This is a genomic window from Pseudomonas sp. GZD-209 (genome assembly GCF_049310485.1).
GTDB lineage: Bacteria > Pseudomonadota > Gammaproteobacteria > Pseudomonadales > Pseudomonadaceae > Aquipseudomonas > Aquipseudomonas sichuanensis.
In genome coordinates this window covers 54,308-111,978 of the sequence record NZ_JBMOWQ010000052.1, presented here as the reverse complement: position 1 = coordinate 111,978, position 57,671 = coordinate 54,308, and the positions used below count along the sequence as shown (strand labels likewise).

General features: G+C 65.5%; 41 protein-coding genes and 1 tRNA gene (2 of these 42 running past the window's edge). 25 read left to right on the top strand and 17 right to left on the bottom strand.

The genetic code is table 11. The features are described 5' to 3' along the window. From ACO6VM_RS07725 to ACO6VM_RS07695, 7 genes are all read right to left on the bottom strand, one after another. A protein-coding gene (locus ACO6VM_RS07725; protein ID WP_401059353.1) for an alginate O-acetyltransferase crosses the window boundary here: on the bottom strand, nucleotides 1-862 show its 5' portion. It extends 233 nt beyond the left edge of the window; the window shows 862 of its 1,095 coding nt (coding positions 1-862); it begins with the start codon at nucleotides 860-862; the stop codon falls past the left edge of the window. Nucleotides 863-1,105: 243 nt separating this feature from the next. Further along, a complete protein-coding gene (locus ACO6VM_RS07720) occupies nucleotides 1,106-2,533 on the bottom strand; it encodes an MBOAT family O-acyltransferase (RefSeq protein ID WP_422403017.1) in 1,428 nt (475 codons plus the stop codon). A 15-nt stretch (nucleotides 2,534-2,548) separates the two neighbouring features. After that, nucleotides 2,549-3,997: an alginate export family protein gene (locus tag ACO6VM_RS07715; RefSeq protein WP_401059349.1), complete on the bottom strand. Its 1,449-nt coding sequence runs from the start codon at nucleotides 3,995-3,997 to the stop codon at nucleotides 2,549-2,551. Beyond that, on the bottom strand, nucleotides 3,994-5,442 hold the full coding sequence (locus tag ACO6VM_RS07710) for a sel1 repeat family protein (RefSeq protein WP_401059347.1): 1,449 nt from the start codon (nucleotides 5,440-5,442) through the stop codon (nucleotides 3,994-3,996). Before ACO6VM_RS07710 ends, ACO6VM_RS07715 begins: the two co-directional genes overlap by 4 nt. A 9-nt stretch (nucleotides 5,443-5,451) precedes the next feature. After that, nucleotides 5,452-6,603, bottom strand: coding sequence for a PilZ domain-containing protein (locus ACO6VM_RS07705; RefSeq protein WP_401059345.1), 1,152 nt, complete (start codon nucleotides 6,601-6,603; stop codon nucleotides 5,452-5,454). Nucleotides 6,604-6,619: 16 nt separating this feature from the next. Beyond that, nucleotides 6,620-8,110 carry a glycosyltransferase gene (locus tag ACO6VM_RS07700; protein WP_422403025.1) on the bottom strand — a complete coding sequence of 497 codons (1,491 nt, stop codon included), beginning with the start codon at nucleotides 8,108-8,110 and terminating at the stop codon, nucleotides 6,620-6,622. 112 nt (nucleotides 8,111-8,222) lie between these two features. Then, a complete protein-coding gene (locus ACO6VM_RS07695; RefSeq protein WP_422403016.1) occupies nucleotides 8,223-9,530 on the bottom strand; it encodes a nucleotide sugar dehydrogenase in 1,308 nt (435 codons plus the stop codon). A gap of 566 nt (nucleotides 9,531-10,096) precedes the next feature. On the opposite strand from ACO6VM_RS07695, the gene ACO6VM_RS07690 reads away from it, so the two are divergent. The 5 genes from ACO6VM_RS07690 (at nucleotide 10,097) to ACO6VM_RS07670 (ending at nucleotide 13,753) form a co-directional block, all read left to right on the top strand. Further along, nucleotides 10,097-10,486, top strand: a complete 390-nt coding sequence (locus ACO6VM_RS07690; RefSeq protein WP_390969043.1) for a helix-turn-helix domain-containing protein — start codon at nucleotides 10,097-10,099, stop codon at nucleotides 10,484-10,486. 63 nt (nucleotides 10,487-10,549) lie between these two features. After that, nucleotides 10,550-11,188 carry a response regulator transcription factor GacA gene (uvrY, locus tag ACO6VM_RS07685; protein WP_110993916.1) on the top strand — a complete coding sequence of 213 codons (639 nt, stop codon included), beginning with the start codon at nucleotides 10,550-10,552 and terminating at the stop codon, nucleotides 11,186-11,188. Between the two features lie 8 nt (nucleotides 11,189-11,196). Further along, nucleotides 11,197-13,020 (top strand): excinuclease ABC subunit UvrC, encoded by a 1,824-nt coding sequence (uvrC, locus tag ACO6VM_RS07680; RefSeq protein ID WP_125859370.1) that lies wholly within the window; start codon nucleotides 11,197-11,199, stop codon nucleotides 13,018-13,020. Nucleotides 13,021-13,053: 33 nt separating this feature from the next. Further along, nucleotides 13,054-13,614, top strand: a complete 561-nt coding sequence (gene pgsA, locus ACO6VM_RS07675; RefSeq protein ID WP_401059340.1) for a CDP-diacylglycerol--glycerol-3-phosphate 3-phosphatidyltransferase — start codon at nucleotides 13,054-13,056, stop codon at nucleotides 13,612-13,614. A gap of 63 nt (nucleotides 13,615-13,677) precedes the next feature. Further along, nucleotides 13,678-13,753: transfer RNA gene (locus ACO6VM_RS07670), tRNA-Gly, on the top strand. Nucleotides 13,754-13,895: 142 nt separating this feature from the next. Here the strand turns inward: ACO6VM_RS07670 and ACO6VM_RS07665 are convergent. Beyond that, nucleotides 13,896-14,903, bottom strand: coding sequence for a zinc-binding alcohol dehydrogenase family protein (locus tag ACO6VM_RS07665; RefSeq protein WP_401059338.1), 1,008 nt, complete (start codon nucleotides 14,901-14,903; stop codon nucleotides 13,896-13,898). A gap of 218 nt (nucleotides 14,904-15,121) precedes the next feature. Further along, nucleotides 15,122-15,919 carry an SDR family NAD(P)-dependent oxidoreductase gene (locus ACO6VM_RS07660; RefSeq protein WP_401059336.1) on the bottom strand — a complete coding sequence of 266 codons (798 nt, stop codon included), beginning with the start codon at nucleotides 15,917-15,919 and terminating at the stop codon, nucleotides 15,122-15,124. A 106-nt stretch (nucleotides 15,920-16,025) separates the two neighbouring features. On the opposite strand from ACO6VM_RS07660, the gene ACO6VM_RS07655 reads away from it, so the two are divergent. Continuing rightward, the gene (locus ACO6VM_RS07655) at nucleotides 16,026-16,976 is read left to right on the top strand and encodes a GlxA family transcriptional regulator (RefSeq protein WP_125859367.1); all 951 of its coding nucleotides are present in this window, start codon (nucleotides 16,026-16,028) and stop codon (nucleotides 16,974-16,976) included. A gap of 48 nt (nucleotides 16,977-17,024) precedes the next feature. Here ACO6VM_RS07655 and nhaA read toward each other — a convergent pair whose 3' ends face one another. Then, on the bottom strand, nucleotides 17,025-18,224 hold the full coding sequence (gene nhaA / locus ACO6VM_RS07650; RefSeq protein WP_422403015.1) for a Na+/H+ antiporter NhaA: 1,200 nt from the start codon (nucleotides 18,222-18,224) through the stop codon (nucleotides 17,025-17,027). Nucleotides 18,225-18,672: 448 nt separating this feature from the next. On the opposite strand from nhaA, the gene ACO6VM_RS07645 reads away from it, so the two are divergent. The 3 genes from ACO6VM_RS07645 (at nucleotide 18,673) to ACO6VM_RS07635 (ending at nucleotide 31,596) form a co-directional block, all read left to right on the top strand. Further along, nucleotides 18,673-22,770, top strand: coding sequence for an NEL-type E3 ubiquitin ligase domain-containing protein (locus ACO6VM_RS07645; RefSeq protein WP_422403014.1), 4,098 nt, complete (start codon nucleotides 18,673-18,675; stop codon nucleotides 22,768-22,770). Nucleotides 22,771-22,830: 60 nt separating this feature from the next. Next, the gene (locus tag ACO6VM_RS07640) at nucleotides 22,831-27,177 is read left to right on the top strand and encodes an NEL-type E3 ubiquitin ligase domain-containing protein (protein WP_422403013.1); all 4,347 of its coding nucleotides are present in this window, start codon (nucleotides 22,831-22,833) and stop codon (nucleotides 27,175-27,177) included. A 78-nt stretch (nucleotides 27,178-27,255) separates the two neighbouring features. Further along, the gene (locus ACO6VM_RS07635) at nucleotides 27,256-31,596 is read left to right on the top strand and encodes an NEL-type E3 ubiquitin ligase domain-containing protein (RefSeq protein WP_422403012.1); all 4,341 of its coding nucleotides are present in this window, start codon (nucleotides 27,256-27,258) and stop codon (nucleotides 31,594-31,596) included. 70 nt (nucleotides 31,597-31,666) lie between these two features. Here the strand turns inward: ACO6VM_RS07635 and ACO6VM_RS07630 are convergent, their stop codons facing one another. Next, nucleotides 31,667-32,131, bottom strand: a complete 465-nt coding sequence (locus ACO6VM_RS07630) for a DUF1348 family protein (RefSeq protein WP_422403011.1) — start codon at nucleotides 32,129-32,131, stop codon at nucleotides 31,667-31,669. 169 nt (nucleotides 32,132-32,300) lie between these two features. Then, entirely contained in the window at nucleotides 32,301-33,104 is an 804-nt protein-coding gene (dkgB, locus tag ACO6VM_RS07625) for a 2,5-didehydrogluconate reductase DkgB (RefSeq protein WP_422403010.1), read from the bottom strand. Nucleotides 33,105-33,460: 356 nt separating this feature from the next. Between dkgB and galU the strand changes: the two genes are divergently transcribed. The 8 genes from galU (at nucleotide 33,461) to ACO6VM_RS07585 (ending at nucleotide 42,496) form a co-directional block, all read left to right on the top strand. Beyond that, the gene (galU, locus tag ACO6VM_RS07620) at nucleotides 33,461-34,300 is read left to right on the top strand and encodes a UTP--glucose-1-phosphate uridylyltransferase GalU (RefSeq protein WP_110993910.1); all 840 of its coding nucleotides are present in this window, start codon (nucleotides 33,461-33,463) and stop codon (nucleotides 34,298-34,300) included. A gap of 97 nt (nucleotides 34,301-34,397) precedes the next feature. Continuing rightward, entirely contained in the window at nucleotides 34,398-35,753 is a 1,356-nt protein-coding gene (gene gorA / locus ACO6VM_RS07615) for a glutathione-disulfide reductase (protein WP_401059324.1), read from the top strand. 192 nt (nucleotides 35,754-35,945) lie between these two features. Continuing rightward, nucleotides 35,946-36,476: a fimbrial protein gene (locus ACO6VM_RS07610; RefSeq protein WP_422403009.1), complete on the top strand. Its 531-nt coding sequence runs from the start codon at nucleotides 35,946-35,948 to the stop codon at nucleotides 36,474-36,476. Nucleotides 36,477-36,536: 60 nt separating this feature from the next. Then, nucleotides 36,537-37,265: a molecular chaperone gene (locus ACO6VM_RS07605; RefSeq protein WP_422403008.1), complete on the top strand. Its 729-nt coding sequence runs from the start codon at nucleotides 36,537-36,539 to the stop codon at nucleotides 37,263-37,265. A gap of 17 nt (nucleotides 37,266-37,282) precedes the next feature. Continuing rightward, the gene (locus ACO6VM_RS07600; protein WP_422403007.1) at nucleotides 37,283-39,742 is read left to right on the top strand and encodes a fimbria/pilus outer membrane usher protein; all 2,460 of its coding nucleotides are present in this window, start codon (nucleotides 37,283-37,285) and stop codon (nucleotides 39,740-39,742) included. Nucleotides 39,743-39,859: 117 nt separating this feature from the next. Beyond that, entirely contained in the window at nucleotides 39,860-40,423 is a 564-nt protein-coding gene (gene ahpC, locus ACO6VM_RS07595) for an alkyl hydroperoxide reductase subunit C (RefSeq protein WP_110993908.1), read from the top strand. 124 nt (nucleotides 40,424-40,547) lie between these two features. Further along, nucleotides 40,548-42,110 carry an alkyl hydroperoxide reductase subunit F gene (ahpF, locus tag ACO6VM_RS07590; protein ID WP_401059316.1) on the top strand — a complete coding sequence of 521 codons (1,563 nt, stop codon included), beginning with the start codon at nucleotides 40,548-40,550 and terminating at the stop codon, nucleotides 42,108-42,110. A gap of 194 nt (nucleotides 42,111-42,304) precedes the next feature. Continuing rightward, nucleotides 42,305-42,496: a hypothetical protein gene (locus tag ACO6VM_RS07585; RefSeq protein WP_110993906.1), complete on the top strand. Its 192-nt coding sequence runs from the start codon at nucleotides 42,305-42,307 to the stop codon at nucleotides 42,494-42,496. A gap of 2 nt (nucleotides 42,497-42,498) precedes the next feature. On the opposite strand, the gene ACO6VM_RS07580 is transcribed toward ACO6VM_RS07585, so the two are convergent. The 3 genes from ACO6VM_RS07580 to nhaR form a co-directional block, all read right to left on the bottom strand. Then, complete coding sequence (locus ACO6VM_RS07580) at nucleotides 42,499-43,146, bottom strand: YceH family protein (RefSeq protein WP_125859358.1); 648 nt, start codon at nucleotides 43,144-43,146, stop codon at nucleotides 42,499-42,501. 189 nt (nucleotides 43,147-43,335) lie between these two features. Next, on the bottom strand, nucleotides 43,336-44,547 hold the full coding sequence (gene sstT, locus ACO6VM_RS07575) for a serine/threonine transporter SstT (protein WP_422403006.1): 1,212 nt from the start codon (nucleotides 44,545-44,547) through the stop codon (nucleotides 43,336-43,338). A gap of 154 nt (nucleotides 44,548-44,701) precedes the next feature. Beyond that, nucleotides 44,702-45,595, bottom strand: a complete 894-nt coding sequence (gene nhaR, locus ACO6VM_RS07570) for a transcriptional activator NhaR (protein ID WP_125464751.1) — start codon at nucleotides 45,593-45,595, stop codon at nucleotides 44,702-44,704. Between the two features lie 132 nt (nucleotides 45,596-45,727). On the opposite strand from nhaR, the gene ACO6VM_RS07565 reads away from it, so the two are divergent. Both ACO6VM_RS07565 and ACO6VM_RS07560 read left to right on the top strand, forming a co-directional pair. Continuing rightward, nucleotides 45,728-45,967 carry a hypothetical protein gene (locus ACO6VM_RS07565; RefSeq protein WP_401059313.1) on the top strand — a complete coding sequence of 80 codons (240 nt, stop codon included), beginning with the start codon at nucleotides 45,728-45,730 and terminating at the stop codon, nucleotides 45,965-45,967. Nucleotides 45,968-45,995: 28 nt separating this feature from the next. Then, nucleotides 45,996-46,748 (top strand): TerC family protein, encoded by a 753-nt coding sequence (locus ACO6VM_RS07560; protein WP_401059312.1) that lies wholly within the window; start codon nucleotides 45,996-45,998, stop codon nucleotides 46,746-46,748. 128 nt (nucleotides 46,749-46,876) lie between these two features. On the opposite strand, the gene ACO6VM_RS07555 is transcribed toward ACO6VM_RS07560, so the two are convergent. Beyond that, nucleotides 46,877-48,844, bottom strand: a complete 1,968-nt coding sequence (locus tag ACO6VM_RS07555) for a DNA topoisomerase III (RefSeq protein WP_422403005.1) — start codon at nucleotides 48,842-48,844, stop codon at nucleotides 46,877-46,879. Nucleotides 48,845-49,082: 238 nt separating this feature from the next. Between ACO6VM_RS07555 and ACO6VM_RS07550 the strand changes: the two genes are divergently transcribed. Then, a complete protein-coding gene (locus ACO6VM_RS07550) occupies nucleotides 49,083-50,933 on the top strand; it encodes a polyurethanase (protein ID WP_422403004.1) in 1,851 nt (616 codons plus the stop codon). A 48-nt stretch (nucleotides 50,934-50,981) separates the two neighbouring features. Here ACO6VM_RS07550 and ACO6VM_RS07545 read toward each other — a convergent pair whose 3' ends face one another. Next, a complete protein-coding gene (locus tag ACO6VM_RS07545; RefSeq protein ID WP_110993900.1) occupies nucleotides 50,982-52,073 on the bottom strand; it encodes an asparaginase in 1,092 nt (363 codons plus the stop codon). Nucleotides 52,074-52,410: 337 nt separating this feature from the next. Here ACO6VM_RS07545 and ACO6VM_RS07540 point away from each other — a divergent pair, with 337 nt between their 5' ends. The 5 genes from ACO6VM_RS07540 to rbsK all read left to right on the top strand — a co-directional run. Further along, the gene (locus ACO6VM_RS07540; RefSeq protein WP_401059307.1) at nucleotides 52,411-53,364 is read left to right on the top strand and encodes a sugar ABC transporter substrate-binding protein; all 954 of its coding nucleotides are present in this window, start codon (nucleotides 52,411-52,413) and stop codon (nucleotides 53,362-53,364) included. 169 nt (nucleotides 53,365-53,533) lie between these two features. Continuing rightward, on the top strand, nucleotides 53,534-55,087 hold the full coding sequence (locus ACO6VM_RS07535) for a sugar ABC transporter ATP-binding protein (protein WP_401059305.1): 1,554 nt from the start codon (nucleotides 53,534-53,536) through the stop codon (nucleotides 55,085-55,087). After that, a complete protein-coding gene (locus ACO6VM_RS07530) occupies nucleotides 55,084-56,079 on the top strand; it encodes an ABC transporter permease (RefSeq protein WP_422403003.1) in 996 nt (331 codons plus the stop codon). The genes ACO6VM_RS07535 and ACO6VM_RS07530 overlap by 4 nt, the downstream gene beginning before the upstream one ends. A 6-nt stretch (nucleotides 56,080-56,085) precedes the next feature. Next, nucleotides 56,086-57,108 carry a LacI family DNA-binding transcriptional regulator gene (locus tag ACO6VM_RS07525; RefSeq protein ID WP_125464743.1) on the top strand — a complete coding sequence of 341 codons (1,023 nt, stop codon included), beginning with the start codon at nucleotides 56,086-56,088 and terminating at the stop codon, nucleotides 57,106-57,108. A 9-nt stretch (nucleotides 57,109-57,117) separates the two neighbouring features. Then, nucleotides 57,118-57,671: the 5' portion of a ribokinase gene (gene rbsK / locus ACO6VM_RS07520; protein ID WP_422403002.1), read on the top strand. It continues 355 nt past the right edge of the window; the window shows 554 of its 909 coding nt (coding positions 1-554); it begins with the start codon at nucleotides 57,118-57,120; its stop codon lies off the right edge, out of view.

The following is a 57,671-nucleotide window of genomic DNA, read 5'->3' as shown; positions in this document are numbered from 1 at the left end:
TGTAGCTGGTGCCCACCAGCAGCAGGCCCTGGTCCTGCTCGGCGAACAGGTCGTCGCTGTCCTGGGTGGCCTTGAGGGTTTCGTACAGGGCGATGGTGCTGGCGCCGAACTGCGGGGCCAGGCGCGCATGGTCAAACTGCAGGTAGTTCATCAGGTCGCCCTTGATGCTTTTCTCGGCAGTCTTGCGCGAGACATACACCTGGTCGCCCAGCAACTGCGGGCGCTGGCGCGCCAGTTCGTAGGCCGACAGCCGTGCGCCGTCCGGGCTCCAGTGGGTGTCGGACTTGAGGAACAGGCCGGGCCCGGCGAGGTTGCGCAGGTAGGCCGCACGCAGGGGCACCACGTCCAGCTGGCGCGCCTGCAGGTCGCCGACGAAGCGGTCGTAGAGGCCAGCCACCCGCGGGTCGAAGGCGCGCTCGGCGTGCTCGGCATAGATGTCCAGCTTCATCGGCAGCGGCAGCAGCACCAGGTGCTTGCCGTGCTCGGCCAGCTGTTGCGCGACCTTGCTGATCTGCGCCAGCTGGCTTTGCAGGTTGGCGTCGAGGTCGTTGGGCACGCGGTATTCCTGGTTGCTGTACAGCCAGCCGTCGTTGCCCAGCACCACGCCCTTGGTGCCTTCGCCGAACAGCTGGAACTGGGCATCGGCCCACAGCTGCACCGACGGCTCGCGCAGGAAGAAGCGCTTGTCGTAGCTCTGCTCGAACTTGCGCAGCAGCTTGCCGTCGACGAACAGGTTCCAGCTGTCGGTCTGGGTGCGGGCAAAGCTCAGCACTGGGGGCAGCGAGTAGACGAACATCGCTGCCAGGGCCAGGGCGAAGACCACACCGTTGGCCTTGCTGGCCGAATTCATTACTGGGTACATGGCATTTCCACTGAACAGTAAGTTGATTCATTGATCGACACGGCCCCCTGTAGGAGAGGGGGGGGGGGGGGGGGGGGGGGGGGGGGGGGGGGGGGGGGAGGGGGGGGGGGGGGGGGGGGGGGGGGGGGGGGGGGGAGGAGGGGGAGCATTGCCCCGCGATCGAGGCGACGCGGTGCATGGCACCGGCTGCGCCAGTGTTCGCGGGGCAAGCCCGCTCCTACAGGGGGCATCTCAAGCCTTGCCCTAGAACTGGAAGTACAGGAACGGCGAGAACGAGTTGGCGGCCAGGCTGCTCAACGCCAGCAGAAAACCGGCCCACAGCAGCAGGCTGTGCAACACCCCGACATGGCGCATGAAGTAGCCGTCCTTGTTGCCGGCGTAGTAGCGCACGTTGTTGATGCCGGCCAGGATCAGCCAGGCGAACGCCACCAGGGCGAAGGCCATGGCCATCTGCGAGGCGCCGAGCACGTACAGCTCCAGCGAGCCGAAACCGTTGACGCCCAGCAGTGCCTGGTAGATGTCCAGGCTGTGGCGCAGGTCCATGGTGAAGAACAGCGGCATGCTCAGCACGATCAGCAGCCCGGTGCGCAGGTTGCGCCACAGGTGGTAGGGCGTGGTGACCTTGGTCGCCAGGTTGTACTTGCGCTCCAGCACCATGCCGATGCCGAAGAACAGCCCCCAGCAGATGAACGCGAAGCTCGCGCCGTGCCACAGCCCCGACAGCAGCATGGTCCAGACCAGCGCCGGCAGGGCGCCGGCCACGCGCTTGCGCACCAGCGGCAGGTACACGTAATCGCGCAGGAAATGCGCCAGGGTCATGTGCCAGCGCGACCAGAACTCGGTGATGCTCTGCGACACATAGGGCTGGTTGAAGTTTTCCGGGAAGCGAAAGCCCATCATCAACGCCAGGCCCAGGGCCATGTGGCTGTAGCCGGCGAAGTCGAAGTACAGCTGCAGGGTCGACACCACCAGGCCGAACCAGGCATCGGCGAACTGCAGGGTGCCTTCGCCGACGAACAGTACGTTGATCGGCGCCAGGCGGTCGGCGATCAGTACTTTCATGATGAAACCGAGCATGAAGCGGCACACGCCCAGCGAGAACAGTTCCAGCGAATGGGTGCGCTGGCGCAGCTGCGGCGCCAGCTGGCTGTAGCGCAGGATCGGCCCGGCCACCAGGTGCGGGAACAGCGCGACGAAGGCGGCGAAGTCGATGAAGCTGCGCGTGGGCGTGGCGTCCTTGCGGTAGATGTCGACGATGTAGCTCAGGGCATGGAACACGTAGAACGAGATGCCCAGCGGCAGGAAGATGTTCTCCAGGGTCCAGGTGTTGATGCCCAGCGGCGCCAGCAGCAAGGCCAGCACTTCGGCGCCGAAATTGGCGTACTTGAAGTAGCCCAGGGTGGCCAGGTTGCCAGCCACGCCCAGCCACAGCAGACGCAGGGCCAGGCGTTTGTCGCCGGCATCCAGGCGCGCCTTGATGCGCAGCCCGAACCAGTAGTTCCAGTAGGTGATGGCGATGAACAGCAGCAAGAAGTCCGGGCGCCACCAGGCGTAGAAGATGTAGCTGGCGGCGACGATCACCAGCGAGCGCCACTGCGGCCGGGCCAGGTAGTAGATGGCCAGGAACAGCGGCAGGTAGAGGAACAGGAATACGTTGGAAGCGAAGATCATGGCCTGGCCCTCGGGTTAGTAGCTGATCACCACGCCGACGCTCAGCTGGTAGTCGTCACCGGTGTTCAGTGCGCTGCCGGCGTTGAGGTAGCTGGCGCTGACCAGGGTGTTGACGTCCAGGTGCTTGCCGTCGAGGGCCACGGGGAACATCTTCCAGTAGTAGTTGAGGTCGATCATCTGCCCCACGTTGTCCCCCTTGCCGTACAGGTCGGCGCCTTGCAGTTGCCGGCGTTGGGCGCGGGCGTCGGCGGCCATGCGGATCGGCAGCTCGCCGTTCTGGTTGCGCAGGTTGAGCTGGGTGACGCGCAGGTCGAGGGCGCTGCGCGGGGTGGGGCGGGTTTCCAGGGCGATGCCGTAGTAGCTGAGGTTGCGCAGGTCCAGGGCGACGAACGAACTGGTCAGGCGGGTGCTGTAGGAACCCTGGCGGGTGATGCGGTCGGACTGGATCGGGTTCAGGCGGAAACCGTCGTTGTCATCGCTCGGCTTGTCGGTCAGGCCGCCGCGCAAGGCCACCCGCGGGGTCCACGGCAGGTTGTCGAAACGCTTGCCCACTTCACCCAGCGCGGCCCAGCCGCGGCTGGAGTGGCCGGTAGTGGTCTGACCGTTGCCATCGGTGTTGTCCATGCGGCCATCGAGCGCCGCCAGTTCCAGGTGGTAGTCGCTCGACCAGGGCAACTTGTCGCCCTTGAAGAACAGGCCGTAGCGCCAGCCCTTGAAGTCGTAGCGGTCGTCGCGGTCGTGGCCGCTGCGGTCGTTCTCCTGCATCAGCCGTATGCCGGCCTGGTTGTGGGTGCTCCAGCGGTAGGCGTACTGGCCCATCAGGTACAGCGTGCGTTCTTCGCTGGCGGCCAGCGAATTGACGTCGGTGTTGTAGTTGTGGAACTTCTGCCCCACCGCGATGAATGCGTCGCTGAAGGTGTCCTGGTAGTTGAAGCGCAGCGACTCCAGGCTGTCGTCCCACCAGAGGCCGTAGTCGTCGTAGAAGCGCTGGCGGCCGAACGACAGCGACAGGCGTGGGTCATCGCCGATCAGGTTGCGCTTGACGTACAGCTCGCGCAGTTCGGCGTACCAGCCTTCGGGCTGCTCGCGTTCGTTGTCGTTGCTCGATTCGTTGGTGATGTTGCTCGATTGACTGGAGTCGTAGTTCAGCCACACGCGGCCATAGACCATCCACTTGGCCCAGCGTTTTTCCGGCGAGTACCAGGCGAACGACGGCTCGTAGCGCAGGCTGTAGAACGTCTCGCGGTCACGGCCGACCTGCGAATCCTCCGGGCCGTAGCCGGTCTGCACGGTGAGCTTGTTGAACACTTCCGAGGTGATCACCGGCTCGCTGCCGTCGGCGCTGGCCACGCGCACCGACGCGTTGCTGTCGGCCTCGGGGCCGGTGATCTCTTCCAGCGCCAGGGCCGCCGGCAACGGTGCCAGGGCCAACAGGGCGCCGAGCAGGGGGTGATGGGCTTTCACAGGGTTGCCTCCTTCAACAGGTCGTTGCGCGCGGCCAGGGCGCGTTCGATTTCATCCTTGGGCAGGGTCTTGTCCAGCCGACGCAGCAGGCCGCGGGCACGGGTTTCGCCAAGGTCCAGGGCGATGCGCGCATAGGTGTAGGCCTTGACCGGGTCGTGGCAGATGGCCCGGCCACGCGAATAGACAGTGGCCATGCGGTACCAGGCGGCGGTCGAACCTTGCTCGGCCTGGGTTTGCCAGATGGCGAGGGCGCGTTCCTGGTCGGGTTGGTCGAGGCCGCCCTTGCTGTACAGGTCGCCCTGCAGCAGGCGGGCGTCGCGGTAGTTGGCGGCGATCAGTTCGTCGATCAGCACCTGGGCCTTTTGCGGGTCGAGGGTCAGCCAGTTGTTGACCATGTACAGCGCGGCATCCAGCGCCTTGGCCCGGGTCGGGTCCTTGGCGCGTACCTGGCCGATCAGCGCCTGGACCTCTTCGGCGTTGTGCTCGGTGGGGTTGGAGATCATGAAGTTGGCCTTGGAGATCAGCGCCGGCAGGTAGCCACGGGCGACGGCGTTGTCCATCCAGCGCTGCACTTCGGCGATGCCGGCGGCGCGCACCTCGTCATTGGCTTTATCGCGGGCCTGCTGTTCAGGCGTGGGGGCGACCTTGGGCCCCATGGCCGTGCCCTGGCGTTGCTCGCGCTCGGCATCCAGTTCGGCGCGCTGCACGCCGTGGATGTTGTCCAGCAGTGCACCGATGCGCTGCACCACCTCCACCGGCAGGCTGGCCATCTGTGGCTCCAGGCTGCGAGCGAAGGCGAGGAAGGCCGGGTCCTGGCGTTCGCCGAGGAAACGGTAGTAACGGTCGATGGCGCGCGGGTCGATGCGTGCGGCCTGCTGGTACCAGCGCTCGGCTGCAGCGAGGTCGCCCTGGCGCTCGGCCACCACGGCGTGGTACAGCTCGGGCCGGCAGTTGAGCAGGCAGCTCTGTTCGTACAGCCCCAGCAGTTGTGCGGCGCGTTCGCCGGGGAACAGCTGCGGGTACACCAGGAACACTTCCAGGCTGGTGCTGGTGCTGCGCGGGTCGAGGTCGTTGGGGTAGCGGGTCAGGGCCTGGCGCATCCAGCCCTGCTGGCTGCGCTGCAGGTTCGGCGTGCGCTCGAGCAGGCGCGCCAGCGAGGCCAGCGCCGGCACCTGGCCCTGGCCATCGGCGAAGGCTTCCTGGTACAGGCGGATGATCTCCTGGCGGCTGGCCCCGTCGTTGCCGGCCAGCACGTCACCGAGCAGTTGCTTGGAGGCCAGGTCGCCGCGTGCGGCGAGCTCGCGCAGGTCGGCGCTGACGTCGGCGCTCGGGTCCTTGTACAGCGCGTAGCGCACCTGTTCCAGGCTCTGCCCGGCGCTGGCGGCACCCAGCCAGGCAAGGCCGAGGCCTGCCAGCAACAGGCGCGGGGCGTTCTTGGGGTTCATGGCCGGCCCTCAGTTGGCGCTGCCGAACGGCAGGCCGAGGTACAGGTCCACCGCCACCGCCTTCTGGTAGGCCGCTGCCGGCAGCGGGCTGTCGGGCAGGATGGTCAGCGCCAGGTTGCGGTTCACTTCATCGGCGCGGGCGTCCACCACCTTGCCGCTGAAGTGCTGGTCTAGGCCGAACACCTGCATGTCCACCGAGCGCACGCGGCTGACATCGGCGAGCTTGTCGAACGGCACGTTGGCGCGCACGAACAGGCCTTGGTCCTTGGGCAGCAGGTGCATCATCGGCGCGGCCTTGTAGCCATAGCCGTCGAGCGGTTGCGTCGGGTACCAGACCAGGCAGTCGCACGGGCTGTTGATCACTGTCTCGATGGTGGCGCGGCCGAGCAGTGCCTGCAGGTCGCCCGGGGCGAGATCCGCCAGGGCTTTCATGTCGGCCGGGCTGGTGAAGCTGGTGGCCAGCTGGGTGGAGATGCTCGCCAGCGGCTGGCCGGCCTGCACCTCGCTGGTGCCGGTGGGCAGCAGGTATTTGACGTAGCCGTTGTCCGGCATGCTGATCAGTTGGGCGTTGCTGGCCACCGTGGCCTGCACCGCCGGTACGCGGAAGAACAGCAGGTAGCCCTTGTACGCGACGAAGCCCAGCGCGGCGATGCCGGCGGCGCTGAACAGCGCGGTGCCGGCCAGCGCCTTGAAGCGGTCGCCCGCCGTGCGCGCGCTGGCCTGCTTGTGCTTGCGCTCCTTGATGTAGTTCTCGCGCTGCAGCACGTTGAACAGGCCGTTGATGTCGGCGATCTCACCCGACAGGTAGGCGCTGATCAGGTAGCGCAGGATGTCGCGCTTCTGTGCGTCGAGGTCGACGAACTGGGCGCCCACCTCCTTGCCGCGCTGGGAAACGATGCGCAGCTTGGCGTCGATCGACAGGTCGACCTGGTTCAGGCGCAACTGGATCGACGCGTCGTACAGCGCGCCGATGCTCAGCGGCGCCTCGTGCAACAGGCCGATGCCGCCCAGCGAGATGTCTGCAAGCTGGGCCTCGAACGGCTCTCGGCCGTTGCCGGCCAGGCGCACCCGGGCGTTCATGCGGGTGCGCACGTACTGACGTTCGTCGATCGCTTCGTGGACGATGTTGGCCGGGGCCGTGGGGGTATTCGAGCTACTCATGTGCAGGCGCCTTTCCTTAACGTTGCGTGAGTTCAAGCAGTACGGTGATAACCCCGAAGAAAATGGCGATGGAGGAGCACAGCATCGCCTTCGAGGACCAGCGGTTGAGGCGGGCGTCGAAGCCGACGCTGCCGGTGGCCAGGGTGGTCTTCTGCCGCGTCCAGCTTTGCTGGTCCATGTGGAACATCGCGTAGACCTTCATCAGCGAACCGACGATCTGGTTGTAATAGAGAACGAAGGGGTACATCGGGCTGACCGGGTGCCCGGCGAAGACGAACAGCAGCGTCACCAGGCTGCGCGAGATCAGCACCCAGAACAGGTACACCAGCAGGTACTGGATGCCGAACACCAGGCCGGCCACCAGCGAGGCGGTCAGGCCCATCAGGCAGGTCCACATCGACACGCGCTGGTCGAGCAGCACGTACAGGGTGAACAACCCCAGGCGTGCGCGGCCGAGCAGGGCGGTGGCGCGAAAGTTCTGCCGCAGCGAGTTGCCGTACCAGCGGAACATCAACTGGCGGGTGGCGACCCAGAAGCTGTCGCTGGGCGGGTGCTCGACGGTCAGGGTGTGGCTGTCGGGCACGTAGAAGGTGTCCCAGCCGGCGCGCATCAGGCTCAGCCAGCTTGACTTGTCATCGCCGGTGAGGAACTGGAAGCGGCCCAGGCGCCAGTGTTCGAGAAAGTCCGCTTCGACATCGCGGATGAACGCGGGGTCGGTCATCACGCTGGCGCGGAAGAACGACAGCCGCCCGGTGAGGGTCAGCACCCGGTGCGACAGGGCCATCGAGCACATGTTGATGTGGCGCTGGACGAAGCGCATCGAGTGCCACTGGCGCATCCAGCGGCTGCCTTCGACCTCGCAGAATTCGTTGGTGGTCAGGCCGCCGACGTTGGGCAGCAGGGCGAACAGCTTGACTGCCCGCTCGACGCAGCCGGGCAGCATCATGGTGTCGCCATCGACCACGCCGACCACCGCGTCCTCCAGCGGCATCTGCCGTGACAGGGCGCGGAAGGCATGGGCCAGGCCATCGCGTTTGCCGGTGCCGCGGGCGCGCACGATCACCAGGTCGATGTCGTCGCGGCCCTGCACTTCGTTGCGCATGATGTCCTTGATGAACTGCTCGTCGCCTTTCTCGACGATCGAGGCGATCACCGTGCACGGCACGTTCAGCCGCTGCACCTCCTGGAACACCGACTGGTACACCTTGAAGGTGGTGTGGGTGGGGATGCGAAAGCTGGTGACCACCATGAACATGTGCGCGGGCAGCGCTGCATCGCCCATGCGCTCGACCTGGCGGCGCAGGCGCGGGAACACCCAGTGCAGGAACCACATGCCGCGCAGGTAGTGGAGGATGGCGTTGCCGTAGCGCCACATGCCCAGGGTGCCGATGATGAAAATGAACAGGTGGTGGTTGGGGTCCAGGTACTGCGGCGCGACCATCTGCGAGGCCAGCGCGATCAGCCCGGCAAGCAGCGCCCAGGCGCAGAAGCTGGCGGCCGCGCGCATGTACCCCGGGGCCGCGAAGGGCCGCTGTTGCTGTCGTTCCATGTCGCTGTTGCTCCTGTGTGCGGGTGCACGCCGCAAACGACAGGCAAGAGCGGCGGCGGGGGGGCATGGGTTACCAGCAGATGACGTGGTGCCGGGCGTTGCTGGTGCCGGCCATGAACCCGACCAGGTCGACCACCTGCTTGCCGTGGCCCGCTTCCAGGGCCCGGGCGAAGCGCTCGTCGTTGTTGCCCAGCACGATCACCTCGGCCTCGTCGATCACCTGGTCGAGGTCGCTGCGCAGCAGGCTGCTGACGTGCGGGATCTGTTGCTCGATGTACTGGCGGTTGGCGCCGAAGCTGCGGGCATAGTCGACGTTGGCGTCGAAGATGCTCAGCTGGTAGCCCTTGCCGATCAGTTGTTCGGCAAGGGTCAGCAGCGGGCTTTCGCGCAGGTCGTCGCTGCCGGCCTTGAAGGCCAGCCCGAGCAGGGCGATCCGGCGTTTGCCGTGGCGTGTCACCAGGTTGAAGGCGTGTTCCACCTGCTGGCGGTTGCTGGCCATGAGCGAGGCCAGCAGCGGGTGTGCGACATCCAGCTGGCCGGCGCGGTAGGTGAGGGCGCGCACATCCTTGGGCAGGCACGAGCCGCCGAAGGCGAAGCCTGGGCGCAGGTAGTAACGCGACAGGTTGAGTTTGTAGTCCTGGCAGACCACGTCCATCACCTCGCGGCCATCGACGCCCGAGGCCTTGGCGATGTTGCCGATCTCGTTGGCGAAGCTGACCTTGGTCGCATGCCAGACGTTGCAGGTGTACTTGATCAGCTCGGCGACCTCGATCGACTTGCGGATCACCGGGGCGTCGAGGCCCTGGTACAGCGACTCGAGCAGGTCGCCCGACTGGCGATCGAGCTCGCCGATCACGGTCATGGCCGGGAAGTCGTAGTCCTGGATGGCGGTGCTCTCGCGCAGGAACTCAGGGTTCACTGCCACGCCGAAGTCGACCCCGGCCTGCTTGCCCGAGGCTTTTTCCAGGGTCGGGATCACCAGGTGCTTGAGCGTGCCGGGCAGTACCGTGCTGCGCACTACCACGGTATGGCGGCTGCCCTTGTCGCGCAGGGCGGTGCCGATTTCCTGGCAGACCGCTGCCATGTACTTGAGGTCCAGGTCGCCGTTGGCTTTGCTCGGGGTGCCCACGCACAGCAGCGACAGATCGCTGGCGAGGATCGCCGCCTGCACGTCGGTGGTGCCCCGCAGGCGGCCTTGGCGCACGCCGTCGAGCAGCAGTTGTTCCAGGCCCGGCTCGACGATCGGCGAGCGGCCCTGGTTGATCATGTCGATCTTTGCCTGGGCGATGTCGACGCCCAGCACATGATGCCCGCGGGCCGACAGGCACCCGGCGCATACCGCCCCCACATAACCCAGTCCGAAGATGCTGATGTTCATAGATCCCTCTCCCCAGGCACGGCGCAAGGCCGGCCGAGATACACCGTTCATTAAGTTGTCGTACGTGGCAGACGCGCAGAAATATGCTGCGCTCAAAGGAGGCGAAGCAGGTTGTTTCTTGGTGGTCTATTTACATCCTAAGGATATTTTTATTGGCACGGCAAGCGTTGATGTTCTGTTGTTTTTAAATAATTTAAAACTTCATTGTTAAAGTTTAAAAACCGTTATAAATCAATGATTTAAAGTTTGATGTAAGTTAGGCGTCAAAAAAATGATTGCCTTGTTCGTGTCGATAAAATGGCGTCAAGGTTGCCGTTTTTCCTGTGTTTTCTGCTGTTTTCATGGCTGGCCTTTGCTGTTTTCGCTGTGTTTTCTCATGTTTTTTTCGAACTTTTTATTGTGCGCGGAGCGCTGTCGGCAGGCACTTTCAATGGGGCTGCGCAAAATACCCGGCACTGACGGCTTGCCATGATTGGATCCAATTGGCATAGTGCCGGGCGAATGCATACGCATTCACTCGGGTGCTGGATGCACCTGTTCTGGAATGATGCAGAGGAGGCAAGTAGATGAACGGATTCGGCCCGCGGCTCAGAGAAGAGCGCGAGCGCCTGGGGCTTACCCAGCGTGTTTTTGGTGACATTGGCGGCGTCGAGCCCAATGCCCAGGGCAAATATGAAAGTGGCGAGCGCACCCCGCGCATGGACTACCTTGCTGCCGTGGCGGCCAAAGGTGTCGATGCCTTGTATGTGCTGACCGGCGTGCACACCCCCGCACCGCTGGACTGCCTGACCGCTGACGAAGACCGTCTGCTGGGCGCTTTCCGGCGTATGCCCGTGGCCGACCAGGCCGCCGTCTGGCACCTGTTGCACCGCCTGGCGGGCGAGGTGGGCGGCGTTGAACGGGTGCCGATGCGTCGTCCGGAATACCAGGCGTTTTTTCAGGACGGTTTGCGCTAGGTTGCTTGTGAAAAATTTTGTTAAGGTGGCGGGATCCAATCGCCCCACTAATGAGGTGTCTGCTTGATTAGGGTCCTGGTGGTCGACGATCACGATCTGGTGCGTACCGGCATTACGCGCATGCTGGCCGACATCGATGGCCTGCAAGTGGTGGGGGAGGCGGACTCGGGTGAGTCCGCCCTCAAGCTTGCCCGCGAGCTCAAGCCGGACGTGGTTCTGATGGACGTGAAAATGCCAGGGATCGGCGGCCTTGAAGCAACCCGCAAATTGTTGCGCAGCCAGCCGGACACCAAAGTGGTGGCGGTAACCGTGTGCGAGGAAGACCCGTTCCCCACTCGTCTGATGCAGGCGGGTGCCGCCGGCTACCTGACCAAGGGCGCCGGGCTCGACGAAATGGTCCAGGCCATCCGCCTGGCGTTTGCCGGCCAGCGCTACATCAGCCCGCAGATTGCCCAGCAACTGGCGCTCAAGTCGTTCCAGCCCCAGGGCTCGCCGTTCGATACGCTGTCAGAGCGGGAAATCCAGATCGCCCTGATGATCGTCGGTTGCCAGAAAGTGCAGATCATCTCTGACAAGTTGTGTCTGTCCCCCAAGACCGTCAATACTTACCGTTATCGAATCTTCGAAAAACTCTCGGTTACCAGCGACGTCGAACTGACCTTGCTGGCCGTTCGCCACGGTATGGTCGACGCAAGTCTTTAAACACACCCATGTCACAACCTTTTGATGCCAGCGCGTTCCTGGCGACCTGCAGTGGTCGCCCGGGCGTGTACCAGATGTTCGACAGCGAGGCGCGGCTGCTCTACGTGGGCAAGGCCAAGAACCTCAAGAAGCGTTTGGCCAGCTATTTCCGCAAGACCGGCCTGGCGCCCAAGACTGCCGCACTGGTGGGGCGCATCGCCCAGGTCGAGACCACCATCACCGCCAATGAGACCGAAGCGCTGCTGCTTGAGCAGACGCTGATCAAGGAGTGGCGGCCGCCTTACAACATCCTGCTGCGCGACGATAAGTCCTACCCCTATGTATTCCTCTCCGACGGTGAATTCCCGCGCCTGGGCATCCACCGTGGCGCCAAGAAAGCCAAGGGCCGCTACTTCGGCCCTTACCCCAGCGCCGGCGCCATTCGCGAAAGCCTGAGCCTGTTGCAGAAGGCCTTCTCGGTGCGCCAGTGCGAGGACAGCTATTACGCCAACCGCACCCGGCCCTGCCTGCAGTACCAGATCAAACGCTGCAAGGCGCCTTGCGTGGGCCTGGTCGAGCCGGCCGAGTATGCCGAAGACGTGCGGCACTCGGTGATGTTCCTCGAAGGGCGCAGCCAGCAACTGGGCAACGAGCTCAATGCCGAGATGGAAAAGGCCGCCATGGTCCTGAACTTCGAAAAGGCCGCCGAGCTGCGTGACCAGATCGCGCTGCTGCGCCGGGTCCAGGACCAGCAGTACATGGAAGGCGGCTCCGGCGACGTGGATGTGGTGGCGGCCTTCGTCAACCCCGGCGGCGCCTGCGTGCACCTGATCAGCGTGCGCGGCGGGCGGGTGCTGGGCAGCAAGAACTTCTTCCCCCAGGTGGGCATCGAGGAGGAGGTGGCCGAGGTCATGGCCGCGTTCCTTTCCCAGTACTACCTGGGCAATGCCGAACGCGAACTGCCGGGCGAGCTGATCGTCAATGTGGTGCACGAGGATTTCGCGGCAATCAGTGAGGCCGTACAGACCCTGCGCGGCCGCGAGCTGAGCATCAGCCACCGGGTGCGCGGCACCCGCGCGCGCTGGCAGCAGTTGGCGGTGACCAACGCCGAACAAGCGCTCAATGCCCGCCTGGCCAACCGCCAGCACATGGCCGCGCGCTTCGAGGCTTTGGCCCAGGTGCTGGACCTGGATGAAGTCCCGCAGCGCCTGGAGTGCTACGACATCAGCCATTCCAGCGGCGAGGCCACCGTGGCCTCGTGCGTGGTGTTCGGCCCCGAAGGCCCGCTCAAGTCCGACTACCGCCGCTTCAACATCGAAGGCGTCACCGCCGGCGACGACTACGCCGCCATGCACCAGGCCCTGTTGCGCCGCTACGGGCGCATCAAGGACGGTGAGGGCAAGCTGCCCGACGTGCTGCTGGTGGACGGCGGCAAGGGCCAGTTGAACATGGCCCGCGACGTGATGCAGGAACTGGGCTTCGCCGACCTCACCCTGCTCGGCGTGGCCAAGGGCGTGACCCGCAAGGCCGGTTTCGAAACCCTGTACCTGAACGACGTGGCCCACGAGTTCACCCTCAAGGGCGACAACCCGGCGCTGCACCTGATCCAGCAGATCCGCGACGAAGCCCACCGTTTCGCCATCACCGGCCACCGCGCCAGGCGCGGCAAGGCCCGACGCACCTCCAGCCTGGAAGACGTGGCCGGGGTCGGGCCCAAGCGCCGGCGCGAGCTGCTGAAACATTTCGGCGGCCTGCAGGAGCTCAACCGCGCCAGTATCGACGAGATCGCCAAGGCCCCCGGCATCAGTAAAAAGCTTGCCGAGTCGATTTATGCCAGCCTGCATAGCGAGTAGAATGCCGGGCTCAACTCGCAGCCAGTCGTACCGATGAATATTCCAAACCTGCTCACCGTTCTACGCGTCCTGCTCATTCCGATCTTCATCCTGCTGTTCTATGTGCCCTATCACTGGAGCTACATGGCCGCCAGCACGGTGTTCGCCATCGCCGCCGCCACCGACTGGCTGGACGGCTACCTGGCCCGTCGGCTGCAGCAGAGCACACCGTTCGGCGCCTTCCTCGACCCGGTGGCGGACAAGCTGATGGTTGCCGTGGCGCTGGTGCTGCTGGTGCAGGTGCACGCCAACTTCTGGCTCACGCTGCCGGCGGCGGTGATCATCGGCCGCGAGATCGTGGTTTCGGCGCTGCGCGAGTGGATGGCCGAGCTGGGGGCGAGGGCGCATGTGGCGGTGTCCAGCCTGGGCAAATGGAAAACCGCCGCGCAGATGCTGGCGCTGGTGATCCTGCTGGGCAACCCGCCGGCCATGACCTTCTGGGTGGCGCTGGGCTACGGCCTGCTGCTGGTGGCCGCCGGCCTGACCCTGTGGTCGATGGTGCACTACCTGGTCGCCGCCTGGCCGCACCTGCGCGAAGGTTCTGAGCAGAAATAAAACTTTTTTGAATCAAGGGGTTGACGCCGTTCTACAAATCGCTAGAATGGCCCCCATCACGACGCGGGAATAGCTCAGTTGGTAGAGCACGACCTTGCCAAGGTCGGGGTCGCGAGTTCGAGTCTCGTTTCCCGCTCCAAATATAGATCTACAGGGTTCCACGGAAGTCTGTAAGTCGTCGAAGAAAGGGCCGAAAGGCCCTTTTTTCGTTCCTGCGCAAAAGTACCGCAAACCTGCAGAATCCGGACCTTTCACGTCCGCGATCGAGCACTGTCCGCAGATCAGAACCCTTCCAGCACGATCTTCCCGCGTGCCTTGCCACTTTCGATCATGGCGTGAGCGCGCTTGAGGTGCTCGGCGCTGATCGTGCCGTAGTGCTCGCCCAGGGTCGTCTTGAGCACGCCATCATCGACCAGCTGCGCAACGCGATCGAGCAACTGGTGCTGCTTGATCATGTCCTCGGTCTTGTACAGCGAACGGGTGAACATGAGCTCCCAGTGCAGCGAAAGCGACTTGCGCTTGAGCGCCATCACATCGAGCTGCAGCGGGTCGTCGATCAATGCCAGCTTGCCTTGTGGGCGAAGCACTTCCACCAGTTGCGGCAGGTAGGTGTCGGTGTGGGTCAGGCTGATGACGTAGTCGATCTGGTTCAGCTTGAGCGCCTCCAGCTGAAGCGCGAGCGATGCGCTGTGATCGATGACATGGTGGGCGCCCAGGTCCTTGACCCACGCCTGGGTCTCAGGCCTTGACGCTGTGCCGATCACCGTCAACTGCGTGAGTTTGCTGGCGAGCTGGACCAGGATCGAGCCCACCCCGCCGGCAGCCCCGACCACCAGCAGGCACTGGCCCTTGCCACCGTTTTCCTCGACGCCCAGGCGGTCGAACAGCAGCTCCCACGCGGTAATCGAGGTCAAGGGCAGGGCGGCTGCGCTGGCGTTGTCGAGGCTGCGGGGCTTGTGCCCGACGATGCGCTCATCGACAACGTGGAACTCGCTGTAGCTGCCAGGGCGGTCGATGGCCCCGGCGTAGAACACTTCATCACCCGGCTGGAACAATGTCACTTGTTCGCCGACCTCACGGACGACACCAACGGCATCCCAGCCCAGCACTTGCGGGTGTTCACCCCCGCGGCTGGCGCGGATCTTGGTATCGACCGGGTTGACGGCGATGGCCTGGACTTCGACCAGCAGGTCCCGTGCACCGGGTTTTGGCTTGGGCAGTTCCGCGTCGTACAGCGATTGCGGATCCTGGATCGGCAAAGCGGGTTGGGTGTAAACGACGGCCTTCATTGGCGCTTCCTCTAGGGCGTTGGAAAGTGTGGGGCAGGCGCTGGGCGCCGATTCAGACGATAAACAGCCTGAAAGGCGCAAGACGTGGTTGCCCGCAGTGAAATTGATTTGAAGCGTTGCGGTCGGGCGCTTCACATGGCCACGCCTTGCCGGGCAGTGCGAGCAGCGGCAGGGGCCTGGCCATGAGGTGAGTCATGTAGCGCTCTCCTTCGAAGGGATCACTTGGCACTGTAGCGCGGGGCGAGCCGGTTGCTGGACAGCTTGTCGAACAGGGCCTGGCGGCTGGCCTGGTACTGGTTGAAGGCTTGCAGGTCGTGCAGCGACGGCAGGGAGATCAGCACGCCGTTGTCGAAGTCCTGCAGCGCGCCGTCCACCAGGTCCTCGGCCGACATGACGATGTCGGGGTCGAGGTTCTCCACCGGCAAGCCGCCGATCTGCCAGAAGTCGGTCGCGGTGGCCCCAGGCAATACCGCCTGGACCTGCACGCCCTTGCCCGCCAGTTCCTGGTTCAGCGCCTGGGTAAACGCCGTGACATAGGCCTTGCTGCCGCCGTACACGCCGTTGAGCAACTCTGGCGCCAGGCTGACGATGGACGAGATGTTGATGACGGCGCCTTGCTCGCGGGCGGCGAAACCAGGCACCGCCGCGTAGGTGAGGCGGGTGAGGGCGGTGACGTTGAGGCTGATCATCTCGGCCATGCGCTCGACGTCGCTCTCCAGCAGGCTGGTGTGGGTGCCGATGCCCGCGTTGTTCACCAGCACGTTGATGCTGGCATCTTCGCGCAGCTTGCGCTCGACCCTGGCCAGGTCGTCGGGGTTGGCAAGGTCCGCCGGAAACACTTCGACGTTCTGCCGGGTTTCGCTGGTGAGCCGGGCGGCGAGGGCGTTCAGCCGCTCGCGGTTGCGCGCCACCAGCACCAGGTCGTAGCCGCGGCGGGCCAGGCGCTCTGCGTAGATCGAACCGATGCCGGAGGAAGCGCCTGTGATGAGCGCGGTGCCTTTGAATTGCTGCGTCATGGTGATGCTCCGTTGCTGGGGTGTGGTGCCATGATGCAGAATGCGGTCTGTGTCTTAAATGACGCATAGGGTAAGGTTTAAGGACATAAACCAGAGGAGCTTCACGATGCACCGGGTCGGCTACCTGATTACCGAAGGCTTCCAGGTCATGTCCCTGGCGACGCAAGCCGTGTTCGAGTTCGCCAACATCGTGGCGGGCGAAACGGTGTACCGGATCCAGAACTTCTCCATCGATGGCGGTACGGTGCGCTCCTCCCTGGGGATGTACATCGACACGCTGCCCCTCGGCGCGCCGGGCCTGGCCGACACCTGGATGGTCACCGGTACGCTGACGCCACTGACACCCCCCGAAGATGCGGTGCTGGCCAGCGTGCGTGGCTTCGTCGACGGTGCGCGCCGCACCGCCGGCCTGTGCACCGGCTGCTTCGTGCTGGCTCAGGCCGGCGTGCTGGACGGCCGGCGCGCAACCACCCACTGGGCTTACGCGCCCAAGCTGCGCGAGCTGTACCCGCAGGTGGACGTGGAGGAAGACCGGATTTTCATCGTTGATGGCCCGATCTGGACCTCCGCCGGCATGACCGCTGCCCTGGACATGGCGTTGGGCATGGTCGAGAAGGACCTGGGGGCCGAGCTGGCCCGCTCGGTGGCGCACAAGCTGGTCATGCACCAGCGCCGTTCCGGCGGGCAATCCCAGCATTCCGAGCTGCTGTCGCTGTCGCCCAAATCGGACCGCATCCAGAGCGCGCTGGACTACGCCCGCAAGCACCTCAGCCGGCCGCTGAGCGTGGAAGAGCTTGCCGAGGTCGCGCACTTGAGCGCCCGGCAATTCACCCGTGTGTTTACCGCCGAAACTGGCCAATCACCGGCCAAGGCCGTGGAAAGCCTGCGCCTGGAAGCCGCGCGGGTGATGATCGAGCAGAGCCGGCACAGCCTGGATGTGGTGGCCAGGGAAACCGGCTTCCGGGACCGCCGGCACATGCGCGAGGTGTTCATGCGCGGATTCGGCGTGCCGCCGCAGGCGGTACGCCGGGACGCACGGCGCGTAGTGACCGGCTGACGCGTAGCCGGCAGGTGCGCGCGGCGCTGTACCCCGGCGCACGGCCCCTCACGCAGGCTTCGGCGCAAAGCGCAGGATCAGGCAGCCGATCACCGCCGACAGCAACGACCCCAACAGGATGCCGATCTTCGCCGCGTCGACTGTCTCCGGCTGGCCCGGGAACGCCAGTTCACCGATGAACAGGCTCATGGTGAAACCGATGCCGCAGAGCATGGCCACGCCGTAGATCTGCAACCAGCTGGCGCCCTGGGGCTTGCTGGCAAGGCCGGTCCTGACCGCCAGCAGCACGCCGCCGAACACGCCGAGCTGTTTGCCCAGCAGCAGGCCCAGGGCAATCGCCAGGGGCAGCGGAGCGAAGAGCTCGGCCAGCCCCAGGTTGCCGAAGGACACACCGGCATTGGCAAAGCCGAACGCCGGCACGATCAGGAACGCCACCCACGGCGCCAGCGCATGCTCGAGCCGCAGCAACGGGCTGGCCCCGAGCGGTTGGCCTGCGCCAGCGTTGTAGGGGATCAGCAACGCACCGACCACACCGGCGATGGTGGCATGCACCCCTGACAGCAGGGTGAAGTACCACAGCGCGACGATGGCCAGCAGGTACGGCCACAACGCGACCACGCGCAGGCGGTTCAAGGTCAGCAGCAAGGCCACCACAGCGCCGGCGCCGGCCAGCGCCAGCAGGTCGATGGACGAGGTGTAAAACACCGCGATGATCGCCACTGCGCCCATGTCATCGATGATCGCCACCGACACCAGCATCACTTTCAGCGAAAGCGGCGCATGGCGGCCGAGCAGTGCCAGGGCGCCGACGGCGAAGGCGATGTCGGTGGCGGCGGGGATCGCCCAGCCGCTGGCCAGCCCTGGCTGGCCGTTCGACACCGCCAGGTAGATAAGTGCCGGCGCCGCCATACCCATCAGCGCCGGCAAGGCCGGCAGGCGGCGTTGCTCCCAGCTGGCCAGGCGACCGTCGACCAGTTCGCGCTTGATTTCCAGGCCCACCAGCAGGAAGAACACAGCCATCAGGCCGTCATTGACCCAGTGGTGGACGGTCATCGGGCCGAGCTTGTCGGTCAGGGTGGGGCCTACCTGCCAGTGCAGCAGGTGCTGGTAGGCATCGACGCCGGGGCTGTTGGCCAGAATGATCGCGAGGGCGGCGGTGATCATCAGCAGGACGCCGCCGGCCGCTTCGCTGGTCAGTAGGCGGCGCAGCACGGAGCGCTGCTGGAGGGCGGTGAGAGGTGCATTCATGCGCGGTTCCTCGTTCATGGCGTCGCCCTCGCCAGGGCAGGGGCGCGGCGAACGACGGGCACGGCGAGGTGCTGGCTCCGAAGACTACGGGCCACTGCGGCGATGGACGAGAAGAAGGATGGGTAAAACGGCGCGAAACCCCATGCCGTGCAGGCACGGAACGGGACAGGCCATAGGGAATGCTGGCATGCGTGCAACATGGACGAATCTCACGGAAAACAAATGAATGTTCTCCGTATTCGGGAAGGCTCCCGGGCGCACGCAGCACACGCCAGGCGCGCATTTTAGCGATGCCGGTGACGCTCTGCGTCAGGCAATTGCATCGGAATGTTGCAAACAGCGGATGGCTGGCCAGGCTCATGCACGGCGTGGCGCCATGCAGCATTACCGCCACCGTACGCCGCCTGGCTGATTGGCTGGCACCTGTTCTTCCCACCACAGGTGCCCCATGACCGATTTCCCAGACGACTCCATCGATACGCTGATCGCCCGGCAACTACCCGCCTGGTTGACCGGCGCCACGGCTGAGCAGCAGGCACGCCTGCGGGCCGCCTTGCTGGCCCAGGAACAGGCCCAGGCCCGCTTGCGTCGGCGCTTGCAGGCTATCGAGCCGCTTGAGGCTTTTGCCGAGCGGTTGCTGACCGACCGCCTGCATCAGCTGGTCGGCAAGCGCCTGGATGTGCGCCGCAGCCAGTTGCGGCGTGTGGCGCTGTTGCCTGAGCCGCATCCGATACCGGGCCGTAAGCCCTTGCGCTATCACCGCCTGGAGTCGCGCCAGCCCCTCTTGAGTGCGGCGCTGCACAACTTTGCAGCGGACGAGCAGTTCTCCTCGCACAGTGATGTGCTCGATGCCACAGGCTCGCCATTGGCACTGAGCCCCGCCGAATTCGCACGGGTTTGCCGCGAGCTCGATCCTGGCGCGCAGTATCAGGCCCATCTGCGTGCCGGCTTGGCAGATGATCAGGCCGGTATATCGGCCCAAGCGCTGTTCGCCGAGGTGCTCAAGGCCAATCTGCAGGCCGCTGTGTGCCTTGAGCACCTGCGTGGACGGCTGGGCGACACCGCCCTGGCGCACTGGGCGTCAGTGCACGAGCCAGGCGAATCTCAGCTTGAACTGCACGAGCTTCACCTGCTGGGCAAGCGTGTCATTGGCTTGGCCATCGTTGAGGTGCGCCGGGCAGGCGTGTTCGAGGGTGTCCTCAGCTGGATCGCCGATGATCCGCTGAGCCCGTGCACCTGGCACCCCTCGTGGACCGCGCTGTATACCGCCTTGGCGGGACGCCTGGCCAATCCCGCTTACCGCTCGTTCTTCAATCGTTTCATCGCCGAACGTGACCGGGTTGCCTTCGACCGTGCGTTGCTCGCGGCCCTGGCCACCGCCGGCCCGCTCACGCCTGCCGAGCTGGACGGGCGCCACACCGCGAGCGAAGGGGATCTGTTCGAGTATCTGGCGGCAGGCCAGCTTGGCAAGTTGCTCGATGATGCTCGGCTACTGGCGGTTCCTACAGGCGATGTAGACCGCGCCGCGCGTGATCGCCGGATACGCGAGTACGCCGAAGCGGGCCTGGACCTGCTGGGGGTGGCCAGCCTGTTCGTGCCAGCGCTGGGTGTCGTGATGCTGGGGGTGACCGCCGTGCAGCTCACCCAGGATATCTACCAAGGCTATGAAAACTGGCAAGTGGGCGACCGTGCTGGCGCACTGGAGCATCTGTTCGATGTCGCAGGGCTGATCGCGGGCGGCCTCGCCGTGGGGGCCGTCGGTCACGTGCTCGGCAAGCTCCTGCCGCGTCGCCCGTTCGTCGATGGCCTGTCGCCGGTACTGACGCCCTCGCAGGGGTTGAGGTTGTCGAGCTTGCAGCATGAACTCGAAGCCGCACGCCATGGGCCGGCGCCGGGGCCACTGCTGCGTAGCCTGGGCGCCGAGCTGGGTTCGCTGGCTGATGCGCAAGCGGATGCCGTGTTGCAGGACACGGGGCTGCGCACCGATCAACTGCGTCGGCTGGCCCTGGAAGGCTCTGCAGCGCCGTCGCTGCTGCTCGATGCCTTGGCCCGCCTGCGTTTGCAGCAGCGTTTCCCGGCGCTGCAAGGCGAGGCGTTCGAGCTGCAACTGCGGGCGCATGAAGCCGAGCCGGACGCCATCGAACAGCTACTGCTGCGCGACTTCCCCGGCCTGACACAGCGGGCGGCGGCGGAGGTTGTGCGCAATGCTTCTGGCGCGCAGCTGGCGAGCCTGCTCGAAACACGGCGGGTTCCTCTGGCGCTTGCCGAGCAGGCGCGCTGGCTGCTGCGCGACGGGCGACTGAACCGAGCCTGCGCGGCGTTGCGGGCCGGGGTGCCAGGTGCGGATGCTGAGCGGCTGGCCTTGACGATGCTCGAGGACCTGGCACCTGTGGACCCGTCAGTGCGCATCGAAATACGCGATGCGAGCGTCAGTGGAAACCTGCTGGCCCATGCGGGAGCCCCCGAGGCTGGGCAACTCCAGTTGATCGTGCGGGGTGAGCGCGGCTATCGCTGCTTTGATCAGGACGCCGCGCCGCTGCCGGCGTCGCAAGAAACCGACGATCTTGGCCAGGCCCTCTGGCACTGGCTCGACAGCGACCAGCGGGGGCAACTGTGCAGCCCCGGGGAGGTGCTCGATGCGCTGGCGCGGCACGCCGCCAAGCATCGCGGGCTGGCGGCCCGGGGTATCGGCCTGGCGTCGGTCGGGGCCGGCCTGCGCCCGCCCATGAGGCTTGGCGACGGGCGCCTTGGCTACCTGCTGAGCGGTCGCGGCGAAAGCGCCCGGCAAGCCTGGATGCGCGGTGTGCGACAGGTATTCCCGACACTGGACGATGCCGAGCTGCAAGCGTATCGGGCCAGTCTGCGCCAGCGGGGTGTCGACCTGTGGCAGCAGGTGGCCGAACTGCGGCGGCAACTCGATGCCCTCAGGGCCGCGCTCGACGGCTGGAGCCGCGAGCCTGTGGGCGCTGCGCGCATGCTGCGCCGGCGCCGCGTCGGCGAGATCATCCGCCGCTGCTGGCGGCGCAAGTCGTCGACAGCCGCGCAAGCCGGGCATCGCTTGTCGCTGGACGGCGAGGTGATTGGCGGCCTGCCGGTGTTGCCAGAGGGCGTGACCTTCGAGCACATCACCGAGCTGACCCTGCGACACATGGCGCTGGACGCCTTGCCGGCAGGCTTTCTCGGGCATTTTCCCAACCTGCGCCTGCTGAACCTGCGGCACAACTCGCTGACGACATTCCCCGAGGGGCTTGGCGAGCTGCAGCAGTTGGAGGATCTGCGCCTGGGTGACAACCGCATCGTCCTGGATCAGGCGGGCAATCGGCGCCTCGAGGGGCTGGCCAGCCTGCGTCGTCTGGACTTGAGCCTCAATCCCCTGGGGCTCCAGCCCGCGTTGGGTGGCTTGCACAGGCTGCGGGAGTACTCGCTGCGCGGTTGCGCGTTGCCGGCGATGCCCGGCCCGGCAGGTCGTCCTGCGTTGCTGGAAGGCGCCGATTACCGTGGCAACCGCATCCAGAGCCTGAATGACGAGTTGCTTAGCTTGCCGCGTCAACGTCTGCAGCGTCTTGCCCTGCATGACAATCCGTTGCAGCCGGGTAGCGCCCGGCGCCTGTCCGAGGCCTTGCAGGCACCTGAGTCAGAGCAACGGCTGCATGCCGAAGCCGACTCTGCGGTGCGCGACCGCTGGCTGGGCGAGCTTTCCGGGGCCGAGCGGGCGGCGAGCCTGGGCCGCTGGGAGCGTTTGCGTGTGGCGCCTGGCTCGGATGACTTCTTTCGTCTGCTGGCGGACCTTGCTCATTCGCTGGAGTTTCGCCGCAGGCCCACGTCATTGAGGGCGCGGGTCTGGCAGATCGTCAGGCGTTGCGAGCAGAACGGGCAGATCCGCCAGGCGGTCTTTCATCAGGCCGCTGGCCCACGCAGCTGTGCCGATCAGGTGTTGCTGATCCTCGCGGCCCTGGAAGTGCGCGTACGCATCACGGTGCGCACGGCCGGTCGTGACCGGGCAACTGCCGAGCGGGAGCTGTTGCAGGAGGGCAGGGCCTTGTTCCGTCTCGATCAGGTGCAACGTATCGCCAGCACGCATTATCAGGACGCCGAGCGTGCCTGGCGCAGCCTGCCGGGCGCTGCCAGGCACGAGGCACCGGATGACGTCGAGGTGTTCCTGGCCTATCGGACCCGTCTTGCACAACGGCTCGGCTTGCCCGATCAGCCGCAGGCCATGCTTTACGAGCAGAGCAGCGGAGTCAGCGCTGCACAGATCGACCAGGCGTTGCACGCGGTGCTGGCTGCGCAAACGCCGCAGGCACTGAGCGAGTCGTTGCTGGGCAGGGAATTCTGGACAGCACACTTGCGCGCGCAGTACGCCGAGCGTTTCGACGAGGTCAGCGCGCCGTTCCACGCGCGCCTGGAACAGCTTTGGCACGAGGCCGCAAACGGGCCGGAGCAGGCTTACCTGGAGGCGATCGAGCCGGTCGTGCGCGAGCATGAGGCCGCCCAGACGGTGTTGCTTCGCCAACTGACCGACGCGGCGGTTGCCAGCAGTATGTAGCGCACGGGATCGAGGGCGGGGTGATGTCCTGTTGCCTTTTGCAGTCATGCAGAGGACATCATGTCGCATTCAATCCTGTCACCCGTTTCGAACGACGCACTGCTGGCACAGACACTGCCGGCGTGGTTGATCAGTGCCTCCACCACCCATCGGCGGGCACTGCAGCAGAGCCTGGTGGCTCAACAGCGGGCGCAACATGCGCTTGACCAGCATCTGGGGGCGCTGCTTGCAATCGATGCGTTCGCCGAACCGCTGCTGGTCGAAGCCTTGCGCGAGGCCAACGGCCTTTCCCTGGACGTGCGGGCCTGTCGCTTGCTGCGGGTCTGGACCGAAGTACAGCCGGTGGTGCCTGCCAGTCTGCCCTTGCCGATCACTACCCACCGGCAGACCCACAGCCTGCTGGCTGCGGCCTTGCACAACTTCTCGCCGAGCGAAGCCCAGGCCAGCGGGTTCGACCCAGCATCATGCCTGCTCGATGGTGCGGGCGCGGTGCTGGACGTGGCGCCTGCCGACTTCGCCGCGCTGTGCCGCCGGCTGGACCTGGGCGGCCGCTACCAGGCCTATCTCCAGCAACGCCTGCGCCCCGTCGATGCGCCGGGCGAGGCGGGTGGCTACGCACGCATCGTGTTCAATCGGCTGATGGAAGAGCAACTGCGTGCCGGCCTTGAGGTGGCGGTGCGCCTGGCCCATCTGAAGGGGGACATCGACGACACCGCTTACCTGCGCTGGCTGCCGTTGTTTTCGGCGCAGCCGGTCGTGGCGACCACCGCCGAGGTGCTGGGGCTGCGCCATTTGCACCTGCTGGGGCACCCGCTTCACGGCGTGGCGGCATACGAGGTGCGTCGCGGTGTCGATACCCTGGGTGTCATCGCCTGGCTGCCGGATGACCCCAAAGGCGCGGTAGTGAGTGCCGATACCTGGGCGTCGCTCTACCAGATCCTCGGCCAGCGCTTGCGCGACGCCGACTATGCACGTTTCATCCGGCGCTTCATCGATGAGCCCGAGCGCCTGGCGTTCGAGCTGAGCCTGAATGCACGCCGGCAGGCTGATCGCGACGCGCCTGTGCTGCGCCTGGATGGGCGGGCACGTGAGGTGCAAGGCACGCTGTTCAGCTACCTGCGCCAAGTACAGGTGCAGAAGCTGCTGGACGATGCCCGCGTGCTGGCCGTGCCCACCGATGACGAGGATCGCCAGGCCCGCGATCGGCGCTTGCAGGGCTACCTGGGGGCCGGCCTCGACCTGCTGGGGCTGGCGGCATTGTTCGTGCCGGGGCTGGGCGAGGTGTTGCTGGGCATCGCCGCGTTGCAGGTGGTCCATGAAGCCTACGAAGGGTATGAGGCCTGGCAACTGGGCGACCGCGAAGCGGCACTGGGCCACCTGTTCGGCATCGCCGAGGGCTTGGCCCTGGGCGCATTGAGTACCGGCTCCGAACAACTGCTGAGCTCGCTGCTGGTGCGCAGTACCTTCGTCGACGGCCTGTGCCCGGTGGTGATTGAACACGGGCGGGTGAAGCTTTGTGACGGCACCTTGAACGACTATCGACTGCCCGATGCAGGCCATGTGCCCAGGCGTCTGGTGGGTGAGGGGGACCGGCGTTCACTGACCTTGCATCAGGGGCGCTACGCGGTCGTGCGCACAAGGCCTGGCGAGCCTTGGCGGATCAGTCATCCGCATCGCGCCGGGGCCCACGCGCCGTCACTCGAAAGCAATGGCATGGAGGTGTGGTGGCATGCCCTCGAGGTTCCGCAAAGCTGGGACACGCCGGTCGAGTTGTTCAGGCGTCTGGGGGGCGAACTGATCGAGATCACTGACGCCGAGGCACAGGTGCTGTTGCAGGTCACAGGCTTCGACGTCGCCCGACTGCGGCGCTTGCTGCTTGAGCAGGCCGAACCCCCTGCGCGCCTGCTCGACAGCCTGGAGCGCTTGCGCCAGCGTGCCCGCTGGCCAGCATTGAGCGCGCAAGCGCTACAGAACGGGCTGGCGTCTGATTTGTCTGCGCTGGCAGGCGAATCGGTGTTGCGACGTGACTTCCCCGGCCTGACTCGACGTGCTGCCCAGGCCCTGCTTCGAGGGGCCACGGGTGCCGAGCTGCGTACTCTGCGCACTGAGCGCAAGGTGCCACTCGCCTTGGCCGAACAGGCGCGCTGGCAACTGCGTGACAGTCGCCTGGACCAGGCCTGCGAGGGCATGTTGCACGGTCGCTCGCTCAACCAGGACAGCGAACGATTGACCTTGGCGCTGCTCGACCACCTGGCGCCCTGGGCGCCAGATGTACGAGTGGAAATTCGTGACGGTTTGCCGGGCGGCGCGTTACTGGCTCACTGTGGCGCAACGTCCGGGCAGATACGCTTGATCCTCAAGCGAGCGCAGGGGTACCTGGCCGCCGGGGCGACAGGCCAGGGGCTTGCCGAGGCCTCGCCCGGCGACAGCCTGCTGCAGGCATTGTCGAGGCATCTGCAAACGACACAGCGCACCCTGCTTGGCGAGCATGCCGCCAGCGCGCAAGCGCTGGGTCACTACCTGCTCCAACAGGCCTCGATCCACCGCGATCGGGCCGCTGGCTGGATCGGTCAGGCAGCGCTGGGCACCGGTGTGCGACCGCCGGTGCGCTGGGGCGATGGGCGTCTGGGCTACCCCTTGAGCGGTCGCGGTTCCTCCTCCCGCCAAGCGCTGGAACAGGGCATTCGCCAAGTGTTTCCGACGCTCGATGACGCGCAGTTGCAGGCCTACATCAACGAACGGCTGCTCGCCGGTGACAACCTGTGGGGCCACATGAGCGCGTTGCATCAACAGTTGCAGCGTCTGCAGTCGGCGTTGACAGACTGGCAGCGCTCGGCGGCTGACGCGCAACAGGCGCAGGCCCGCCATCGAATCGCCGCCCGGCTGTTGCGCTGTTGGCGCCGGCAAATGCCGGTGGTGCAAGGCAGCTACCGCCTGGTGCTGGAAGGGGAGTCGCTTCAGGTGCTGCCGGCCTTGCCTGAAGGGCTCGATTTCGCCCATGTCCATCATCTGGCGTTGCACCACCTCGAACTCGGTGAAGTGGCAGGCGACTGGCTGCGGCGTTTTCCTGCTCTGCGTCGGCTCGACCTCAGCGACAACCGTCTGGCCAGGCTGCCAGATGCCATTGGCGAGCTGAACCATCTGGCCGAACTCGATGTGTCTGGCAACCAGATCCGTTGGAGTGACCAGGCCGATCTTGCGATCGGCCGGCTGAACCTGCTCGAAGTGTTCAACGTCAATCGCAACCCTGTCGAGCAGATGCCGACGCTTGCGCCATTGACCCGCCTGCGCCAGGTCCATCTGCGCGCGACCGGGCTCACCCAGGTGCCACAGAGCTTGGCGCGGCTGGGGGGGCTTGAGTATGCGGACCTGCGCGACAACCTGATCGTCGATCTGGACAGCGCATTGTTCGAGCTGCCACGCCGGCGGCTGGAGCACATCGCATTGCACGACAATCCGCTTTCGGCCTCCAGCCTTGCCCGGCTGGAAAGCTTCCTGCAAGGCGGGCAAGGGCCTCTGCGTCAACTGCTGCGCCACTTCCAGCCCGAAGAGGGCGCTCGCGATGCCTGGCTGGAGGGGCTTGATCATTCGCAGCGCGCAATACGCCAGGGGCAATGGGACAACGTGGCGCAGCAGAGCGGCAGTTCCGGTTTGCTGAGGTTGCTCGGCGACTTGCGTGGCACGGCCGATTTTCGCAGCCAGCGGGCGGCGTTGCGCCAGCGAGTCTGGCGCGTGGTCGAGGCCTGCGAGCAGGACAGCCAGTTGCGTCAGGCAATGTTCGAGCTGGCGGCTCGGCCACGCAGCTGCAGTGACAGCGTGGCGCTCAACTTCAGCCACCTGGAAGTGCTGGCGCTGGTGCACCAGCGCACCCATGGCGTGACCGGCGTGGGGGCTGAGCGGGACCTGCTGCGCCTGGGGCGCGACCTGTTTCGCCTGGACGAGGTGGAGCGTCTGGCGACGCTGGCCATCGAAGACCGCTGGGACAGTGGTGAATTCGTCGACGACGTCGAGGTGCGCATGGCCTACCGCGTCGGGCTGGCAGAGCCGTTGAGCCTGCCCGCGCAACCGGAGGGCATGCGCTACGCCAGCAGCGCCGGGGTGACGACACAGCAACTCAGCCAGGTCCGCGCCCAGGTGCTGGTGGCCGAACGAGGGCCGCGCCTGGTCGAGTCTCTCACCCAGCGCGAGTTCTGGCAGGCGCACCTGCGGGGCACCTACGGCGCGCAGTTCGAGGCGCTCGATCGACCCTTCCATCAGCGCCTGGAGGCGTTGCTCGAGGCCACTGACGACCTTACGGACGGTGAGTACCTTGCGGCCATCGATCAGGTCGCCCAGGCGCGCGAGCAGGCACAGCGGGCGTTGATCTTCGAATTGACCCACACGGCCTGGCAGCGTCATCCCGGTTGAGTGCCGGCGAGCTTTATGTAGGGCTGATCGCAGGCTGAAGCATGGTGTCCTGCGAACCTCTAGATCTCGGAGGACACCATGAACAATCCTTTCATTCCCCACGTCACTGTCGATGCGCTCATCGCCCAACGGTTGCCACCCTGGCTGGCCGGCTTGCCCCAGGAGCAGCGCAGTGCGTTGCAGCAGGCCCTTGCGCTGCAGCAACAGGCCGAGCATCGCCTGCAACAGTTGCTCGGCGTGGTCACGCCGCTGGAGGCGTTTGCCGAGAAGCTGCTCGACGAGGCCATGACGCTGATCACCGATGAATACATCGAGGTACGTGGCGCCAAGCTTCTCAACGTCTGGCGCGAGGCCGTCGTCCCTTCCGTCGCCAGCCTGCCGCTGACCTGGCGGATACACCGTTCCGAGCAGACGTTGCTGGCCGCGGCGCTGCACAACTTCAGCGAGGATGAGTTGCGTGCCGAGGCGTTCCATGCCGATACCCGGCTCACCGATGATCTGGGTGAAGTGCTCGAGGCGTTCAAGCCCGAGCAATACGCCTGGTTGTGCCGTCAGCTCGATGTCGGCGGCCAGTACCAGCGCCATCTCAAGGCGCACTTCGCGCCGGAGGACGCCGCTGCCCGGCAACGCGTCGAGCAACAGCTCGAAGAGGTGCACCGCGCCAACTTCGATGCCGCCGTGCAACTGGCGCTGGCCACAGGGCAACTGGATGCCCTGAGCGGCCGCCAGCTGCGACCGCTGCTTGCGCCGACGCCGTTGGTACCCGCCGAGCCCGCGGTCTTGATTGCCCGCCAGCTCTATCTTCTGGGCAAGCGGGTGATCGGCGTGGTCACCCTGGAAGTGCGCCGAAGCCCCGCGCCAGACGCGGCGCTGGACGGGGTGATCGCCTGGATACCGGGTGACCCCCAGGGTGCGGTCAGCCGGCATGCCTCGTGGGACGCCTTGTATCAGGCGCTTGCCCAACGTTTTCGCCAGCCCGATTACCCGGCATTCTTTCGGCGCTTCCTCGCCCAGTCCGATCGAATCGCCTTCGACCGGGTGCTCGCGGGGCTGCTGGCCGACAAGGCTCCCCTCAAACTGGACGGGCGAGACCTTGATTTCGAGGGTGAGCTGTTCGTCCGCCTGCGGCAGGACCAGGTAGAGAAGATCCTGGCCGATGCACGGGTGCTGGCGGTACCGACCGACGATGAGGATCGGCGCAGCCGCAGTGCGCGCCTCGAAAGCTACCTCAGCGCAGGCCTGGGCCTGCTCAACCTTGCCACGCTGTTCGTGCCCGGGCTTGGCCTTGCCATGCTGGGCGTGGCGGCGCTGGAAATCGCCAAGGAGGTCTATGAGGGGTACGAGGACTGGCAGATCGGCGACCGCGAAGGTGCCTTGAACCACCTGTTCGGCGTGGCCGAAAATGTCGCGGCCAATGCGCTGCTGATGGCCGGCGGCGCCGCGCTGGGCAAGACATTGCAGCGCATGCGTTTCGTCGATGAGCTGGTGCCGGTGGTGGGGGCCGACGGCGAGGCCCGGCTGTGTCATCCCGAGCTGGATGGCTACAAGGTCGAGCACAGCGAGGAGGATGCGCTGGGTGAAGTGATCGACAACTTCACCTGGAAACATGTGCGTACCCACGACGGCAGTTTTGCCGTGCAACGGCATGCCGCCAGCGACACCTGGCAGTTGCGCCATCCGCAGCGGCCCGCAGCGTTGCCGGTGACCGTGCGCGACAATGGCGCCGGCGCCTGGAACCATGCGCTGGAGAGCCCCCAGCACTGGCAGGGCGCACGGTTGCTGCGCCGATTGGGCAGTGATCTGGCCGAGACCCCGGAACCGACCATCGCCCAAGTGCTGGAGACCACGGGGTTCGACGAAGCACGGCTGCGCCGGCTGCATCTTGAAGGCGCGCCCGCGCCAGCCCGCCTGCTCGATGCCCTGGAGCGCCAGCGCCTGTATGAACAGCAGCCTGGCTTGCGCGGGGCGGCCTTCGAAGCCGCCCTGGCAGCACGCCAGGCGCCAGTTGGAGAGGCCGCGCAACTGCTGCGTCGGGACTTTCCCGGGCTGACCCCGCGATGCGCCGAAGAGATCGTCGAGCAGGCCAGCAGCCAGCAACGCGAACAGATGCTCAACAAATCGCGGGTTCCGCTGGCGCTCGCCGAACAAGCGCGCTGGGCATTGCGTGACAGCCGTCTGGACCGTGCCTGTGCGGGCCTGCGCCAGGCCTCGGCGATCAATGCCGATGGCGAGCGTCTGGCGTTCGGGCTGCTCGACAGCCTGTCGCCCTGGGCTGACGATGTTCGCGTGACGTTGCACGATGGGCAGGTCGATGGCCCGTTGTTGCAGGCGCTGGGCAGGGCGGATGCCGCCGATGCGCGGCGTATCGTCAAGGGCGCAGAGGGCTACCTGGCGGTTGCCGCAGACGGTCTGGCGCCCGCCACTGCCACGGCGCAGGGCTCACTGGTCAAGGCGCTGCTGCTGCACATGGACCCGGTGCAGCAACTGAGCCTGGCGGGTGCCCCGCTCAGTGAAAGGCAATTGACCGACTTGATGCTTGCCCGGGCCGTCAGCCAGCGTGAAGCCGCTGCTGGCTTGATAGGCCTGGCCCCGGTGGGCGGTGGAATTCGACCGCCGGTGCGCCTGGGCGACGGGCGCCTGGGCTATCCGCTGAGTGGTCGCGCCGAGGGCGGACGGCAGGCCCTGCGCCATGCCTTGCGGCAGATCTACCCCGAATTCGCCGATACCGACCTCAGCGCCTACATCGCTGAACAGCTGCGGCGGCAGGTCAACCTTTGGGACCATGTCACCGCGCTGCAACGCCAGCTTCCGCAGCTCGAGCAACACCTGACGGCATGGCGCCAGGGGGCGCTGGGGCGCTCGCAGCAGCGGGCGCGCAAGCGTATGGCCAAATACCTGTTGCGCAGTTGGCGTCGCCAGTCGCTGATGTTGAATGGCGAGCAGATCTTCATGAGTATCGAGGGGGAAGGACTGGGCGGGCTGCCCGAGCTGCCGGCCAGTGTCCGTTTCGACAGCGTTACCCGTCTGGTGCTGCGCAACCTGGAGCTGGATGATCTGAACCCGGCGTTCCTTGGGCGCTTTGGCATGCTGCAACGCCTGGATCTGCGCGGTAACCGGCTTACCGGCCTGCCGGTCGTGCTGGAGCGGCTGGCCAATCTGGAAGAACTGGACCTGGCCGACAATCGCATTGTGCTCGGGCCTGAGAATACCCGGCGCCTGGAGCGGCTGGGGCAGTTACGGCAGCTGAACCTGAACCGTAATCCGCTGGTTGCCGCGCCGCGCCTGGACGGGCTGACCAGGCTGCGCCACCTGAGCCTGCGCGGCACGGGGTTGACCGGTATACCGCAGGGCTTGGCGCGCCTGCCGAGCCTGGAATACGCCGACCTGCGCGACAATCGCATCGTCAGCCTCGATGATGCCTTCTTCGGCATGCCGGCACGCAGCATCGAGCGGATCTTCCTGCATGACAATCCATTGGATCTGCGCAGTGAGGCGCGGCTGAGCGCTTTCCTGCAGGCCGAGTCGCATCGCTTGCGCCGCCTGGTGCGCCACAGCAGCGGCGAAACCCAGAACCGCGAGGCCTGGGTGCGCTTGCTGGAGCCGGACGAGCGCCTGTTGCGCGGGCTGCAATGGGACAGCCTGGCTTACGAGCCCGGCGCCGGGGACTTTTTCCAGTTGCTCGCCGACCTGCGCGTCACGGAGGATTTCCTGTTTCAGCGCGGCGACCTGACTGCGCGGGTCTGGATGGTGATCGAGGGCTGCGCCGGCAATGCCCAGTTGCGCACGCGGTTGTTCGAGCTGGCTGGCCATCCGCGTACCTGTTCCGACAGTGTGGCGATGAATTTCAGCCTGCTCGAGGTGCAGTCGTGGGTGCATCTGAACAGTGCCGGGCTGACGGGGCAGGCCGCCGAACGGGGTCTGCAGCGCCTGGGGCGTTCGTTGTTCCGGCTCGACGAGGTCGATCGCGCGGCCTCTGCGGAAATCGCCTGGCGCACGGCCCAGGGCGCGGACTTCGACGAGGTCGAGGTGCGCTTGAGATACCGCGTGGGCCTGGCCCAGGCGCTGGACCTGCCGGGGCAGCCGCTGCACATGCGTTTCCCGAACAGTGCCGAGGTGTCGCCGCGCAACCTGCTGGCGGTGCGCAGCCAGGTACTGACGGCGGAACGAACGCCGCGCCTGGCGACATCGGTGGCCCAGCGCGAGTTCTGGCAGGCGCACCTGCGCGACACCTACCCGCAGCGCTTCGAACAGGTCGACGCGCCATTTCATGTGCGGCTGGAGCAACTGGAGGCGGCGACAGTGAGTACCGAGGGTGAGTACCTGACTGGCGTCGCCACGTTAGCCGGTGAGCGCGATGCGGCGATACAGGAGCTGGTCGAGACCCTGACTCAGGAAATCTTCACCCGAAACCCGTTGTAACCCTCAGGCATGCAATACCGGCGACATGGGCCCCTGGATTGATTGGCCGGGGGCCTTGTGGCGTGAGGTGTCAGAATCCGCAATCATTCAAGCCAGGGTGATCATCCGGGCGCCGCCCCAGCGGCCAGCGGAACTTGCGCTCGGCTTCAGTGATGGGGTGCTCGTTGATGCTGGCGTGGCGGTTGCGCATCAGGCCGTCCTCGGCGAACTCCCAGTTCTCGTTGCCGTAGGCGCGGTACCACTGGCCGCTGTCGTCGTGGTACTCGTAGGCATAGCGCACGGCAATGCGGTTGCCGGTAAAGGCCCACAGCTCCTTGATCAGGCGGTATTCCAGCTCGCGGTTCCACTTGCGGGTGAGGAAGGCCTGGGCCTCTTCACGGTTGTGGCAGAACTCGGCGCGATTGCGCCAGTGGGTATCGAGGGTGTAGGCGAGTGCGACCTTGGCGGGGTCTCGGCTGTTCCAGCCGTCCTCAGCCAGGCGGACTTTCTCGATGGCGCTTTCGCGGGTGAAGGGCGGAAGTGGAGGGCGGGACATTGGGCGATTCCTCGGCTTGAAGTGGTCAGCGGGATGCTGTGCACGGCTTGAAGGCTAGCCCTGCAGGTCGTGCAGGGAAATCCGTGCCCGGCTCACTTCACAATTGCAGGCGGCGGAACAATTGCAGCATCAGCCGCGCGGCCACCGTCCGCGCGGCTTTTTCAGAGGATCAGTCCCAAGCCGGCGCCAAACCGTCGGGGCTGACTTCGCGACCATTGCGCTCCAGTGTGGCGATCTGCGCCATGTCGTCGGCATCCAGGCGCAGGCTGCGGGCAAGCAGGTTGCTGGCCAGGTTTTCGCGCTTGGTCGACGACGGGATCACCGCGTAACCCAGCTGCAGGGCCCAGGCCAGGGCTACCTGGGCGACGGTGGCCTTGTGCTTGGCAGCGATCTGGGCGAGTACCGGGTCCTTCAGCACCTTGCCGTAGGCCAGGGTCATGTAGGAGGTGGTGGTGATGCCTTGTTCGTTGAGGAACGCGGTCAGGGTGCGATTCTGCAAGTAAGGGCTGAGCTCGATCTGGTTGGTGGCGATCTCGCCCTCGCCGACCACGGCAATGGCCTGGCGGGTCAGTTCGATGTTGAAGTTGGAGACGCCGATCTGGCGGGTCAGGCCGGCTTGTTTGGCCGCCGCCAGGGCTTGCATGTATTCGGCCAGCTCCACGCCGTTGCCCGGCGCCGGCCAGTGGATCAGCAGCAGGTCGACGTGGTCGGTACGCAGCTTGGCCAGGCTGTCGCGCAGGCTCGGCAGCAGCTTGTCGGCCGCGTAGTTGTCGACCCAGATCTTGGTGGTGATGAACAGTTCGCTGCGCGGCACGCCGCTTTCGGCGATGGCCTGGCCGACCTCGGCTTCGTTGTTGTAGATCTGCGCGGTGTCGATGGCGCGGTAGCCCAACTGCAGTGCCGATTTGACCGAGTCGATGACGGCTTGGCCAGTCAGGCGGAAAGTGCCAACGCCGAAGGATGGAATGCTCATGGGGCTGCTCCTGTGGTGGGATGCCGGGGCTGTGTGCTGCGGCATCGTTCGGATAGGCGGCAGTGTGCGGTACTCACAGGTTTTGATTAAGGTGTCGGGGAGCCAAGGTCCTTTGACCTGAAGTCATGAGTGAGTGGTTTTTTCATGCCCGGCAAACAGGAAATACCCTGAAAACCGGTAGGGTCTCCCGTCTTTGCAGAGGTAGTTGGTCGCAATTCTCACGTTGCCTCGGAACTAACTACACTGAGATGTCTCTATGATGGCGTCGGCAGACAGCAGGGGGGGCATTGTAAGGTGACCTCCGCCTGATTAGACTGCGCCGAATTCGTACGCAAAGCCCTACGTTAAGGACGTATATGATCAAGAAATGCTTGTTCCCGGCAGCCGGTTACGGCACTCGTTTCCTGCCCGCTACCAAAGCCATGCCCAAGGAAATGCTGCCGGTGGTCAACAAGCCACTGATCCAGTATGGCGTTGAAGAAGCACTGGACGCCGGCCTGAATGAAATTTCCATCGTCACCGGTCGCGGCAAGCGCGCCCTGGAAGACCACTTCGACATCAGCTACGAGCTGGAAAACCAGATCAAGGGCACCGACAAGGAAAAATACCTGGTCGGCATCCGCCGTCTGCTGGATGAGTGCTCGTTCGCCTATACCCGCCAGACCGAAATGAAAGGCCTGGGCCACGCCATCCTCACCGGCCGCCCGCTGATCGGTGACGAGCCGTTCGCCGTGGTACTGGCCGACGACCTGTGCGTCAACCTCGACGGCGACGGCGTGCTTGCGCAAATGGTCGCGCTGTACAAGAAGTACCGCTGCTCGATCGTTGCCATCCAGGAAGTCGATCCGCAGGAAACCAACAAGTACGGCGTCATCGCCGGTGAAGAGATCAAGGACGGCATCTTCCGCGTGGATTCCATGGTCGAGAAGCCGAAACCGGAAGACGCACCGTCGAACCTGGCCATCATCGGCCGTTACATCCTGACCCCGGACATCTTCGAGAAGATCGAACAGACCGAGCCAGGCAAAGGCGGCGAGATCCAGATCACCGACGCACTGATGAAGCAGGCCGCTGAAGGCAACGTGATCGCCTACAAGTTCAAGGGCAAGCGTTTCGACTGCGGTGGCGCCGAAGGCTACATCGAGGCGACCAACTTCTGCTTCGAAAACTTCTACAAGACCGGCAAGGCTTACTGATAAGCACTGGCTGGTTTGAAGCCACCCCTCGGGGTGGCTTTTTTGTTTGTGGCAGGCAACGGCGCTATGCTGGGCGCCTGCCAAGGAGACTGACTACATGGCCTACGATTTTGATCTGTTCGTGATTGGCGCCGGTTCCGGCGGTGTACGTGCGGCGCGTTTCGCCGCGGGCTTCGGCGCCAAGGTGGCCGTTGCCGAAAGCCGCTACCTGGGCGGTACTTGCGTCAACGTCGGCTGCGTGCCGAAAAAACTGCTGGTGTACGGCGCCCATGTCGCCGACGAGCTGGAGCAGGCCGCCGGTTTCGGCTGGACCCTGGAAGAAGGCCACTTCGACTGGGGCACCCTGATCGCCAACAAGAACCGCGAGATCGAGCGCCTCAACGGCATCTACCGCAACCTGCTGGTCAACAGCGGCGTCACCTTGTTGACCGGCCACGCGCGCATCACCGGTGCCAACGAAGTGGAAGTGGAAGGCCAGCGCTACAGCGCTGCGAACATCCTGATCGCCACCGGCGGCTGGCCGCAGGTGCCGGACATTCCGGGCAAGGAACTGGCGATCACCTCCAACGAGGCGTTCTACCTCAAGGACCTGCCTCGCCGTGTGCTGGTGGTCGGTGGTGGCTACATCGCCGTCGAGTTCGCCGGGATCTTCCAGGGCCTGGGCGCCGCTACCACGCTGCTGTACCGTGGCGACCTGTTCCTGCGCGGCTTTGATGGCTCGGTGCGCACGCACCTCAAGGAAGAGCTGGAAAAACGCGGCATGGACCTGCAGTTCAACGCCGATATCCAGCGCATCGACAAGCTCGACGACGGCAGCCTCAAGGCCACCCTCAAGGATGGCCGCGAGCTGGTCGCCGACTGCGTGTTCTACGCCACCGGGCGCCGGCCGATGCTGGACAACCTGGGCCTGGAGAACACCGGCGTGGAACTGGACGAGCGCGGCTTCATCCGTGTCGATGAGCAGTACCAGACCACCGCGCCGTCCATCCTGGCCATTGGCGATGTGATCGGCCGCGTGCAGCTCACCCCGGTGGCACTGGCCGAAGGCATGGCCGTGGCCCGTCGTCTGTTCAAGCCCGAGCAGTACCGCCCGGTGGATTACCAGAACATCCCCACCGCGGTGTTCAGCCAGCCGCCGATCGGTACCGTGGGCTTGACCGAAGAGCAGGCGCTGCAGGCTGGGCACAAGGTGCAGATCTTCGAGAGCCGCTTCCGGGCGATGAAACTGACCCTCACCGACATCCAGGAAAAGACCCTGATGAAGCTGGTGGTGGATGCCGACACCGACAAGGTACTGGGCTGCCACATGGTCGGGCCGGATGCCGGCGAGATCATCCAGGGCCTGGGCGTGGCGCTGAAGGCCGGCGCTACCAAGCAGCAGTTCGACGAGACCATCGGCGTGCACCCGACGGCGGCCGAAGAGTTCGTCACCATGCGTACCGTCACGCGCTGACGCCTGCCAGACGCCACAGGGGCGAGGAATCGGCTCTGTGGCGAATCTTCCTACATTGCGGGCGTGCAGTGCGCCCCGCATCACCACATCTTTCCTACGGTCATCACCTCGGCGGTCATCAATACTCGCCGGGTGCCGCGTACGCGGCGTCGGCCTGGCGTTGCCAGGTCAACTTGACTTAGGAATTATCAGATGAATGTATTGCGCAATATCATCCTGGGCACCTGCAGCGGGCTGTTGATGGCAGGGGTTGCACAAGCCGATCAAGGGCTGATCAGCTTCAGTGGCAGCGTGGCTGGCCCGACCTGCGTCATCAACGGCGGCGACAACGATGTGCAGGTCAACCTGCCGGAAGTCAGCACCTACGATCTGCGCCAAGCGGGCCAGACCGCTGGCGAGCGCACCTTCAGCCTGGTGCTGAGCCAGTGCTCGCATGTCGGCCAGGTGTCCACCTACTTCGAGCCGGGCCCCACCGTGAACCCTGCAGGCCGGCTGACGGTCGATGCGGGCTCGGGCGCCGCCACCAGTGTCGACGTGCAACTGCTCAACAGTGCCCGCGTGCCCATGAACCTGGCCGGTGGCAGAGGCAATCAGAGCTCCCAGCGGGTCGATATCGTCAACGGCAACGCCATCCTCAACTACACCGCTCGCTACTTCTCGCTGGGTGCGACCACCCCGGGGCTGGTCTCGACCAACGTCCGCTACTCGCTCGAGTACCTCTGAGTCTGCCCCCTGGTAGCCCCTGCGGGGGCTACACCGCAACGCTGTGCGCGAGCCTTGAACATGAAGACTTTCTCCACGGCCTGTCGGCGCGTCCTGCTGGCAGGTTGGCTGCTGGCCGTAGGCCAGGCCCAGGCCAGTGTGGTTATCGCCACCACCCGAATCGTCTATCCCGCCGAGCAGGCCGAAGTTACCGTCAGCCTGCGCAATCTGGGTGAACGGCCAGCGCTGGTGCAGGCCTGGATCGACGACGGGGTGGCCATGGCCGATACCCAGGATCCGCAGGTGCCATTCAGCCTGATGCCGCCGCTGTTTCGCCTCGAGCCCGGCACCAGCCAGAGCCTGCGCCTGTTCCACAACGGCGCGTCGATGCCCACCGACCGTGAAACCTTGTATTGGCTCAATGTCCTCGAGATAGCGCCCAAGGGCGCCGGCAACCAGATCAATGTTGCGCTGCGTACGCGCATCAAGCTGTTCTTCCGTCCACAATCCCTGCCCGGGACGGTGGCCGATGCTCATCGCGCGCTTTCCTGGCGCTGGGTGCGCGAAGGTCGGCGCTGGCAGCTCGAGGCTGACAATCCTGGGGCCTATGTCATCAATCTCGGGCGTGTTGCCGTTAGCCACCAGGGCCGATCCTGGCAGGCACAACCGAGGCATGTGCTGCCGTTTTCGCAGACGCGCTTCGCCATCGAGGGGCTGGCAGAAGAGCCTCCTGTGGCGAACCAGGTGGAGTACTCCTCCATCGATGACCACGGCGCGGAGCGAGCGGCCACTGCGGTGGTGCGTCATTGAGCGCGCGGATCACAGGCGTGGCATGCGCGCGCGCGCTACTGCCCGGCCTGCTGGCGCTTCCAGCCGGTAGCCTGGCCGCCCCGGTGGAGTTCGACTCACGGATGCTGCGCCAGGGGACCTCGAGCGACTTGCAGCGCTTCGAGGGGGCCAGCGTCATCCCTGAGGGCGAGGTGAGCCTTGACGTAACGCTCAACCAGCGGTGGGTGGGCCGCTATCGGGTAGCGTTGCGCACGCCGCCAGGCGCTACGCAGCCCACTCCGTGCTATGGGCGCGAGCTGCTCGAGGCGCTGGGCGTCGATCTGCTGCGATTGGCGCCGGCGAAGCGGGCACTGCTGGCGCAAGAAGGTGATTGCCTGGCGCTGCCCGCCTTGGGCCTGGAAGCCAGCGAGGCGCTTGCCTACGGCGAACTGCGGCTGGCACTGAGCATCGCCCGGCAGCATCTGAGCCGGCGCCCCGTCGACCAAGTGGACTCGCGGCAGTGGGACAGCGGGGTTGGCGCGGGTTTCGTCAACTACGACCTGAACCTTCACCAGCAGCAAATGGCACATCGGCAGGGCACTGCCTATCGAGGTTTCCTCGGCCTGCGCGGCGGGCTCAACACCGGTGACTGGTACTGGCGGCACGATGGCATCCTGCAGGGGGCGGACGACACCCCGACCCGCTACCAACGCGGCATGACCTCGGTACGACGCGACCTGCCGGCCCTGTCGGCGCAACTGACCCTTGGCGATGCCGCGAGCAGTTCGGATGTCTTCGCGGCCAGTGCGTTCCGAGGCCTGCAACTAGGCAGTGACGAGCGCATGCTGCCGCAATCGCGGCGGGGTTATGCCCCCACGGTGCGCGGCGTGGCCAATAGCACGGCGCTGGTGAGTATTCGTCAGCGTGGGGTGCTGCTGCACGAATCGAGCGTGCCCCCCGGGCCGTTCGAAATCGACGACCTCTATCCCAGCGGCTTGAGTGACGACCTGGAGGTCACGCTCAAGGAGGCGGACGGCAGCGTGACAGTGTTCAGCGTGCCGTTCCAGGCGGCCCCCTTGGCATTGCGCCCAGGCGCCAGGCGCTTCGACTTCGCTGGCGGCCACTGGCTGGATGGCTACGGTCGCACTGGTCCCGCGTTCGGCCAAGGCAGCTGGCAGCAAGGCCTGGATGATCGTTTGAGCGTCCATGGCGGTCTCTGGATGGCCGAAGACTATCTGGGCGGCGCCTTGGGCGTTGCCCTGAACACCGCTGTTGGCGCAGTGGGGCTGACCGCTTATCACGCAGATGCGGCGCCCAGTCCCGAGACCGATCGACGGGGGCAAGCCGTGCGCTTGAACTGGCGACAGGAATTGACCGACACGGCGACACGCCTGGAGGCGTCCATCAGCCGCAGTCAGAGTACCGGCTATCTTGGTTTCGATCAGTTCGCCCAGGCGCGCCGCGGTCGGCATTCAGACCCGAACCACTGGCGCGCCAGCTTCTCTCTCGATCAGGCCCTGGGCCCTGGCGTCGGCCGGTTGAGCTTTGCCGTCAACGGCACGCGCAGCTGGTCGGGGCAGGGCGGTACCGACTACCGACTCGGCTACAACAACCATTTTGCTGCCATGGCCTATGGCCTGAACATCGGGCGCCAGCGCAGCGAGCATGGCCAGCCGTTGCGGACCATCGCCCTGACCCTCAGCATGCCGCTCGGCGAGCGCCGCCGCGATCTGTTGAGCAGCGCCGTGAGCAGTGATTCGCGGCGGCATACCAGTACCAGCCTGCGCTGGAGTTCCCGTGCCGGCGAGCAGGCGCAGTGGGGCTATGGGCTGGCGGCACAATACCAGGCAGCGGCAGCCGACCCGGTCGGCCTCGATGGCAATCTGCGCTACCGAGGCAGCGCCGGCGACCTTGCCATCGCGCTGGGCAGTCGCAGTGACCAGCGCCACCTGGCCTTGGGCGCGCGCGGCGCAGTGGTGGCCCATGCCGGCGGGGTGACGGCAGCACCGACGCTGGGCGAAAGCTTCGCCATCATCCACGCGCCCGGTGCCACAGCCGCACGGGTTCGGCAACAGCCCCAGTCGCGGGTTGACCGTCGAGGTTATGCAGTGCTGCCATCGTTGGCACCCTACAGCGTGAACACCGTCGAGATCGATCCCAAAGGCATGCCGCGCACTACCGAACTCTTGGTTGCCGGGCACAACGTGGTGCCCAGGGCCGGGGCTGCACCACTGCTGCGCTTTGCCACGCGCGCGGGAGATTTCCATGTGCTGCTTGCCGAGCGCACGGGGGGCGAGGCTTTGCCGTTCGGTGCCCAGGTATTCGATGAAACGGGTAACGAGGTGGGGGTGGTTGGCCAGGGAGGGCAGGTTCAGATACGCAGCCAGGCCAGGCGCGGGCGGCTGCGCATCAGTTGGGGCGGCGCCGAACATCAGGCGTGCTGGCTGGATTTCGAGCTGGGGCGTGCGGCCTCTGCCGTAGGCGTATGTGGCCCGCGTAGTAATCAAAAGATCTATTGATTGAGCAACGTTATAGCCAAAACCAATCAGCAACATGAGGTTTGCCAATGAGCCATTGCGCCATCGCTTGGATAGGATGGCCTCCATCAACTTACTCATCCCATGAAGGAGCAGCACATGCCTATCATCAACAGCCAGGTCAAACCGTTCACCGCCACCGCCTACCACAAGGGCGAGTTCGTTCAGGTCAGCGAAGCCGACCTGAAAGGCAAATGGTCCGTCGTGTTCTTCTACCCAGCCGACTTCACCTTCGTCTGCCCGACCGAGCTGGGCGACCTGGCCGACAACTACGCCGAGTTCCAGAAGCTGGGCGTCGAGATCTACGGCGTGTCCACCGACACCCACTTCACCCACAAAGCCTGGCACGACACCTCGGACACCATCGGCAAGATCCAGTACCCGCTGATCGGTGACCCGACCCACATCATCTCGCGCAACTTCGACGTGCTGATCGAAGAAGCCGGCCTGGCCGATCGCGGTACTTTCGTGATCAACCCGCAAGGCCAGATCAAGATCGTCGAACTGAACGACGGTGGTGTAGGCCGTGACGCTGCCGAGCTGCTGCGCAAAGTCAAAGCCGCCCAGTACGTCGCCGCTCACCCAGGCGAAGTCTGCCCGGCCAAGTGGAAAGAAGGCGAAGCCACCCTGGCGCCGTCGCTGGACCTGGTTGGCAAGATCTAAGGCCATGTGCCAATCGCGGGCGGTGAGCAGCCGCCAAAGCTGAAGTACTCACTGCCCCGTCAAACGCCCGGGCGACCTCGCCTGGGCGTTTTTGTATCCGAAGTTTGAAAAAGGAATCGCCCGTATGTTGGACGCCACGCTTAAATCGCAACTGAAAACCTACCTGGAGCGGGTCACCCAGCCGATCGAGATCGTCGCTTCCCTCGACGACGGCGCGAAGTCCCGCGAATTGCACGACCTGCTGGTGGAAATCGCCGGCCTGTCGAACCTCATTACCTTCAGCGCGGACGGCACTGACGCCCGTCGTCCTTCGTTCTCGCTGAATCGCCCAGGGGCGGACATCAGCCTGCGCTTTGCCGGCATCCCCATGGGCCACGAATTCACCTCCCTGGTGCTGGCGCTGCTGCAGGTCGGCGGCCACCCCTCGAAAGCCAGCGCCGAAGTGATCGAACAGATCCAGGGCTTGCAGGGTGAGTTCACCTTCGAAACCTACTTCTCGCTGTCGTGCCAGAACTGCCCGGATGTGGTCCAGGCGCTGAACCTGATGGCGGTGCTCAACCCTAACGTGCGCCACGTCGCGATCGACGGCGCGCTGTTCCAGGATGAAGTGGAAAGCCGCAAGGTCATGGCCGTTCCGAGTATCTACCTGAATGGTGAAGTGTTCGGTCAGGGGCGCATGGGCCTTGAGGAAATCCTCGGCAAGATCGACACCAGTGCCGGCGCCCGTCAGGCCGCGAAGATCAACGCCAAGGACGCCTTCGATGTGCTGGTGGTCGGCGGTGGCCCAGCTGGCGCCGCGGCAGCCATCTACGCGGCACGCAAAGGCATCCGTACTGGTGTCGCCGCCGAGCGTTTCGGCGGCCAGGTGCTCGATACCCTGGCCATCGAGAACTTCATCTCGGTGCAGGAAACCGAAGGGCCGAAACTGGCCACGGCGCTGGAAGAGCACGTCAAGCAGTACGACGTCGACATCATGAACCTGCAGCGCGGCGAAGCCTTGATCCCGGCCACTGACGGTGGCCTGCACGAAGTACGCCTGGCCGGCGGCGCCTCGCTCAAGGCCAAGACCGTGATCCTGGCCACCGGTGCCCGCTGGCGCGAAATGAACGTGCCGGGCGAGCAGGAATACCGCGCCCGTGGCGTGGCCTACTGCCCGCACTGCGACGGCCCGCTGTTCAAGGGCAAGCGTGTGGCGGTGATCGGCGGTGGCAACTCCGGTGTGGAAGCGGCCATCGACCTGGCCGGTATCGTCGCCCAGGTGACCCTGATCGAGTTCGACAGCCAACTGCGCGCCGATGCGGTGCTGCAGCGCAAGTTGCACAGCCTGCCGAACGTCACGGTGATCACCCGCGCGCTGACCACCGAAGTGATCGGCAATGGCGAGAAGGTGACCGGCCTGCGTTACAAGGACCGCAGCACCGATGAAGTGCATGACCTGGCGCTGGAAGGCATCTTCGTGCAGATCGGCCTGTTGCCGAACACCGATTGGCTCAAGGGCACGGTCGAGCTGTCGCCGCGTGGCGAGATCATCGTCGATGCCAAGGGCCAGACCAGCATCCCCGGCGTGTTCGCTGCCGGTGACGTGACCACGGTGCCGTACAAGCAGATCGTCATCGCCGTGGGCGAGGGCGCCAAGGCTTCGCTGGCGGCGTTCGATCACCTGATCCGGACTTCGGCGCCGGCGTAAGCCTGTTCCGGCCTCTTCGCGGGGCAAGCCCGCTCCCACGCTATGAACTGCACCTCAAGGGTTGGATGAGTCTCCAACTTCCAGGCGGTGGTCCAAAGCGTGGGAGCGGCGGTGCGCCGCTGCGACTTGCCCCGCGATTGCGTTGGTGTGGCAGTGGCTATCATGAAGGGCAGGCCTATTTCGGAACCTTACCCATGACCCTGATCAGCCGCGAACCCTGGTGGCTCGTGCCACCCCAGCCCGGGCAGAAAGAGCAGGACCTGCACTGGGGCTACCTGGAAATCTACGCCGATGGCCGTACCGTGTTTGTCGACCAGCGCCCCAGCGAGCGCGAAATGGCCGAGCGCAAGAGCTGTCGCAACTTCCCCGAAGCACTCAAGCCCTGACCTCAGCCTTCCAGCTGAGCCAGGCGCTCCTCCAGCGCGGCGATCCGTGCTTCCAGCGCTTCGATGCGCTCCTGCGAGACACTGCCGGCACTGCTGCGTGCGCCACCTTCCTGCTGACGCGCGGCGAGGATCGCCTCGATCTCCGCCGGGTCGCCCAGGGCGTGGGTGTAGCGGTCTTCACGCTGGCCGGCCTGGCGCGGCAGGTGCAGGGCCAGGCCACGGGAGATCAGGCGCTCCAGCTGGTGCTGGACCTGGTCGACGTCTTCGAAATCATGCAGGCGGTTGCTGCGGGTCAGCAGTTCGTTCAGGGTTTGCGGGCCGCGCAGGAACATCAGGCCCATCAGCACCAGTTGCGCCGGGACCAGCTCCAGCGCCTTGTCCACCCGCTGTTCCCAGCGGTCGGCACGGCTGCCCATCTGCAGGCGGGCCATGTTCTGCCCTTCGAGGGCGCGCAGGGCCTGGCCAACCTGGCCGGGGGAGAGGTTCATGACAGGTTCGCGGCTGGTTTTCTGGTTGCAGGCCAGGACCAGGGCATTGAGGGTCAGGGGGTAGGTTTCCGGGTTGCTGGCCTGCTTTTCGATCAACGAACCGAGGACGCGGATTTCGGTGCTGTTGAAGCGGCCTTCGCCAGTGCTTTCGTGTTCAGACATGGCCCTGTCTCATTGCGAGGAAAAGGCCACTAGCCTAGGTAAAGTGCCTGGCTTAAGCAATCGCCGAACACATCGCGGGGCAAGCCCGCTCCCACGCTATGAAAACTGCTCCTCTAAGGGTTGGACGGGTGTCCAACTTCTTGGGGGCAGTCCAAAGCGTGGGAGCGGGGTTAGATCGGAAGGGCCCTATCAGGCGTTGCGCTGCTCCATGGCCTGGCACGCGGCGGCGGTGAACAGCACATCGGTGGAAGAGTTCAGCGCCGTTTCGGCCGAATCCTGCAGCACGCCGATGATGAAACCGACCGCCACCACCTGCATGGCGATCTCGCTGGGAATGCCGAACAGGCTGCAGGCCAGCGGGATCAGCAGCAGCGAACCACCGGCCACGCCCGAGGCGCCGCAGGCACAGACCGCCGCCACTACGCTGAGCAGCACGGCGGTGGGCAGGTCGACCGGGATGCCCAGGGTGTGCACGGCCGCCAGGGTCAGCACAGTGATGGTGATCGCCGCGCCGGCCATGTTGATGGTCGCGCCCAGGGGGATCGACACCGAGTAGGTGTCCTCGTGCAGGCCGAGCTTTTCCGACAGTGCCAGGTTGACCGGGATGTTGGCCGCCGAGCTGCGGGTGAAGAACGCGGTGATGCCGCTTTCGCGCAGGCACAGCAGGGTCAGCGGGTACGGGTTGCGGCGGATTTTCCAGAACACGATCAGCGGGTTCATCACCAGGGCCACGAACAGCATGCAGCCCATCAGCACGCCCAGCAGGTGCAGGTAGCCCAGCAGCGCTTGCAGGCCGGATTGCGCCAGGGTCGAGCTGACCAGGCCGAAAATGCCCAGCGGGGCGAAGCGAATGACCACGCGCACGATCAGGGTGACTCCGTTGGACAAGTCCTCGACCACGGTGCGGGTGGTGTCATTGGCATGGCGCAGGGCAATGCCCAGGCCGATGGCCCAGGTCAGTACGCCGATGAAGTTGGCATTGAGCAGGGCGTTGATCGGGTTGTCGACGGCGCTCAGCAGCAGGTTCTGCATCACTTCGGTGATGCCGCCGGGGGCGCTGAGCGTGGCTTCGCTGGTGTTCAGCACCAGCTGCGAGGGGAACAGCAGGCTGGCGGCCACGGCCACCACTGCCGCGGCAAAGGTGCCCAGCAGGTACAGCCAGAGGATCGGGCGGATATGGGTTTCCTGGCCGTGGCGGTGGTTGGCGATCGAGGCCATCACCAGGATGAACACCAGCACTGGGGCAACCGCTTTCAGGGCGCTGACGAACACCTTGCCAAGAAAGCCAAGGTCACGGGCCACGGAGGGCGCGAGCAGGGCCAGGGCGATGCCGGCCACCAGGCCGATGCAGATCTGCGTCACCAGGCCGGTGCGGTTGATGAGGCGAAGAACGGGGGTCATGTGCAGCGCAATCTCGGGACGAATGAACCGCGCACTTTACCACAGCCAGGTTTGCCACTTATCGCGGGGCAAGCCCGCTCCCACGCAGGGCGTTCGGGCTATCCAGGTCGCGTGGCAGCGGGCTTGTCGGGACGCCGAACCGCCCGCGATGTGTTCACCAGTGAAACAACTCCCGCCGGGCCCCCTCGGTGATCGCCACGATGCCCGGGTGCTTGACCTTGCGCTCCACCGATATGGCATAGAACGACTCGTTCACCGCCTCGGTCTGGCCGATCAGCCGCACCCCGTACTGGCGGCACACTTCTTCGGCGATCACGCTGGGGGCGACGAAGATGCCGCTGCCGGACTGGCCGAAGGCCTGCATCAGCGCGCTGTCGTCGAACTCGCCGACAATGCGCGGCTGCACCTGCTGCTCGGCCAGCCAGCGCAGCAGGCGGCTGCGCACCACGGTTTCCTGGCCGGGAATCAACAGCGGAGCATCGTCCAGGCAGGCGGGGAAGGGCTTGTCGAGCTGTGCGGCCAGGGTGTGCGTGGCAAAGAAGCTCAGGCCGCATTCCCCGAGCTTCTGGCTGTAACCCTTGATGTCCAGGTGGTTGGGCATGGGGCTGTCGGAAATCACCAGGTCCAGGCGCTGGATCGCCAGGTCGGCGAGCAGGCGCTCGAGCTTGTCTTCGCGGCAGCTGATGCGCAGCACCTCGTCCAGCTCCATGGTTGGCGCCAACAGGCGGTAAACGATGGACTTGGGCACCACGTCGGCCACCCCCACGCGGAACAGGATCTGCTCCTGAGGGCCAGCACGCAGCATGGCTTCCAGCTCGCCGCCGATCTGGAACATCTGCTCGGCATAGGTGAGTGCCTGGCGGCCGGTCTCCGTCAGCTCCAGCTGACGACCGACGCGCTGGAACAGCTCCAGGTTCCAGGTCTGCTCGAACAGGCTGATCTGCCCGCTGATCGTCTGCGGCGTAAGATTCAGTTGCTCGCTGGCGCGGGCGATACTCCCGGTCTTTGCTACAGCCCAGAAGTAATGAAGCTGGCGGTAGTTGAGCATGGCGTTTCCGGATTCGTAAAAACCGAAGTATATCAGCTGAAAATACGAATTTTCCGGATGTTTCAGCCCCTCTAGAATGCGACCCCATCAGGCGCACCGCGCGCCGCACGGATATCGACAAGCGAGGACCCCATGTTGCAACTCAAATCCATCGGTACACCCCTGGTACTGGCCCTGGCGTTGTTCGCCATGAGCGGCTGCGACCAGGCCGAGAAGTCCGCCCAGCAGATGCTCGACCAGGCCGCCGAAACGGCCAAGCAGGCCATCGACAAGACCAACGACGCCGCCCAGGAAGCGCTGAGCGACGCCATCGGCAGCGATGGCGAGAAGGCCAAGGCCGAAGACGACAAGAAAGACACCCAAGACATCTGACCCACCGGACCCGAAGCAGGACTGACCAATGGAATATTTGCTGGAACTCGCCGCTAGCCCCACCGCCTGGGTTGCCCTTGCCACCCTGGTGGCCATGGAGGTCGTACTCGGTATCGACAACCTGATCTTCATCTCGATCCTTACCAACAAGCTGCCTGAGGAGTTCCGCTCGAAGGCGCGACGCATCGGCATCAGCATGGCCTTGGTCATGCGCCTGGCGCTGCTCAGCACCGTGGCCTGGATCGTCCAGTTGACCGAGCCGGTGATCGATGTGTTCGGCCACACCTTCTCGTGGAAGGACATGATCCTCATCGCCGGTGGCTTGTTCCTGCTGTGGAAGGCGACCAAGGAGATCCATGAAAGTGTCGACCCCCATGGCGCCAAGGAAGAGTCCAAGCTCGGCAGCACCGTGACCATTGGTTTCACCGCGGCGATCTTCCAGATCCTGCTGCTGGACATCGTCTTCTCGATCGACAGCATCATCACCGCCGTGGGCATGACCGAGCACCTGCCGATCATGATCATCGCCGTGATCAGCGCCGTGATCGTGATGCTGGTGGCCGCCGACCCGCTGGCCAAGTTCATCAACGACAACCCGACCGTGGTGATGCTGGCCCTGGGCTTCCTGATCATGATCGGCATGACCCTGATCGCCGAAGGCTTCGGCGCCCATGTACCGAAAGGCTACGTGTATGCCGCCATGGCCTTCTCGACGGTGATCGAGATGCTCAACATCATGGCCCGCCGGGCGCGCTTGAAGCGCGAGGCTGCCGAGGGTTGAGGTAGTTTCGCCAACCTATCGCGGGGCAAGCCCGCTCCCACGTTATGAACTGCTCCTCAAGGGTTGGATGGGTGTCCAACTTCTTGGGGGCAGTCCAAACCGTGGGAGCGGGCTTGCCCCGCGATGGTTCATGACTTGCCGGCAGTCTTGCGCCGGCGCGGGGTTGTGGCCTTGGCCGCCCCTGGCTCCGCCTTGCGCTTGCCGCCCCCCCCACGTTTCTTCTTCCACGGCGCACCCTTGCCACCCGGCGCCAGGGGCGGGCCGCTGATGTTCAGGCGCATCCCCGCGCAGCGCTGCACCAGCTTGCCCATCCAGGCCGACTGCCGGGCGACGAACTCCTCAAGGCTCATCTCACCGCTTTGCACCATGTCCAGCGCCTGCTCCCAGATGGCCGTGGTGCCGGGGTCGGCGATGGCGCGGGGCACGGCATCGATCAGGCTGAACGCCGCGGGTGTCGCCGACAGCGCCTTGCCATGCTTGACCAGATAACCCCGATCGAGCAGGCCCTGGATGATGCTGGCGCGGGTGGCCTCGGTGCCGATACCGGTGGTTTCCTTGAGCTTCTGCTTGAGCAGCGGGTCATCCACCAGCTTGGCGACGTTCTTCATCGCCTTGATCAGGTCGCCCTCGGTGAACGGCTTGGGCGGTTGGGTCCACAGGTCTTTCAGTTGCAGATCATGCAGCGCGCAGTCCTGCCCTTCGCGCAGCGCGGGCAGCACCTGAGCCGGTGGTGCTTCGCGGCCTTTGGCCGGGGTGAGTGCCTCGGGCAGGGCGCGGCGCCAGCCCGGCTCGACGATCTGCTTGCCCACCGCGCGCAGCGCTTGCCCGGCGCAGTCGAACTCGGCCTGGGTGCGGTCGTATTCGTGGTTGGGCAGGAACTGCGCCAGGTAGCGGGCGCGGATCAGCGTGTAGACCGCCTTGTACTTGGGCGGCAGGCGCGCCGGGTCGCTGGCGGCGGCGGTGGGGATGATGCCGTGGTGGGCGCTGACCTTCTGGTCGTTCCACGCCCGTGAGCGGCGCTGGGGCTCAAGATGCGCTTGCAGCGGTGCGAGGCTGGCGTCGGCACGCTGCAGGGCGGCGAGGATCGCCGGTGCCTCGCCGTGCTGACTGAGCGGCAGGTAGCCGCTGTCGCTGCGCGGGTAGGTGATCAGCTTGTGGGTTTCGTACAGGGCCTGGGCGATGTCCAGCGTCTCCTGGGCGCCCAGGCCGAATTTTTTCGAGCACAGCTCCTGCAGCGTGCCCAGGTCGAAGGGCAGCGGCGCTGCTTCGCGCACGCGCTCGGTGGCAACCTTGAGCACCCGCGCCGTGCCTGCGGCCTGCATGGCGGCGGCAGCCTGCTGCGCCAACGCCTGTTGCAGGCAGCGGCCCTGGTCGTCGCAGGCGTCTTCCGGTGCGCGCCACTGGGCATTGAACACCTGGCCTGCGCTTTCCAGCTGCACGTCGATGGCCCAGAACGGCACAGGCACGAAATCGGCGATGCTGCGGTCGCGGTCCACCACCAGGCGCAATGTCGGGGTTTGCACCCGGCCCACCGGCAGCACGCCCTGGTAGCCGGACTGGCGGCCGAGCAGGGTGAACAGGCGGCTCATGTTCATGCCGATCAGCCAGTCGGCACGCGAGCGGCCCAGGGCCGAGTGGTACAGGCTGAAGGTTTCCTGGCCGGGCAGCAGGCGCCCCAGGGCCTTGCGGATCGAGGCATCGTCCAGTGCCGACAACCACAGGCGCTGGATGGGGCCACGGTAGCGGCAGTGCTCGACCAGTTCGCGGGCGATCATCTCGCCCTCGCGGTCGGCGTCGGTGGCGATCACCAGCTCGCGGGCCTCGCCCAGCAGGCGCTTGACCGCCTTGAACTGGCTGGCGGTCTTGGGCTTGACCGTCATCTTCCACTTGTCGGGGATGATCGGCAGGTCATCGAGGGACCAGCGCTTGTAGCGTTCGTCGTAGCTGTCTGGCGGCGCGGTTTCCAGCAGGTGGCCGATGCACCAGGTGACGCACACGTCGGTGCCTTGCCAGCAGCCATCGCCACGGCGCTGGGCGCCGAGCACCTTGGCGATGTCTTTTGCCTGGGAGGGTTTTTCGCAGAGAAAGAGGCGCATGGCCGGCAACGCTTCATCGTTGGAGATGGGGCACTAGGATGCGCAAGGCAGGGCGGGCAGGCAAGTTTTATCTGTATGTATGTACAGGTTTTATGCCCGCACCTTTGGCAGGGTAGCCCCAGGCACGGCGTTGGACCTGGGGACGAGCCCCGTGCGAACTTGGCCCTTCGCCTGTCAGTCGTGTCAGTGGACGATGTCGCTGGGGCGTTTTTCCTACCTGCAACAAGGACGTCAACTAATGCCCGTATTCGATTACAAGCAGCTCGACAGCGCCGCCTCCGGCGCGCTTTACCAGGACGCCATGGCCCTGGCCATGTACGCCTACCATGGCATCGACGACGGCTTTGCCGCCGGCTACCAGCAACATGGCTTCGGCCTGGGCCTGCCGGCCACGCTGGTCAAGGCGTTGATCGGCGGCAGCGACAGCCAGGGGGTGATCCCCGGCATCCCGTGGAACCCCGATTCCGAAGCCAAGGCGCTGGCCCAGGTGAAGGCCGCCGGCTGGGCGCCGATCAGCGCCGCGCAGTTGGGCTACAACGGCCACACCGACGCCCGCGGTACCTTCCACGGGGAAACGCCGGGCTACACCAGTGCCCAGGTGGAAATCCTCGGGCGCTACGACGCCAATGGCCAGCTGAGCGGGATCGGCATCGCCTTCCGCGGCACCAGCGGGCCCCGCGAGAACCTGCTGGGGGACACCCTGGGCGATGCGGTGAACGACCTGTTGGCGGCGCTGGGGCCGGCCGGCTATGCCCGCGACTACGCGGCCAAGGCCTTCGATGGCCTGCTCGGTGACGTCGCGGCCTTCGCCAAGGCCAACGGCCTGAGCGGCGCCGACATTACCGTCAGCGGCCACAGCCTGGGCGGCCTGGCGGTCAACAGCCTGGCCGACCTGAGCGGTGCGCGCTGGGGTGGCTTCTTTGAGGACGCGCGCTACGTTGCCTTCGCCTCGCCCACCCAGGCGGCAAACCCCGACAAGGTGCTCAACATCGGCTACGAAAACGACCCGGTATTCCGTGCGCTCGACGGCACGTCGGTAACCTGGGGCACCCTGGGCGTGCATGACAGTGCCAAGGCTTCGGCCACCGACAACATCGTCAACTTCAACGACCACTACGCCTCGGACGCCTGGAACCTGCTGCCGTACTCCATCGGCAACATCGCCACCTGGCTGTCGCACCTGCCGGCGGCCTATACCGACGGCCTGGGCCGGGTGCTGGACTCCAGCTTCTATCAGTGGACCAGCCGCGACTCGACCATCGTGGTCAGCAACCTGTCCGACGTCACCCGGGGCTCGACCTGGGTGCAGGACCTCAACCGCAACGCCGAGACGCACAAGGGCAGCACCTTCATCATCGGCAGCGAGCAGGCCGACCTTATCCAGGGCGGGCGTGGCAACGACTACCTGGAAGGGCGCGGCGGCAATGACACCTTCCGTGACCAAGGCGGTTTCAACCTGATCGACGGTGGCAGCGGCCACGACACCTTGAAGCTCGGCGACGCGCTGGCCAACCTGAGCATTGCCCGTGACGGGCAAGGGACGCTGTACGTGCGTGACGCCGACGGCGGCATCAGCCTGGTGCGCAACGTCGAGAGCCTGGTGAGCCAGGAGACGAGCCTGGTGTTCTTCAGCAAGGAGGTCAGCCACACGGTTGGCGCCGATGGCTTGCTCTCAAGCGGCAAGCTCAACCTCTACGCCGCCTCGCAAAGCGGCAGCCAGGCGGGCGACACGCTGGTGGCGGGCAAGCAGGGCCAGTGGTTGTTCGGCCTGGGCGGCGACGACCGCCTGGTGGGCGGTGCGGGCAATGATGTGCTGGTGGGCGGGGCCGGCAACGACCTGCTCAGCGGCGGGGCAGGGCGCGACACCTTCCTGTTCGACGGCCATTTCGGCCAGGACCGGGTGCTGGACTTCAGCAGCCAGGACCGCCTGGTGTTCATGGGGGTGGACGGTGGCACGGCGTCGCGGGACTTCCGCGATCACCTGAGCCAGGTGGGTGATGACCTGGTGCTGACCTTCGGCAAGGACAGCGTGACCCTGGTGGGCATTGCCGGGCAGGGCCTGGCGGACGGCCAGATCGTCATCGCTTGATCGAGCGAACCCGTCGCGGCCGGGCGCCGCGGCGGGTTCAGGCCGGGATCAGTATTCCCAGAAGATGCGCTGCAGTTCCTTGCTGTCCTGGGTCTTGGTCATGGCGACCATGGCCAGGATGCGGGCTTTCTGCGGGTTCAGGTCGTGGGCCACGACCCAGTCGTTCTTGTCGTCAGGCTGTTCGGCGTTGCGCAGAACGAAACCACCCTGGTTGACGTGGGACGAACGAATGATCTGCACGCCGTTCTTGCGCAGTTCCTGCAGGGCAGGGACGACGCGCGACGACACCGAACCGTTGCCGGTACCGGCGTGGATGATCGCCTTGGCGCCGCCCTGGGCCAGAGCCTTGTAGGCGGTGTCGGTGACGTTGCCGTAGCCGTAGGCGATGTCCACGGCAGGCAGGCTGCTGATGGTCTTGATGTCGAACTCGGAGTTGACCGTGTGGCGCTTGGCCGGCAGGCGGAACCAGTAGGACTTGCCTTCCACGACCATGCCCATCGGGCCCCAGGCGCTCTTGAAGGCTTCGGTCTTGATGTTGACCGACTTGCTCACATCGCGGCCGGACTGGATCTCGTCGTTCATGGTCACCAGCACGCCCTTGCCACGGTTCTGCTTGTCGCTGGCCACGGCCACGGCGTTGTACAGGTTGAGCATGCCGTCGGCGGACATGGCGGTGCCCGGGCGCATGGAACCAACCACCACGATCGGCTTGTCGGTCTTTTCCACCAGGTTGAGGAAGTAGGCGGTCTCTTCCAGGGTGTCGGTGCCGTGGGTGATGACGATGCCGTCGACGTCCTTGCTGTCGGCCAGCTCGGCGACACGCTTGCCCAGCTTGAGCAGGTCGTCGTTGCTGATGCTTTCGGAGGCGATCTGCATGACCTGCTCGCCGCGCACGTTGGCGATGTCAGCCAGTTCCGGCACGCCGGCGATCAGCTTGTCGATGCCAAGCTTGGCGGCCTGGTAGGTGGCGCTGTTGGCGGCGCTGGCACCGGCACCGGCGATGGTGCCGCCGGTGGCGAGGATCACCACGTTGGCGAGCTTCTGTTGTTGCTCGGCTTCCTTGGCCGAAACGGTGGTCGGCAGGGCCAGCAGCAGGGCCAGGGTGGCCGGGGTGAAGGCCTTGAGTGCGATGTTGATCATAGTTCTTCTTCTCTCTTCCTATTGAGATGTTCGCTGTGTCGCACCACAGTCAGGCAGGTTTCGTACCAAGCCTTACCGTTCGTCGTTTTTCATCTGTAAGCCGTTGATATTCATCATGTGTAACCTGAATGCGTGAGACTGCGCGGGTTGCCGTCGTTCGGCATCCCGAACAACCGTAGGAAAAGTGTTCGGTTTTTCGGATAAATTGCGGATAATCTGGCGTGCGTGCTGGCGCTTTGCCTACGTACTGGATTTGACAAACGCGGGACCTGTTTCCATAGTGAGTCACCGCAAACGTTTGCATCCGATAAAAAACACAAAATTCGGAGTCATTTCCATGAAGCTGCCGTTCTCCGGTCGTCCGCTGGCCGTCGCTGTGCTCTCTTCGCTGATGTTCGCCCTGCCACTGTCTGCCGCCCATGCCGAGGAGGCGCCCAAGGTCGCCCTGGTGATGAAGTCGTTGGCCAATGAGTTCTTCCGCACCATGGAGGACGGCGCCAAGGACTATCAGAAGGCCCACCCCCAAGATTTCGAGCTGATTGCCAACGGCATCAAGAATGAAACTGATACCGGCGAGCAGATCCGCATCGTCGAGCAGATGGTCAACTCAGGCGCCAAGGCCCTGGTGATCGCGCCGGCCGACTCCAAGGCGCTGGTCGCGGCGGTGAAGAAGGCCATGGACAAAGGCGTGGTGGTGATCAATATCGACAACCGCCTCGACCCCGAACTGCTCAAGAGCAAGGGCATCAGCGTGCCCTTCGTCGGCCCCGACAACCGCAAGGGCGCGCGCCTCGTCGGCGATTACCTGGCTAAAGAGAAGCTCAAGGCCGGCGATCAGGTCGGCATCATCGAAGGCGTGCCGACCACCACCAACGCCCAGCAGCGCACCGCCGGCTTCAAGGACGCCATGGAAGCCGCGCAGATGAAGATCGTCTCGGTGCAATCCGGCAATTGGGAGATCGACAAAGGCAACGCCGTGGCCGCCTCGATGCTCAACGAATACCCCGACCTCAAGGCGCTGCTGGCCGGCAACGACAGCATGGCGCTGGGCGCGGTCTCGGCCGTGCGCGCTGCGGGCAAGGCCGGCCAGGTGCAGGTGGTCGGCTACGACAACATCAAGGCCATCAAGCCGATGCTCAAGGATGGCCGCGTGCTCGCCACCCTCGACCAGGCCGCCAGCCAGCAGGCGGTGTTTGGCATCCAGGCGGCGTTGACGATGCTCAAGGGCGAGAAGCCTGCCGTGGATGCCGACAATGTGATCCAGACGCCGGTGGAACTGATCACGAAGTGACTGTTCGTGAGTGCGAGGCCTGATGCTTGAGTGGTTGTGGGAGCGGGCTTGCCCCGCGATGGGCGCACCGCGGTGGATGGCACCGGCTGCGCCGGTGTTCGCGGGGCAAGCCCGCTCCCACGCAGGCAAAATCAACAAGCTGTGATTGGTTCTATAAAGAGAGGTGGCCATGTCAGTAACGGCCAATGAAACCATGCTGGCCGTCAGCGGCCTGGGCAAGACTTATGCCCAGCCGGTGCTCGGCGACGTCACCCTCGAGCTGCGCGGCGGCGAGGTGTTGGCGCTGACCGGCGAAAACGGGGCGGGCAAGTCGACCCTGTCCAAGCTGATCAGCGGCCTGGAAATCCCCACCGCCGGGCAGATGCACTACCGCGGCCAGCCCTACAACCCCGGCAGCCGCGCCGAGGCCGAGCGCCTTGGGGTGCGCATGGTGATGCAGGAGCTCAACCTGCTGCCGACCCTGACCGTGGCCGAGAACCTGTTCCTCGACAACCTGCCCAGCCGCTTCGGCTGGATCAGCCAGAAGCGCCTGCGCCAGCTGGCCACGGCGGCCATGGCCCAGGTTGGCCTGGAGGCCATCGACCCGGACACCCCGGTTGGCGAGCTGGGGATCGGCCATCAGCAGATGGTCGAGATCGCCCGCAACCTGATTGGCGATTGCCATGTGCTGATCTTCGACGAGCCCACCGCCATGCTCACCAGCCGTGAGGTGGAGCTGCTGTTCACCCAGATCGAGCGCCTGCGCCAGCGTGGCGTGGCCATCGTCTATATCTCGCACCGCCTCGAAGAGCTGCAGCGCGTAGCCCAGCGCATCGCCGTGCTGCGCGACGGCAAGCTGGTATGCGCCGAGCCGATCCAGCGCTACAGCAGCAACGAGCTGGTCAACCTGATGGTCGGCCGCGAGCTGGGTGAACACATCGACCTTGGTCGCCGCCAGATCGGCGCGCCGTTGCTCAAGGTCGACAAGCTCAGCCGTGGCGACAAGGTGCGCGAGGTGTCGTTCGAAGTGAGGGCAGGGGAGATCTTCGGCATCTCCGGGCTGATCGGTGCCGGGCGCACCGAACTGCTGCGCCTGATCTACGGCGCCGACCGCGCCGACAGCGGGCAGATTGCCCTTGGCCTGCCGCCGCAGCCGGTGAGCATCGACTCGCCCAAGGCCGCCGTGGCCGCCGGCATCGCCCTGATCACCGAGGACCGCAAGGGCGAAGGCTTGCTGCTGACTCAGTCGATCAGCGCCAACATCGCCCTGGGCAACCTGGGCGCCGTATCCCGTGCCGGTGTGCTCGATCGCGACGCCGAACGCAGTCTGGCCGAACGGCAGATCAGCGCCATGCGCATTCGCAGCGCCGGCCCGGCGCAGGCGGTGGGAGAGCTGTCCGGCGGCAATCAGCAGAAGGTGGTGATCGGCCGTTGGCTCGAGCGTGACTGCCAGGTGCTGCTGTTTGATGAGCCCACCCGCGGGATCGACGTGGGTGCCAAGTTCGACATCTATGGCCTGCTCGCCGAGCTCGCTCGCCAGGGCAAGGCCCTGGTGGTGGTGTCCAGCGACCTGCGCGAGCTGATGCTGATCTGCGACCGCATCGCCGTGCTGTCCGCCGGGCGGCTGATCGACACCTTCGACCGTGACCGCTGGAGCCAGGACCAGTTGCTTGCCGCCGCCTTTGCCGGCTACCAGAAACGTGATGCCCTGCTGCACGACGCAGCTCCCAGGATGGACGCATGAAAACCACCCCTCTCGACACCCAGGGCGCCGTGCCCGCCCGCCGCAGCGGCAACTATTATGGCCTGGGCACCTACCTGGGCCTGGCCGGCGCCTTGCTGGCGATGATCGTGCTGTTCTCGTTGCTCAGCAGCCACTTTCTCTCCTACGCCACCTTCAGCACCCTGGCCAACCAGATCCCCGACCTGATGGTGTTGGCGGTGGGCATGACCTTCGTGTTGATCATCGGCGGCATCGACCTGTCGGTGGGCTCGGTGCTGGCGCTGGCCGCCTCCACGGTCAGCGTGGCGATTCTCGGCTGGGGATGGGGCGTGCTGCCTGCGGCCTTGCTCGGCATGGCCGTTGCGGCGCTGGCCGGCAGCATCACCGGCAGCATTACCGTGGCCTGGCGCATCCCGTCGTTCATCGTCTCGCTGGGCGTACTGGAGATGGCCCGCGGCCTCGCCTACCAGTTCACCGACTCGCGCACCGCGTACATCGGCGATGCCTTCGCCTGGTTCTCCAACCCCATCGCCTTCGGCATTTCGCCGGCCTTCATCATTGGCCTGCTGGTGATCGTGCTGGCCCAACTGGTGCTGACCCGCACGGTGTTCGGCCGCTACCTGATCGGCATCGGCACCAACGAAGAAGCCGTGCGCCTGGCCGGTATCGACCCGCGCCCGTACAAGATCCTGGTGTTCGCCCTGATGGGCGTGCTCGCAGGCCTGGCCGCGCTGTTCCAGATTTCCCGCCTGGAGGCCGCCGACCCCAACGCCGGGGCCGGCCTGGAGCTGCAGGTGATCGCCGCCGTGGTGATCGGCGGCACCAGCCTGATGGGTGGGCGCGGCTCGGTCATCAGTACGTTCTTCGGGGTGCTGATCATCTCGGTGCTGGCCGCAGGCCTTGCCCAGATCGGTGCTTCGGAACCCACCAAACGCATCATCACCGGGGCGGTCATCGTCATCGCCGTGGTGCTCGACACTTACCGTAGCCGGCGTGCAAACCGGCGGAACTGATAAAACATGGCCACCATCAAAGATGTCGCGGCACTGGCGGGTATTTCCTACACCACCGTGTCCCATGTACTGAACAAGACCCGTCCGGTCAGCGAACACGTGCGCCTGAAGGTCGAGGCGGCGATCGCCGAGCTCGACTACGTGCCCAGCGCCGTGGCCCGCTCGCTGAAGGCCCGCAGCACCGCCACCATTGGCCTGCTGGTGCCCAACAGCGTCAACCCGTACTTCGCTGAGCTGGCCCGGGGCATCGAGGATGCCTGCGAGCGCAACGGCTACTGCGTGATCCTGTGCAACTCCGACGACGATCCGCAGAAGCAGCGCAGCTACCTGCGCGTGCTGCTGGAAAAACGCATCGACGGCCTGGTTGTCGCCTCGGTGGGCGAGGAGCGTGACCTGCTCGACAGCCTGGCCTGCGTGCGCACGCCCATGGTCATCGTCGACCGCGCGCTGGACGGCGTCGAGGCAGACCTTGTGCGGATCGATCACGAGCACGGCGCTTACCTGGCCACCCGCCACTTGCTGGAGCTGGGCCATCGCGACATCGCCACCATCGCAGGCCCCGTGGACACCGGCGTCAGTCAACTGCGCCTGGCCGGTTTCCGTCGGGCCATGGCCGAGGCCGGGTTGCGCATTGCCGCCGGGCATGTGTTGCACAGCGACTTCACCAGCCCCGGAGGCCATGCCGCCGCGGCGCGCCTGCTCGATGGCCAGCGGCCGACGGCGATCTTCGCCGGCAACGACATGATCGGCTTTGGCGTGCTGCGCGCCGCCGCCGAACGCAATATCAACGTGCCGGGCGAGCTGTCGGTGATCGGTTTCGACGACATCGAGCTGAGCCGCTATGTGTACCCGGCGCTGACCACAGTCGGCCAGTCGATCCGTGAGCTGGGCGAGAGCGCGGCGGCGCTGCTGCTGTCGCGCATTGGCGCACCGAGCTGTGGGGCGGTGGAGCAGCGCATCGTCGCGCCGCGCATCGTCCTGCGCGAATCCACCGGGCCGCGCCCGGACCTGTTCAACGATTACCGTTAAGGAATGCCCATGGATGCCAAGGTGGTAGTGGTCGGCAGCCTCAACATGGACCTGGTGGCCCGCGCCCAGCGCCTGCCACGGGGCGGTGAGACCCTGGCCGGTGACAGCTTCTTCACCGTGCCCGGCGGCAAGGGTGCCAACCAGGCCGTGGCCGTGGCCCGGCTGGGCGCCAGCGTGGCGATGGTCGGCAATGTGGGTGACGATGCCTACGGCCAGCAACTGCGCAAGGCGCTGGAAGTGGAAGGTGTCGACTGCCAGGGCGTCGGCGTCTGCCCGGGGGTTTCCAGTGGCGTGGCGCTGATCGTGGTGGATGCCGCCAGCCAGAACGCCATCGTCATCATTGCGGGTGGCAATGGCTTGCTCAGCCCTGAGTCGGTGCAACGCTTCGACGCGTTGCTGCAGCAGGCCGAGGTGATCATCTGCCAGCTTGAAGTGCCTGCCGAGACTGTGGCCTGGACCCTGGCGCGCGGGCGCGAGCTGGGCAAGACCGTGATCCTCAACCCGGCGCCGGCCACCGGCCCGCTGCCGACGGGCTGGTACGCCCAGGTGGACTACCTGATCCC

Bases quoted from the DNA above. Each gene is read 5' to 3' on its own strand.
- ACO6VM_RS07720 (WP_422403017.1), bottom strand. From the start codon at position 2,533: ATGATCTTCGCTTCCAACGTATTCCTGTTCCTCTACCTGCCGCTGTTC.
- ACO6VM_RS07645 (WP_422403014.1), top strand. From the start codon at position 18,673: ATGACCGATTTCCCAGACGACTCCATCGATACGCTGATCGCCCGGCAA.
- galU (WP_110993910.1), top strand. From the start codon at position 33,461: ATGATCAAGAAATGCTTGTTCCCGGCAGCCGGTTACGGCACTCGTTTC.
- ACO6VM_RS07690 (WP_390969043.1), top strand. From the start codon at position 10,097: ATGAACGGATTCGGCCCGCGGCTCAGAGAAGAGCGCGAGCGCCTGGGG.
- ACO6VM_RS07555 (WP_422403005.1), bottom strand. From the start codon at position 48,844: ATGCGCCTCTTTCTCTGCGAAAAACCCTCCCAGGCAAAAGACATCGCC.
- ACO6VM_RS07705 (WP_401059345.1), bottom strand. From the start codon at position 6,603: ATGAGTAGCTCGAATACCCCCACGGCCCCGGCCAACATCGTCCACGAA.
- ACO6VM_RS07550 (WP_422403004.1), top strand. From the start codon at position 49,083: ATGCCCGTATTCGATTACAAGCAGCTCGACAGCGCCGCCTCCGGCGCG.
- ACO6VM_RS07565 (WP_401059313.1), top strand. From the start codon at position 45,728: ATGTTGCAACTCAAATCCATCGGTACACCCCTGGTACTGGCCCTGGCG.
- ACO6VM_RS07535 (WP_401059305.1), top strand. From the start codon at position 53,534: ATGTCAGTAACGGCCAATGAAACCATGCTGGCCGTCAGCGGCCTGGGC.
- nhaR (WP_125464751.1), bottom strand. From the start codon at position 45,595: ATGCTCAACTACCGCCAGCTTCATTACTTCTGGGCTGTAGCAAAGACC.
- ahpF (WP_401059316.1), top strand. From the start codon at position 40,548: ATGTTGGACGCCACGCTTAAATCGCAACTGAAAACCTACCTGGAGCGG.
- ACO6VM_RS07640 (WP_422403013.1), top strand. From the start codon at position 22,831: ATGTCGCATTCAATCCTGTCACCCGTTTCGAACGACGCACTGCTGGCA.
- ACO6VM_RS07525 (WP_125464743.1), top strand. From the start codon at position 56,086: ATGGCCACCATCAAAGATGTCGCGGCACTGGCGGGTATTTCCTACACC.
- ACO6VM_RS07605 (WP_422403008.1), top strand. From the start codon at position 36,537: ATGAAGACTTTCTCCACGGCCTGTCGGCGCGTCCTGCTGGCAGGTTGG.
- ACO6VM_RS07635 (WP_422403012.1), top strand. From the start codon at position 27,256: ATGAACAATCCTTTCATTCCCCACGTCACTGTCGATGCGCTCATCGCC.
- ACO6VM_RS07585 (WP_110993906.1), top strand. From the start codon at position 42,305: ATGACCCTGATCAGCCGCGAACCCTGGTGGCTCGTGCCACCCCAGCCC.
- ACO6VM_RS07665 (WP_401059338.1), bottom strand. From the start codon at position 14,903: ATGAAGGCCGTCGTTTACACCCAACCCGCTTTGCCGATCCAGGATCCG.
- ACO6VM_RS07655 (WP_125859367.1), top strand. From the start codon at position 16,026: ATGCACCGGGTCGGCTACCTGATTACCGAAGGCTTCCAGGTCATGTCC.
- nhaA (WP_422403015.1), bottom strand. From the start codon at position 18,224: ATGAATGCACCTCTCACCGCCCTCCAGCAGCGCTCCGTGCTGCGCCGC.
- ACO6VM_RS07700 (WP_422403025.1), bottom strand. From the start codon at position 8,110: ATGCGCGCGGCCGCCAGCTTCTGCGCCTGGGCGCTGCTTGCCGGGCTG.
- ACO6VM_RS07560 (WP_401059312.1), top strand. From the start codon at position 45,996: ATGGAATATTTGCTGGAACTCGCCGCTAGCCCCACCGCCTGGGTTGCC.
- dkgB (WP_422403010.1), bottom strand. From the start codon at position 33,104: ATGAGCATTCCATCCTTCGGCGTTGGCACTTTCCGCCTGACTGGCCAA.
- ACO6VM_RS07710 (WP_401059347.1), bottom strand. From the start codon at position 5,442: ATGAACCCCAAGAACGCCCCGCGCCTGTTGCTGGCAGGCCTCGGCCTT.
- ahpC (WP_110993908.1), top strand. From the start codon at position 39,860: ATGCCTATCATCAACAGCCAGGTCAAACCGTTCACCGCCACCGCCTAC.
- ACO6VM_RS07695 (WP_422403016.1), bottom strand. From the start codon at position 9,530: ATGAACATCAGCATCTTCGGACTGGGTTATGTGGGGGCGGTATGCGCC.
- ACO6VM_RS07660 (WP_401059336.1), bottom strand. From the start codon at position 15,919: ATGACGCAGCAATTCAAAGGCACCGCGCTCATCACAGGCGCTTCCTCC.
- sstT (WP_422403006.1), bottom strand. From the start codon at position 44,547: ATGACCCCCGTTCTTCGCCTCATCAACCGCACCGGCCTGGTGACGCAG.
- gorA (WP_401059324.1), top strand. From the start codon at position 34,398: ATGGCCTACGATTTTGATCTGTTCGTGATTGGCGCCGGTTCCGGCGGT.
- ACO6VM_RS07610 (WP_422403009.1), top strand. From the start codon at position 35,946: ATGAATGTATTGCGCAATATCATCCTGGGCACCTGCAGCGGGCTGTTG.
- uvrC (WP_125859370.1), top strand. From the start codon at position 11,197: ATGTCACAACCTTTTGATGCCAGCGCGTTCCTGGCGACCTGCAGTGGT.
- ACO6VM_RS07540 (WP_401059307.1), top strand. From the start codon at position 52,411: ATGAAGCTGCCGTTCTCCGGTCGTCCGCTGGCCGTCGCTGTGCTCTCT.
- ACO6VM_RS07545 (WP_110993900.1), bottom strand. From the start codon at position 52,073: ATGATCAACATCGCACTCAAGGCCTTCACCCCGGCCACCCTGGCCCTG.
- ACO6VM_RS07530 (WP_422403003.1), top strand. From the start codon at position 55,084: ATGAAAACCACCCCTCTCGACACCCAGGGCGCCGTGCCCGCCCGCCGC.
- pgsA (WP_401059340.1), top strand. From the start codon at position 13,054: ATGAATATTCCAAACCTGCTCACCGTTCTACGCGTCCTGCTCATTCCG.
- ACO6VM_RS07580 (WP_125859358.1), bottom strand. From the start codon at position 43,146: ATGTCTGAACACGAAAGCACTGGCGAAGGCCGCTTCAACAGCACCGAA.
- ACO6VM_RS07630 (WP_422403011.1), bottom strand. From the start codon at position 32,131: ATGTCCCGCCCTCCACTTCCGCCCTTCACCCGCGAAAGCGCCATCGAG.